This is a genomic window from Micromonospora sp. NPDC049107, assembly GCF_040648595.1.
Classification (GTDB): domain Bacteria; phylum Actinomycetota; class Actinomycetes; order Mycobacteriales; family Micromonosporaceae; genus Micromonospora.
Genome location: NZ_JBEZEC010000006.1, coordinates 399,093 through 442,941, shown reverse-complemented (window position 1 = coordinate 442,941; position 43,849 = coordinate 399,093). Strand labels below are relative to the sequence as shown.

Below are 43,849 nucleotides of genomic sequence, written 5' to 3'. Positions count from 1 at the left end.
GGCCTTCCTGCATCACTACAATCACCACCGACCCCACACCGCCACCGGCGGCCTACCACCCATCACCAGGTTGACCAACCTCCCTGGACAGCACAACTAGGCGGTGTCGGCATAGCTGATCGGCTGAAGATCGAAGCAACATCGATACCGAATAAAATTCCCTTCGCATTCGTTTCCGAAATTGCGTTAGTGGGAGCAATAAACGCGGACGGCGATCAGACGCGGACCCTGTTTACGGTTAGTTCCGAATCAGCGCTCGAACTGCTATCACGACGACTTACCGGGGAGCGTGCAAATTCCCAAGCTTCTGAACTGCTGGCAATCGGCGCCCGGCTCGATTCGGAAGAATATCAACTAATGAAGCGGGAGATGGACGAACGAGGCCGAACTAGTCGTGGACGCTATCTCAGGCACTCCTTCACTAGCGGCTCGCAATCGGGATTCGAGGTGGAGGATGCCATACGGCGATCAAACTCATATGTCGAGTTTCGTCGGAACCTGGAGGCACTAGCCGCATCTGCCGAAGAAGCCGCTCGTCAAGCGGAGGTCGAACCACTCCAAAACTTGGTTGGCACATTCTCTGGCGAGGCTGCCGTTATTCCAAAGTACGCACTGTCCATCTTGGAACGCGTAGCAAAACTAAGGGTTCTACATCTTCGTGACCGTCGCGACCCGGTTGGTCGAGAAGAGGCGCACCGCTTACTTGCGCTGAAAACACGGCGCAAGGGTCCTGAGGTATTACGCAACATCCAGGAGACGGTCCAATCTTTGCTCGGAGTTAGCATCGACGCGTTCGAGAGCGAGCACGGAGAAAGTCGAGCCGAAATGGATGTAGATGAGATCTTAGTTGAGATGAATGGGGCGGGTATTCGAGAGGCCCTGCGCCTTGTGCTAGACAACGAACTCGGCTCTCCAGACCTGCTGCTAGTAGAGGAGCCTGAGGTTCACCTGCATCCCGCCTTAGAGGTGAGCATGCTTCGCTACTTGAAGGCGGCCAGCGCTCGCACGCAGATCTTTGTTACAACACACTCGACAAACTTTCTAGACACCTCCGATATGCGTAATGTGTATCTTACTAGGCGGGATCCGTGGGTGACCGTCAGCTTGCTCGATTATGAGCAAGCCGAAATTGCCGTCCCGGAAGAACTCGGCATTAGATTGAGTTCGCTTTTCATGTACGACCGATTGGTATTCGTAGAGGGCGCCTCGGATGAAGCAGTGATTCGAGAGTTGGCACCCCGAGTAGGTGTGAATCTTGGGCAAGCGAACGTAGGATTCGTAGTGATGGGAAGTTCTCGAAACTTTACTCATTATGCTAGCCGTTCGACGATCGGCCTTCTTACCAAACGGCGAGTGAGTATGTCTTTCATCCTGGATCGAGATGAATCGAGCGATACCGATGTTGCCGCACTCCGCGCCCGCTTAGATGGCGCCGCCCACGTTCACGTTCTTCAGCGGCGTGAGATGGAGAACTACCTAGCCATCCCCAGGCCACTGACCGAATTTATACGAGAGAAGCGACGGCTCCTGGGCAGAGATTTCAGCGATGTGACTGAAGAATTGGTTACCCAGAGGCTGACAGAGTGCGCCGACAAGCTTCGACAGCTTGCGATCGAAAAGAGGGTCATTCGAGCAGCATGCCAGCCGGTATTCTTTGACCGTGAAGTCATCCTCGACGACAGCACCGGCGAGAGTTTTTCCGATCGAGTGGCTGAGGAACTTCGCCGCCAGGCAGAAACGTTGGGTGCACGAGCAGCAGAAACGGAAAGTTTGCTGAAAGAGGAAGAGAAAATGATCAGTAGGCAGTGGGAGGGAAGAAGACTAGACCTGGTTCCAGGTGATGAGCTCCTTGACTCCGTGTGTCGCGAATTCGGCGTCAGGTTCAAGAAGCGCCACGATGGGGTAAGGATCGCGGGTCTTATGCATGCCACAGAAGTGCCAGTCGAACTCACGCAGTTACTGCGGCGACTGGTCGCCTAGTTGTTGGCAGTTGCCGGAACTCCCCCATCTCAGGACCGGCTCACGCGCGCCGTCAATCAGAGTGGCAGCGGGTATCGCGCCTGCTGCCACTCATATTAACCACGCGTTAATTCGTATCACAATCGAAGAAGCGTGTTCCTACGCTAGAAGGCCATCGAACGACGCACGCATAGACGCAATCCACATGGACTCGACCGATACCCGTACCGCTGACGCACGCGTCCGAAAGGTCAATAAACTGTGCTCACAACGCCACAATCGCCGCAGTCTCCGCTGGCAACTCGATCCGGTCCCGCATCACCGTGACGCCCTCGCCCGTAGCCAGCAGCACCCGCCGAGCCACCCCAGGCAGCGACACTCCCTGCCCCCGCCCAGCGAAGTTGGCGACAACCAACGTGTCCCCCCGCCGCATCAGCAGGAACTGGTCCCCGTGCTGCACCGACACCGCGTGCATCCGAGGATCCGACAGGTCAGCCACCGACCGCCGCAACGCGATCAACCGCTGGTAGAACGCCAGCATCGACGCGTGCTCGGGCTTGTCCAGCTCGGCCCAGTCCAACCGCGACCGAGTAAACGTCTCCGGGTCCTGCGGGTCGGGCACGTCCCCCTCCGGCCACCCGTGCGACGCGAACTCCCGCCGCCGCCCGGTCCGCACTGCCGAAGCCAACTCCGGCTCAGGATGCGACGTGAAGAACTGCCACGGCGTGGACGCGGCCCACTCCTCCCCCATGAACAGCATCGGAGTGAACGGTGCCGTCAACAGCAGCATCGCCCCGACCCGCACGAGCGCGGACGACAACGACGCGGAGATCCGGTCCCCGGTGGCCCGGTTGCCGATCTGGTCGTGGTTCTGCAAATAGGCGACCAGCCGGTGTCCCGGCACCCGCGAGTCGAGGGGCCGCCCGTGATGGCGGTTGCGGAAGCTGGACCAGGTGCCCGCGTGGAAGAACCCGCCGGTGAGGACGTCGGACAGGGTCTCCAGGGAGCCGAAGTCCCCGTAGTAGCCCTGCCGCTCCCCCGTCAGCAGCGTGTGCAGCGCGTGGTGGGCGTCGTCGTTCCACTGGGCGTGCAGGCCGAACCCGCCCGCCTCCCGGGGCGTGATGAGCCGGGGGTCATTCAGGTCGGACTCCGCGATCAGCGACAGCGGCCGGCCCAGGTGCGTCGACAGCGACTCGACCTCGACGGCCAACTCCTCAAGCAGAGGGACAGCCCGGGTGTCCGGCAGCGCGTGCACCGCGTCGAGCCGCAGCCCGTCGACGTGGTAGTCGCGCAGCCACATGAGCACGCTGTCGGTGATGTAGCGGCGTACCTCGTCCGAGTGCGGGCCGTCGAGGTTGATCGAGCGGCCCCAACTGTTGCTCTGCTCGGCCAGGTAGGGGCCGAACCGCGGCGCGTAGGCCCCGGAGGGCCCGAAATGGTTGTAGACGACGTCGAGGATCACCCCCAGCCCGCGAGAGTGGGCGGCGTCGACGAACCGTTTCAGGCCGTCGGGGCCGCCGTAGGGCTCGTGCGGGGCGTACCAGCAGACACCGTCGTACCCCCAGTTGTGTTCGCCGTTGAAGGCGTTGACCGGGAGCAGTTCGATCATGTCGACGCCGAGGTCGACGAGGTGGTCGAGGCGGTCGATGGCCGCGTCGAAGGTGCCCTCGGGGGTGAAGGTGCCGATGTGCAGCTCGTAGAGGACGCTGCCGGGGAGCTGGCGACCCGTCCAGGAGGAATCACTCCACTGGAACGCGAGATGGTCGTAGCGGCGGCTCGGCCCGTGCACACCCGCAGGCTGCCACGGCGAGCGGGGGTCGGGCAGCGCGGTTTCGTCGTCGTTCAGCAGAAAGGAGTAGTCGGGGCCGGCCCCGGGCACCTCGACGGTCCACCAGCCGTCGGCGGCGGCGCGCATGTCGTGGTCGGTGTCGCCGGCCAGGCGTAGGCGTACCCGGCTGGCGTCCGGTGCCCAGACGGAGAATGTGGTCATGACGAGGCCTCCTCGGCAGCGGTGGGAGGAGCCAGCAGAGCAACGGGATAGTCCGCGAGGAGATTGTCCAACGGGACCTCCCCGCCACTGTAGACCCGGCCGGTGAACAGGTCCTTCACTTCGTTAACGCCGAGCGACAGGGCTGTGTCACACCAGCCACCGGCCCGTGCCAGGCCGAGCGGCAGCCGGGTCGCGACGGCGATCACGCCACCCCGGTCGAACGCCACCACGTGCCGGCCGACCGGGCCGTGCGCCGGCACCGGCCGGTAGGTGGTGAACAGCTCCGGGTGCGCCCGCCGCAGGCGCAGCGTCCGCGACACGACGAGCAGCTTCGCCGCTCCGTCGGTGTCGACCGGGGGACGCCAGCCGCCGTCGAGCCGTGCCAGCATCTCCCGGCGTACGTCGAAGTCGACCGGCCGCCGATTGTCCGGGTCGACCAGGGAGTTGTCCCACAGCTCGGTGCCCTGGTAGGTGTCCGGGACGCCGGGCATGGTGAGTTGGATCAGCTTCTGCCCGAGGGAGTTGCACCAGCCGGCCGGGGCGATCGCGGCGGCGAGTTCGGTCAGCTCGTCGTGCAGCGCCGGGTCGTCGTACATGCGGTCGATGACCGCGTGCATGGCCTGCTCGAAGCCCGCGTCGGGGTCCGCCCAACTGGTCGAGGCCGCGGCCTCCCGGGCGGCCTTCTCGGCGTACGCGTGCAGCCGCTCCCGCTCGATCGGCCACGCGCCGACGGCCGTCTGCCAGAGCAGGTGGGCGAACGCCGGGTCGGGCAGCGGCGCGTACTCCATCCAGGTCTTGACCTGCTCCGCCCAGCGACCCGGAAGCTCGCTGAGCACGGCGAGGCGGGCGCGCACGTCCTCGCCGCGCTTCGTGTCGTGGGTGGAGAGGGTGGTCATGCTGGCGGGCCAGCGGACCTGCTGCGCGGCGGCGTAGCGGTGGAACTCGGCCGGCGGCACCCCGAAGTGGGCGGGGCTGCCGCCGACCTCGTTGAGCGCCACGAAGCGGGTCCACCGGTAGAAGGCGGTGTCCTCCACGCCCTTGGCCATCACCGCGCCGGTGAGCTGCGGGAAGCGCTTCGCCAGCTCGTCGTCGGGGTCGCGCAGCCGGCGGGTGATCGCGTCCAGGGCGCCGGTCAGGTCGGGTCGGCGGCGGCCGGCTTCGGAGCGGGCGGCGGCGAGGTGCCGGGCGCCCTGCGGCGGATAGCCCCGGTAGACCGGGAACACCGCGGCCAGCTCGGCGAGCGCCGCGCGGGCCTGCTCGGTCGGCACCTCGGGCGCGAGCGCGGCGAGCCGGGTCAGCTCGGCGGCGAGCAGGTTGGTGGCGGCAGCCAGCTTCGTCGAGTGGGTCAGGTCCTCCCACGAGGTGCGCTGCCCGGTCAGCCGGGTGTCCAGCACGGTGAAGTCGCCCTCGGCGTCGGTGTCGACGAAGAGGCCGTTCACGGCGGCGAGCGCGTCGTACCCGGTGGTGCCGTCCACCGGCCAGTCCGGCAGCTCCTCGCCGTACTCCAGGATCTTCTCCACCACCAGCCAGGCGTCCGGCGCGGCCTCGCGCAGCCGCGCGAGGTAGCCGGCGGGGTCGCGCAGGCCGTCCGGGTGGTCGACGCGGATGCCGTCGACCTCGCCGTCGGCCGCCCAGCGCAGGATCAGCTCATGCACGGCCGCGAACACCGCCGGGTCCTCCACCCGCAGGCCCGCGAGGCCCGCGATGGCGAAGAACCGGCGGTACGTCAGCTCGGCGTCCCCGCGCCGCCAGGAGACCAACTCGTAGCGCTGCCGGTCGTGCACCTCCCGGGCGCTGCCGTCGCCCGTGCCGTCGGCGATCGGGAAGCGGTGCTCGTGGTAGCGCAGCTCCCCGTCGACGACCTTGAGGTCGTCCAGGGCGGCCGGGTCGTCGGCCAGGACCGGCAGCAGCAGCCGGCCCCGGTCCCAGTCGATGTCGAACCAGTCGGCGTACGACGAGTCGCGCCCCCGGCGCAGCACGCCCCACCAGGCCGGGTTGGCCGGCGGTACGGCGACCCCGGCGTGATTCGGCACGATGTCGACGACCAGGCCGAGCCGCTTGTCGCGCAGGGCGCGCACCAGCCGCTGCCGGGCGGCCTCCCCGCCCAGCTCCGGGTTGACGCTCCGGTGGTCGACGACGTCGTAGCCGTGCTGCGAGCCGGGCGTGGCGGCCAGCAGCGGGGCGGTGTAGAGGTGGCTGACGCCGAGGTCGTCCAGGTAGTCGACGATCGCGGCGGTGGCGTCCAGGTCGAACCCGGGGCGGACCTGGACGCGGTAGGTGGCCTTGGGAGGGGTGGCCGGCATGTCAGATCATCCTCTCCAACACGACGAGGGACCGGTCCGGCACCCGGATGGTGCCGCCCGCGCTGATCACCGTGGCGTCGCCCGGCTCCGGTTCGGCCGTGCTGATGACCCGTTCCCACTTCTGCCCGTACTCGCTGCCGGGCATGGTGAAGTCCAGCGGCGCGTCGTGGGCGTTGAAGCACAGCAGGAACGAGGCGTCGTGGTGCTTCTGGCCGTACTGGCCGCGCTCGCGGATGCCCTCGCCGTTGACGAACAGCGCCACCGAGCGGCCGAAGTCGTTGCCCCAGTCGTCGCCGGTCATCTCCCGCCCGTCCGGGGTGTGCCACGCCAGGTCGGGCAGCGGCTCGTCGGTGCCACGCCCGCCCACCGGCAGGCCGGTGAAGAACCGGCGGCGGCGGAACACCTGGTGGCGCTTGCGGAAGTCGGTGAGCGTGCGGACGAAGTCCAGCAACTGCTCGTCGGCGTTGTCCCAGTCGACCCAGGCCAGCTCGCTGTCCTGGCAGTACACGTTGTTGTTGCCGTGCTGGGTGCGGCCCAACTCGTCGCCGTGGCCGATCATCGGCACACCCTGCGACAGCAGGATCGTGGCCAGGAAGTTGCGCCGCTGCTTGGCCCGCAGCGCGAGCACCGCCCCGTCGTCGGTGTCGCCCTCCACGCCGCAGTTCCACGACCGGTTGTGGCTCTCGCCGTCCCGGTTCTCCTCGCCGTTGGCCTCGTTGTGCTTGTCGTTGTACGACACCAGGTCGGTGAGGGTGAACCCGTCGTGCACGGTCACGAAGTTGATGCTGTGGAAGGGCCGCCGCCCGTCGTCCTGGTAGAGGTCGGCCGAGCCGGAGATCCGGGACGCGAACTCGGCCAGGGTCGCCGGCTCGCCGCGCCAGAAGTCCCGCACGGTGTCGCGGTACTTGCCGTTCCACTCCGTCCACAGCGGCGGGAAGTTGCCCACCTGGTAGCCGCCGGGGCCGACGTCCCACGGCTCGGCGATCAACTTCACCTGGCTGACCACCGGGTCCTGCTGCACCACCTCGAAGAACGTCGACAGGCGGTCCACCTCGTAGAACTCGCGCGCCAGGGTGGCCGCCAGGTCGAAGCGGAACCCGTCGACGTGCATCTCGGTCACCCAGTACCGCAACGAATCCATGATCAGTTGCAGCGAGTGCGGGCTGCGCACGTTCAGGCTGTTACCGGTGCCCGTGTAGTCGACGAAGTACCGGCGGTCCTCCTCGCTGAGCCGGTAGTAGCTCGGCGCGTCCACGCCCTTGAAGCTCAACGTCGGCCCGAGGTGGTTGCCCTCGGCGGTGTGGTTGTAGACCACGTCGAGGATGACCTCGATGCCCGCCGCGTGCAGCGCCTTGACCATGCCCCGGAACTCCTGCACCTGCTGCCCCAGGCGGCCCAGCGCCGAGTAGCCGTGGTGCGGGGCGAAGAAACCGATCGTGTTGTAACCCCAGTAGTTGCGCAGACCCAGGTCGTGCAGCCGGTGGTCGTGCACGAACTGGTGCACCGGCATCAGCTCGATCGCCGTCACCCCGAGCCGGGTCAGATACTCGATCATCGGCGGGGAGGCGATCCCCGCGTACGTGCCGCGCAGCTCCTCGGGGATGTCCGGGTGCCGCATGGTCAGCCCGCGCACGTGCGCCTCGTAGATCACCGAGTGGTGGTACGGCGTGCGCGGGGGCTTGTCGTTGCCCCAGTCGAAGTACGGGTTCACCACCACCGACTTCGGCATGAACGGCGCCGAGTCGGTCTCGTTCATCGTCTCCGGGTCGCCCAGCTCGTAGTCGTACACCGCCGGGTCCCACGTGACGTCACCGTCGATGGCCTTGGCGTACGGGTCGAGCAGCAGCTTGTGCGGGTTGCAGCGCAGCCCGTTCGCCGGCTCGTACGGCCCGTACACCCGGTAGCCGTAGCGCTGCCCCGGCTCGATGCCCGGCAGGTACGCGTGCCAGACGTACGCGTCGACCTCCCGCAACTCCACGCGGCGCTCCGCGCCGGTGTCCCACTCGTCGAACAGGCACAGCTCGATCCGCTCGGCCACCTCGGAGAAGATGGCGAAGTTGGTGCCCATCCCGTCGTAGGTGGCGCCCAGGGGATACCGCTCGCCCGGCCAGACCTGCATGTCGCTCCCTCAAGCCATGGTGATGTGCGCGCCGGCTCAGCGGCCCGCGCGCAAGCGGGTAGTGCCCCCGCCCCGGGCGCGCCAATCCATCCTTTCAGGCGGTGACCGGAATCCACCTGTCTGATGCGCGCTACACCCTCAGGTGTCTTCCGTCACCATGGCCGATTTCGAGGTGCGAACCGGCGTCCGATGGCCTTTGCTTGTCGGGGGACACGCACCCGCGTGCGCCCGTCGGCCCTCGGCCACCCTTTTTCCACCCTCTCCGCCGCCACTGACGCCGGCGCGCCCCTCCATGCCTGGACGGAGACAGATGTGACGACCCTGCGGGTCGATGAGCAGCTCGCTGCCACCAAGGACCGGACCCACCGACCCACCGTGACCTCCCGGCCCCAGCCTTCGACCTCGCCCGGTCCGTCCGCGCAGTCCGGCTCCGCCGTGCCGGCGCAGCGCGGGCCCGGTGTACCGCCGCAGACCCGTCGCATCCTCATGCTGTCGTGGGAGTACCCGCCGGTGCTCGTCGGCGGCCTCGGCCGCCACGTCCACGCCCTGTCCGTGGCCCTGGCCGCCGCCGGGCACGAGGTCACCGTCGTCACCCGCCACACCGAGGGCGCACCCCTGGAGGAGTACGCCGACGGCGTGCGCATCCTGCGCGCCCCCGAAGACCCGGTGACGTTCCCCCTGGCCACCGGCTCCTTGCTCGCCTGGACCATGGCGTTCAACCACACCCTCACCCGCACGGCCCTGCGCGCCACCCAGGCCGGCGCGTACGACGTCATCCACGCCCACGACTGGCTCGTCGCGCACACCGCGATGACGTTGCGCGACCACCTGGACATCCCGCTGGTCAGCACCATCCACGCCACCGAGGCGGGCCGGCACCAGGGCTGGCTGCCCGAGGAGATGAACCGCACCATCCACGGCGTCGAGCAGTGGCTCAGCGGCGAGTCCAACCGGGTCATCGTCTGCTCCGGCTACATGCGCGACGAGGTCAACGCCCTGTTCGGCGTACCGGCCAGCCGGGTCGACGTGGTCGCCAACGGCGTCGAGTCGTACCGCTGGAAGGTGCCGGCACGCGACGTGGCGGCGGCGCGCGCCCGGTTCGCCGGCGACGGCCCGCTGGTCACCTTCGCCGGCCGCCTGGTGTACGAGAAGGGCGTCCAGCACCTGGTCGCCGCCCTCCCCCGGCTGCGCGAGCGGCACCCCGGGCTGCGCGCCGTGATCGCCGGCGACGGCCCGTACCGCGCCGAGCTGGAGGCCGAGGTGCACCGCCGTGGCCTCGGCGGCATGGTCAGCATGCCCGGCTTCCTCGGCGGCACCGACCTGCCGGCGCTGATGGCCGCGTCCGACTGCTTCGCCGTGCCGAGCATCTACGAGCCGTTCGGCATGGTCGCCCTCGAAGGGGCCGCCGCCGGTGCGCCCCTGGCCGTCGCCGCCACCGGTGGCCTCGCCGAGATCGTCGAGTCGGGAGCGACCGGCATGACGTTCCGCCCGCACGACCCGGACAGCCTCGCCGACGCCGTCGACGCGCTGCTGTCCGACCGCGAGCTCGCCCGCGCCATGGCCCGCCGAGCCCGTCGGATGGTCACCGAGCAGTACGGCTGGACCGCCATCGCCCAGCGCACCGCCGCCAGCTACGGCGCCGCCATCGCCAACGACGCCGCGTTCACGACCGAGCGCGCCGAACAGCGCATGTCGCAGGGCCGGGCGCTTCCGGCGCTGCCCGACGGCAACCTGCTGGCCGCCGCCGGCCTCCGCTGAGACCCCGCTCGGGTGATCGACCCGGGTTTCGTGAAGTCGGGGTGTCCGACGTCCTGGGACACCCCGACTTCCGGCAAGGCGAGTCGATCGCCGGGCGGCGGTCGGGCGTCGCCGCCCGGCGGTGGTCGGGCGGGGCTGCCAGACTGTGCGGATGTCTCATCCTGTCGACTCCCTGGATTCGGCCTTCCCGGTCGCCGTTTCGATCGCGCTGGACCTGATCCGGCACCCCGAGGTGGCCGCGCGGTGGTCGCGCCCGAGCGCCCTGCCGCACCTGTCCGTGGGTGGTCTGGCGTGCCACCTCGGACGGCAGGCGATCCGTGCGGCGGAATTGCTGCCGACACCCGCCGAGCTGCCCACGCTCGACTCGGCCGACGACCACTACGAACGGGCCTCCTGGGTCACTGAGGGCACGCCGGACCAGGACGCGGTCGCCGAGGGCCCGGACGAGGCTGACGCGGTCCGTGGACCGGACGACCTGCACGCCCGCTCCGGCGAGGCCCTCGCGCAGGTCGGTGACCTGCTGACCCGGGGAGCCGCCGTCGACGTGGTGCCTATCCCGTGGCAGGGCTGGTCGCTGCGCCGCGCCGACTTCCTGCTCACCCGCCAGTTGGAGATCGTCGTGCACTCGGACGACCTGGCGGTCAGCGTCGGCGTGCCCACGCCGGTCTTCCCGCCGGAGGTCTTCGACCCCGTACGCGACCTGCTGGTCCGGCTGGCCGTCCGCCGGCACGGTCAGTCCGCGCTGATCGGCGCGCTCAGCCGCAGCGAACGAGCCCGCGACATCGCCGCCTTCTGAGCCCGGCCGTGCACCTCGGGTCTCGACCCCAGGTCTCTGGTGCGTCCCCTGTCGAGCTGCCCCAGAAATGGGGCGGCTGCCCTGCCCCGCTGCGGGCGGCTGCCCTGCCCCGCTGCGGGCGGCTGCCTGCCCCGCTGCGGGCGGCTGCCTGCCGCGAGCCCGAAGCCCCGGGTGACTGTGACCGGCAGGTCCACGGACCTGGACGCCGCCTTGATCGACACGTGGCGCGACCGACCGTCGAGGTCGCTCAACAAGGGGCGGTGCGGCCGGGTCCGGGCAGCGGTGCGCCGTCCGCCGGGCCGACGCCCGCGAACCGGCCCGCCGGCACGACCGGGATCGGGGGGGGGTGAACCCACCACTCCGCGCCCCATATCCGGGGCAGCTCGACAGGAGGCGAACAACAGACCCGGGGTACCGCCGGGACGACCGCGGGCAACCGCGCAGAAGCGTCACGGACCACCGCATGGCAGGACCCTGGGAACGACGCAGGCCGCCGACCCCTAATCGGGTCGACGGCCTGCGGTCGTGCCAGGAGCGGAGGTCAGCGCTCGTTGAACGGGACGTAGTCCCGCTCGGCGGCGCCGACGTAGACCTGCCGCGGACGGCCGATCTTGGTCTCCGGGTCGCTGATCATCTCGCGCCACTGGGCGATCCAGCCGGGGAGCCGGCCGAGCGCGAAGAGCACCGTGAACATCTTGGTGGGGAAGCCCATGGCCTTGTAGATCAGGCCGGTGTAGAAGTCCACGTTCGGGTAGAGCCGCCGGGAGACGAAGAAGTCGTCGGCGAGGGCGATCTCCTCCAGCTCCATGGCGATGTCCAGCAGCGGGTCCGGCTTGGCCATCCGGCCCAGCACGTCCTGCGCGGCCTTCTTGACGATCGCCGCCCGCGGGTCGTAGTTCTTGTAGACCCGGTGGCCGAAGCCCATCAGCTTGACGCCGTCCTGCTTGTCCTTGACCTTGCGGACGAAGGACCGGACGTCGCCGTCACCGGCGTGGATCTGCTGGAGCATCTCCAGCACCGCCTGGTTCGCGCCGCCGTGCAGCGGGCCGAACAACGCGTTCACGCCCGCCGACACCGAGGCGAACAGGTTGGCGTTGCTGGAGCCGACCAGCCGGACGGTCGACGTGGAGCAGTTCTGCTCGTGGTCGGCGTGCAGGACGAAGAGCATGTCCAGCACCTTCGACATGACCGGGTCGACCTCGTACGGCTCCGCCGGCACGCCGAACGTCATGCGCAGCAGGTTGTCCACGTACCCGAGGGAGTTGTCCGGGTACAGCAGCGGCTGCCCGATGGACTTCTTGTACGCGTACGAGGCGATGGTGGGGACCTTCGCCATGAGCCGGACCGTGGAGATCTCCACGTGCTCGGAGTCGAACGGGTCCAGGCTGTCCTGGTAGAAGGTCGACAGCGCGCTCACGGCGGACGACAGCACCGCCATCGGGTGGGCGTCCCGGGGGAAGCCGTCGAAGAACCGACGCATCTCCTCGTGCAGCAGCGAGTGCCGCCGGATCCACTCGGTGAACTCGGTCAGCTGCTGCTCGGTGGGCAGCTCACCGTAGATGAGCAGGTACGAGACCTCCAGGAAGGAGGACTTCTCGGCCAGCTGCTCGATCGGGTACCCCCGGTAACGCAGGATCCCCGCGTCGCCGTCGATGTAGGTGATCGCGGATGAGGCAGCCGCGGTGTTGACGAAACCGGGGTCGTACGTCGTCATCCCGGTTTCCTTCAACAGCTTGCTCACCCCGATGCCAGCGGGGCCCTCGACCGCGGAATGCACCGGCATCGACAGCTGCCCGCCGGGGTGGTCGAGCTTGACTTCCGTCATGTGGTTCCTCGCTTCGCCGGCAGATCTACGTTGAATTGCCTTCGCTTCTACCGTAATTGCGGCTCGGGGGACACTGCCCGCCGTGGTTCGGCGGTGAGGTATGCGTCACCCGATTCCCGACCAGCAGGCCGGGAAACCCGCAATCCCGGCAGGCGGGAAGCCCACGAAAGCCGCAAACGACCCGTCCGCGGCAGTCCGCCGGACAGCCGGTTTTCAGGACAGCGCCAGGCGGCGCAGCGTACCCGTGGTCGTGACCTGATAGACGTCGAGCTGGTTGGTGCCGGCGTGGAACAGCCGGTCGTCGGTGAGCAGCGCGGCGAACCGACGCCCGCCCGGGTCGGTCGGCACCACCGGGACGACCGCGCCGATCCTGCCGTTGACGGCGACGGCCAGCAGCGTGCCGTCCGGGATGGCGTCCGGCACGTCACCCCAGACGAGCGCCGGGAGGGTGCCGGTGTCCGGATCGGTGGCCCGGAACGCGGCCAGGTCGGCGACGCGGGCGCTGCCGCCGCTGGGGCCGGCGCGTACCTCGGTGCCGACCAGCCGGTGCGGTGTCGGCAGCGGCGGTGGGGTGGGCACCCCGCCGGGGAAGGTGACCGCCTCCCCGGGGGTGTCGTAGAAGTGTTTCGTGGCGTCGGCGCGCGGGCTCTGGCGGGCGGAGCGGCCGTCGACCCGCCAGGGCAGGCGGATGCCGGCCTCGTCGGCGACGGTGGGCAGCAGGTCGACATGTTCCCAGTTGCGATCGTCCACCCGGCCGGTCTGCTGCCGTGGTTCCTTGACGAACATCGGCACCCAGGCGACCTCGCCGGCGGCGGCCCTGATGGCGTCCATCCCCCGGCCCTGCGCGCCCGGCCGGAAGCTCACCCCGTGGTCGGCGGTGACGACGACGAGGGCCTGGTCGTAGAGGCCGCTGGCACGCAGCGTGCGCAGCGTCTCGCCGATCAGCCGGTCGGTGTAGCCGAGTTGGGCGAGGTGGCGCTGACGGGCCAGGTCGATCCAGCCGGCGCCGTCGTTGGGCAGATCCTCGGGTGCGTCGTAGCGCGCGCCGGACGGCAGGTACGCCCACGGGGAGTGCGGCATCAGCAAGTGCAGGAAGTGCAGGGTGGGCCGGGGCCGCGGCTTCAGGCCGGCGAGGAAGCTGGTGAACCGGGCGGGCTGATTGTCGTCGAGGCTGTCCCAGCGGAACTTGGGGTCGGCCGGTACCGGCTCGGCGGCGTCCAGGCCGGCCTCGGCCCGCGTCCGCTCCCGGTACGAGTCCTCCGGGTCGACCGCGCTCTCCGTCGGCCCGGCGATCCGGCCGAGCAGCTTGCCGGTCTCCTTCACCAGCACGCCGAGGCCCTGTTCGGGGGCGACCGGCTGTTCGCAGCGGCTGGGCGGGCAGAGCCGGGTGATGCTCTCCTCGGCCTGGATGTCGTACAGACCGCCGAAGGCGGTGAAGAGGTTGTCCGGGTACTGCGAGTAGTGCGGCGCGACCGACCGCGCCGGGTAGCGACCGGTGAGCATCGCCGGCAGCGCGTTGGGCGTCCAGCCGCTGACCCCGGTGGCGTTGCGGTACCAGGTCGACGCCCCGGCCAGTTCGGCGAAGTGCGGGAACCGGGCCGCGTCGATCCGGCCGTCGCCGCCGAGCAGGCTGACCAGCGGCAGCTCGTCGAGGATCAGCATGACCACCGGCGGGTGCACGGCCCCGCCCTGCGCGGTGCCGACCGCGCCGCCGTCGCCCCGCGGCAGCACGACCGCCGAGGTGGGCGACACGAACAGGAACAGCGCCACGAACGCCAGCGGCCCGGCGGCGGCCAGTCGCAGCGCACGGCCCGGGGCCCGCCACCGCCGGTGCGCCGCCGCGCCGGCCACACCGGCCAGACCGGCAAGAGCCAGCAGGGGTACGCCCCGAAGCGTCGTCACGTGCCGGCCCACCTGCACGGCGAGGGCGGCGACCAGCAGGCCGACGAGCAGCGTATGGGTGAGCGCGCGGGCGGTCCGGCCGGCCAGTCGACTGAGCGCGCCCAGCGCCGCCACGGGCAGGGTGGGTACGAGCGCCACCAGCGCGACCAGCAGCAGGATCTGGCCGGTGTCGGCGCGGTGGAAGAGGAAGAAGTCGGGACTGCGGCCGAGCACGTCCAGCAGCGGCTGGGTGACGACCAGCCCGACCAGCGCGACGATCTCCAGCACCCGACCCAGCTCCCCGCGCCACCCCCGCTCCCACCGCCCGCGTTCGGGTGGGGTCTCGACGGGCGGGTCAGCCACCCATCACCGTCCGGTAGAGCGTGCGGGTGCCCGAGGGCAGTTCCAGCCGGTCGGTGATCCGGCCCCGGGCGGCGAGGAGCCGTTCGAAGGTGTCCCGCCGGTAGTCGGGGAAGAGTCCGTCGGGCTTGTTGGCCAGCAGCCGGGCGGCCATCGGGTCGTCCGGGTGGACGAACTCCACCACCACGGCCCCGCCGGGCGCGGTCAGCCCGGCCAGCCAGTCGACGACCTCCGGCAGCGGCACGTTGCGGCCGATCGCCAGGTGGTGCGCGAGAGCCAGGGCGAGCACCACGTCCGCCGACGCCCGCTGGGCGAAGCCGGCGCGCTCGACGCCGCGCCAGCCGCCGCCCGGGGACGGGTCGGCCAGGTCGACCACCAGCGGCAGGATCCGTTGCTGCCCCTCGGAGCGCAGCGCCCGGTACAGCTCGTCGACCACCGCCGGGTCCTGCTCGACGGCGACCACGTAGTCGGCGTGCCCGGCGGCCAGTCGGGAGTACCGGCCGTCGTTGGCACCGAGGTCGAGGACCAGGCGCGGGCGGCCGGCGGCGGCCACGGCGGCGACCACGAACTGCTCCTTGGCGACCCGGTCGCGGGCCGAGTAGCCGCAGGTGCGCTGGTAGTCCGACCAGTGGCTGCCGGAGGGGCGGTGCGCCAGGCGGCGGACCAGCTTCTCGATGCCGCGTACGGTGGCCGCCTGCAACTGGCGCGTATAGCCGGCGGCCCGGAGCTGGGCCTTGACGTCGGTGGTGCTGGCGGCGGCGTTGCGTTGCTGCATCGCGCCGTGCAGGTGCAGGTGGGTCAGGACGCCGGGGCGCAGCCGACGGGTTCCGCCGAAGAGGGGACGCAACTGCTCGGCCTCGATGCCGTCGACCTGGGCGCGTAGCCAGGGTTGGAAGTCCACGCCCAGGTGCGCGGTGAGCAGCAGCGGGTAGAGCAGGGTCTGGCAGAACTGGCGGTAGCCGGCCCACGGTTCGCCGTCGCGGACCGGCGTGAAGGAGCCGATGTCGATGAAGACGGGTTTCGCGCCGCGCCACTGGAGGTTGTAGGCGGAGCCGTCCTTGGTGGTGAACCCCTCGGCGAGGGCGGTACGCAGGATCTCCAGGTGCAGCAGCGCGGCGTCGCGCAGCATGGCGAAGGACCACTCGTACGGGTGCGAGACGAACGGGATGCGTTCGTGGCGCAGCACCGCCGCCCATTCGGTGCCCGCGGGCGCCAGCGTGGCCGGGGCGTCCTCGGTGGCGCAGACCTTGCCCGCCGAGACGAGCGTGGGAAAGAACGGGCTGGCCGCGAGGGTGCGCCAGTGCGCGGCGGCCTGGGCGTCGAGCCCGCGCAGCACCTCGTCGCCGACGTGGAAGACCCGGTTGGCGGGGTCGCGGAAGGAGGCGGGCTCGGGGCGTACCCCGGTGGGTGTGCTCGTCATGGTCGCCGCGACCGTTACCGCTGGTCGGTGGGCTGCCGGCGGAACCGGTCGACCAGCCGCCGCCAGTAGAGCTTGGCGGCGACCGCGACGCCGGCCACCCCGCCGACGACGGCCTGCACGATCAGGCTGCCCGATCCCGCGTCCAGGTAGGCCAGATGGATCACCGACCGCTCCTTCCCCTCGCCCGTCTCGACACCGGCGTCCCGGGGCGGCAGCAATGAGGCTTTTGACCCAGTAAGCCGGACTTGTCCATCACCGTACGCTGCTCGTCCGCGCCACCGCGCCCACATCCGAGGACTCCCAGCCCGGCCACAGGAAGCGGCCTGCGTCGGTAGGCTGCGAAGCGTGCGCTGGATGGTCGTGGACGCGCCACTGGACTCCTCCGGCGCTCGGCGCGGCGAGGAACGGGCGCCGGCCGCCCTGCGTCGGGCCGGCCTGCTGGACGCCCTGGCCGCCGACGACGACGGGCAGATCGACGAGGCCCGGTTGCGGGACCCGAACCGGGAGCCGGCGAGCGGGGTGATCGACGCCGCCGGCCTGGTCCGGGCCGGCGCCGCGATCAGCGCGCGGATCGGTGGGCTGATCGCGGACGGTCACCGACCGCTGGTGCTCGGCGGCGACTGCGCGATCCTGCCCGGCATCTGCCGCGCGCTGCCCCGCACGACCGAGCTGTGGTTCGTCGACGCGCATCCCGACTTCCTCGACGGCGCGACGTCGCCGACCGGCGAGGCCGCCGACATGGACCTGTCGGTGGTCACCGGGCACGGCCCCGCCGCCGCGATCGGCGTCGACGACGCGCTGCTCGACCCCGCCCGGGTCCACCTGCTCGGCCACCGACCGCCCACCGACGAGGACAGCCGTGTCGAGGCGGCCCGGATCGACCCGGCGATCCACCAGGTGCCCGCCGCCGACCTGCTGCGCCTGGGTGCCGGGGCGATCGGGGCGGGCCTGGCCGGCGGCGGCGACGGGCCGGCCTGGCTGCACCTCGACCTGGACGTGGTGGATCCGCGCGACCTGCCGGCGGTGACCTACCCGGAGCCGGACGGGCCACGGTGGGCGGACCTCGTCGCACTGGTCACGCCGCTGGCGCGCGCCGACCGGCTGCTCGGGATGAGCGTGACCGACCTGAACCCCGACGAGGACCCCGACGGGCGGCACACCAGGCGCGTCGTCGAGGTCCTCGCGCAGATGCTGACCTAGCTGCGCCGGTGGTGCATGCCCAGGCGCAGCAGCACGAAGCGCAGCACGGTGGCGACCAGGTTCGCGACCACCAGCACGGCCAGTTCCACCGACCGGGCGGGCACGGCGACGAGCGCGTGCAGCGCCGCCAGCGCGCCACTGGTCAACGCCAGGCCGAGGCCGAACGCCAGCAGCCCCTGCGCGTGGTGCCGACCGGCATTCCGGCTACCGGTGATCCCGAACGTCAGCCGTCGGTTCGCGGCCGTGTTCGCCACCGCCGTCAGAAACAGCGCCAGCAGGTTCGCCGGCTGCGCGCCGAGGGCGCCCCGGGTGGTCACGAACAGCAGCAGGTACGCCAGCGTGCTGGCCACCCCGACGGCGGCGAACCGGACCAGCTGCCCGGGAAGCCCGACCGGCACCTGTGCCGGTGGCGCGGCCAGCGGTGCCCGACCGAGCTGGGCACGTAGCTCGGCCAGGGGCAGCGCGCCGGTCACCAGGGACCGCCCGAGTCGACCCATCCCCCGCAGGTCGGCCAGGGCGGTGGCGACGATGTCGACGCGACTGTCCGGGTCGTCGACCCAGTCCACCGGCACCTCGTGGATGCGCAGCCCGGCCCGCTGCGCCAGCACCAGCAGCTCGGTGTCGAAGAACCACCCGGTGTCCCGCACGAGGGGCAGCAGCTCACCGGCCACGTCCGCGCGGATCGCCTTGAACCCGCACTGCGCGTCGGAGAACCGCGCGAACAGCGCGCCGCGCAGCAGCAGGTTGTAGGCCCGGGAGATGACCTCCCGTCTGGCGCCGCGAACCACCCGGGACGTACGCGCCAGCCGGGTGCCGATCGCCAGGTCGGAGTGGCCGGAGATGAGCGGCGCGACCAGCGGCAGCAGCGCCGCGAGATCGGTGGACAGGTCCACGTCCATGTACGCCAGCACCGGCGCGGACGAGGCCGACCACGCGGCGGACAGCGCTCGCCCCCGCCCCTTGGCGTCCAGGTGCAGCACCTCGACGCCCGGCAGTTCGGCGCGGAGTCCCTCGGCGACCGTCAGGGTGCCGTCCACGCTGGCGTTGTCGGCGACGGTGATCTGGAACGGGTACGGGAAGTGCTCGGTGAGGTGGGCGTGCAGCCGGCGTACGCACGGCCCGAGGTCGATCTCCTCGTTGTGGACGGGGATCACCACGTCCAGCACCGCCCCGGTGGTGGTGGACCGGGTCCGGACGGCGGGACGCGGGCTGCCGAGCGCGGTCACGACGCGTCCGCGCCGGTGCTCAGGTCGTAGACGGTGACCCCGTCCACGGTCTGCGCCGTGAAGGTCTCCTCGACCCAGGTGGAGATCTCCTGCGAGGCCGAGCTGCCACCGTTGGCACGGAAGCCACCACCGCCCATGAAGTAGTGGATCTTGTGGTCGGCGACGTAGCGCTGGAACTGGGCGAGGGTCGGTGACGGGTCGCTGCCGTTGAACCCGCCGATCGGCATCACCGGGTCGCCGGTGGCCAACTGATAACCGGAGGCGTTGTTGGAACCGATGGTGGCCGCCACCCAGGTGTAGTCGTCGCTGTCCCGCTCGAGCAACTCGCGCATCGCGGCGCTGGGCTCGCGGGCGTCGAGCAGCCCTCCCATGCCGCCGCCGCGAGCACCGGGCATCTGCCCTACGCCCGGAAGGCCCGGGAACCGCCCGCCGTCCTGGTTGCCGTTGCGGTTCTCGCCGCCCGGCACCGACGCGCCGTTGCGGCCGTCGCCGGGGAACTGCCCGCGGCCGGGGAACGCCATGCCGCCCGGCGGTCGTCCGCCGGGGAAGCCACCGCGGCCGAATCCGCCCGCCACCGCGGGGCCGGCGCTCGGGATCGAGCCGGTGTGCGGGGTCGCGGCGGTCTGTGCCGCGTACGCCGCCGGTCCCGCGAGGGCCGCCGCCGCGCCGACGCCCAGCGCCACGGCCCCCAGCCACCGGGGCAGTCGAACGGTCAACAGGAGAAGGGCCGCGCCGAGCAGGCCGGCGACCAGCACGACGGCACGCAGCCACGGGTACCAGTCGGGGCTGCGCCCGAGCAGCACCCACGCCCACCAGACGGTGACCGCGAGGGTGGCGGCGAGGGTCGCCGTGGCGGCCAGCGGACGCCACCGCTGCCACCGGGGCACCAGCACCGGTTCCTCGTCCGCGTCGGCGGCCGGGGTGGGCCGTGGTCGGCGCTGCCGCCAGAGCAGGGTGACGCCGATGCCGACCAGCGCGCCGACGGCCGGCGCGAGCGCCACGGTGTAGTAGGCGTGGAAGATCCCGGACATGAAGCTGAAGATCAGTCCGGTAACCAGCAGCCAGCCACCCCACAGCAGCAGACCGGCCCGGGTGCGGTCGGTACGCGCGGCCCGACCGGCCACCACCAGGCCCGCGACCAGCAGGATCAACGCGGCCGGCAGCAGCCAGGAAATCTGACCGCCGACCTCGCCGTCGAACATCCGCAGCAGGCCCGTCCGCCCCGAGAACGGTCCACCCCCACCGCCCATCCGTCCGGCGCCGCCGCCGACGCTGCCCACCTCGTCGCCGGTGATCCGGCCGAGACCGTTGTAGCCGAGGGTCAGCTCCAGGATGCTGTTGCCCTGCGACCCGCCGACGTACGGACGCGCGCTGGCCGGGACGAGTTCGACGACGGCCACCCACCAGCCGGCGGACACCACCACCGCGAGGCCGGCGAGCAGGAGTTGCCGCACCCGCCGCCACAGCCCGGTCGGGGCGGCCAGCAGGTAGACGCCGGCGAAGACCGGCACCAGCAGGAAAGCCTGGAGCATCTTGGTCAGGAAGCCGAACCCGACCAGCGCGCCGGCCAGCACGATCCACCGGGTACTGGCCGTCTCCAACGCGCGCACGGTGGCGTACGCGCCGCCGAGCAGCAGGAGCACGAGCAGGGCGTCGGGGTTGTTGAAGCGGAACATGAGCGTCGCCACCGGGGTGACGGCGAGGACCGCTCCGGCGATCAGGCCGGCAACCGGCCCATACCAGCGCTTCACGCTCGCGTAGAGCACGCCGACGGAGGCGACCCCGCACAGCGCCTGCGGGACGAGCATCGCCCAGCTGTTCAACCCGAAGATCCGCACCGACAGGGCCATCAGCCAGAGCGAGGCGGGCGTCTTGTCCACCGTGATCGAGTTGGCCGCGTCGGACGAGCCGTAGAAGAACGCCTTGCCGCTCACCGAGCCGGCCTGCGCGGCGGCCGCGTAGAACGAGTTGGCCCAGCCGGAGGCGCCCAGGCCCCAGAGGTAGAGCAGACCGGTGCCCAAAAGCAGGGCCAGCAGAGCGGGCCGGGTCCAGGTCGCCGCACGGCCCGCCGGAGGCGGGTGTTCCTCGGGGCGCGTGCTCGGGTGCGGCGGCCCGACCGGGTCGCCGGGCGTCGTCGACAGGGTGTCTGTTCGGTCCATGCCGCCAGCCTTGGCGGCCGAACTGGCGGGACCCCGTGCGCCGCCTATGCGTCAGCTGTGGGATCCGGCAGGCGGACGGCGAACACCGTCCGGCCCGGACGGCTGTCGACGCCGACCGTGCCGTGGTGCGCGTCGACGACGGCCGCCACGATCGCCAGGCCGAGACCGGTGCTGCCGTGCGCCCGGGACCGGGAACTGTCACCCCGGGCGAACCGCTCGAACATCTCCGGTCGCAGCTGGGCCGGCACCCCCGGCCCGTCGTCGGCGACGGTGAGGACGGCGGCGTCCGCCTCGACGGCGAGGGTGGTGGTGACCGTCGTGCCGGGCGGGGTGTGCACGCGGGCGTTGGCCAGCAGGTTCGCCACCACCTGGTGCAGGCGGGCGGCGTCGCCGGGCACGCGGATGACGACCTCGGGCAGGTCGAGCCGCCAGTGGTGCTCGGGGCCGGCGACGTGCGCGTCGCTGACCGCGTCGACCACGAGGGCGGACAGGTCGACCGGGTCCGCCGCGAGCGGCCGGCCGGCGTCAAGCCGGGCCAGCAGCAGCAGGTCGTCGACGAGGCTGGTCATCCGGGCGCTCTCGGACTCGACGCGGCGCAGGGCGTGCGCCACGTCGGCGGGGACCTCGTCGCGGCCCCGCCGGGCCACCTCGGCGTACCCACGGATCGCCGCGAGCGGGGTGCGCAGCTCGTGGCTGGCGTCGGCGACGAACTGGCGTACCCGGGTCTCGCTGGCCTGCCGCGCGGCCAGCGCGTCGGCGACGTGGCCCAGCATCCGGTTCAACGCCGCGCCGACCTGGCCGACCTCGGTACGCGGGTCGGTGTCGGCGGCCGGCACCCGGACGGCGAGCGCCACCTCGCCCCGGTCCAGCGGCAGCTCGGTGACCCGGGCGGCGGTGGCGGCCACCCGGTTCAGCGGTCGCAGCGTGGCCCGCACGATCAGCGCGCCCGCGCCACCGGCCAGGAGCAGTCCGAGGCCGACGACCCCGGCCTGCGCGGCGACCAGCGCCCAGACGGTGTCCCGCACACCGCTGAGCGGAATGCCCACGGCGACCACGACCCCGTTGGGCAGTTGCCGGGCCACCGCCCGGACGTCCCCCTCGTCGAGGGTGATGGTGCGGGGCCGGCCGTCGGTGGGCAGCGCGACCAGCCGTGCGGCGTCGGCGGCGGGAACGTCGGCGAGGCTGCCGCTCGCGGTGCTCCGCGTCGCCGTGGTGACGCCGTCGGCGCGGCGCACGGCGAGCGAGCCCGGCGGGAAGCCGCGCGGAGGCTCCGGCGGGGACGGTGCGGCAACGCCCGGCCGCACAGCGGGCCGCCCGGGGTCGCCACCCGGGCGGAACCACGGCGGCAGGTCGCGCGGCCGGTCCCCCATCGTCAACTGGGTGTCGACCTGGGCGACCAGCACGTGCCGCAGGGCCAGCGTGGTGAGCCCGCCGATGGCGACGCTGACCAGGGCGAGCAGCGCGACCAGGGCGAGCACCAGCCGGGTCCGCAGCGACCGGCCAGCCCACCAGCGCCGCAGCCGGACGAGTGCCCTAGTCAGCGGGTTTGAGGACATAGCCCGCGCCGCGCAGCGTGTGGATCATCGGCGGTCGCCCCGCGTCGATCTTCTTGCGCAGGTACGAGATGTACAGCTCCACCACGTTGGCCTGGCCGCCGAAGTCGTAGTTCCACACCCGGTCGAGGATCTGCGCCTTGCTGAGCACCCGGCGCGGGTTGCGCATCAGGTAGCGCAGCAGCTCGAACTCGGTCGCGGTCAGCGTGACGAGCTGGCCGGCACGGCGGACCTCATGACTGTCCTCGTCGAGGCTGAGGTCGCCGACGGTCAGCAGCGCCTCCTCGTGGGCGGCGACCGCGAAGCCCGAGCGGCGCAGCAGCGCGCGGAGCCGGGCGATCACCTCCTCCAGGCTGAACGGCTTGGTCACGTAGTCGTCGCCGCCCACGGTCAGCCCGGCGATGCGCTCCTCGACGGCGTCCCGGGCGGTCAGAAAGAGCACCGGCACGGTCGGGGCGTGCTCGCGCAGCCGACGCAGCACCTGGAAGCCGTCGAGGTCGGGCAGCATGACGTCGAGGACGACGGCGTCCGGCTGGAACTGCCGGGCGGCGCTCAACGCCGCCATGCCGTTGCCGGCGCTGCGCACCTGCCAACCCTCGTAGCGCAGCGCCATCGACAGCAGATCGGTCAGCGTCGCCTCGTCGTCCACCACCAGCACGCGGACCGGTTCACCGTCCGGGCGGCGCAACTCGATCCGGCCCGGCACGGTCTGCCCCTGGATGACCATGCCCCCCATCGTGGACACCTCCGCTGTGTCGCGCCTCTGCGCCGCCTGTGTGCCAGCTGTGCGGCCGGGCCGCCGAGCCACCGCTCAGCCTCCGACCGCGGTCACTCGGACACCCCGTACGCGTCGGTCCGGACGAAGCGCATGCTCCACCCGCCGTGGCCGTCGGGCTGGTCGCGCTCGTAGAGGTGGTCGGGGCCGGGCTGTGTCGGGCCGGTGCCGCCCGGATGCCGCATGATCCACCGCTGCGGAGGGGCGCCGTCCGGCTCGGCCGGTACCGCGCGGACCAGCCCGTCCGCGGGACCGCCGACGAAGCGTACGGTGACCTCGCCCATCGCGGCGCTCCCTTGCGTGACGATGCCGGCACGCTCGGTGCGTACGGCCCTGGGTCGCAAGCTACCGCACCCGGCGGTGACCCCGGCCGAGGTACGGCGTGATCGGCGGCCGACGCGGTTTGCCCAGCTCGGCCCCCGGGTACCGCGATTCCCAGGCCCCGCCGCCGGGCGGGACGAGAATGAGGAGTTGTCGATGCGGACGCTGGACGGGCGGTACCAGCTCGAACAGCGCATCGGCGTCGGCGGGATGTCCGAGGTGTGGCGGGCCCACGATCGGGTGCTGGACCGACCGGTCGCCGTGAAGCTGATCGCGCCCGGCCCGGACGGCCACCACGACACGGTGGACCGGATCCGCACGGAGGCCCGCTCGGCGGCCCGGTTGGTGCACCCGAACGTCGCGAGCGTGCACGACTTCGGCACCTCCTCGACGCTTCCCGGCCGCCGGGTCCCCTACATCGTCATGGAGCTGGCCGAGGGCGAGACCCTCGCGGCGCACCTGCGGGCGGGCCCGCTGGACTGGCGCATCTCCGTGCGGGTCTGCGCGGAGGTCGCCGCCGCGCTGTCCGCCGCGCACGCGAGCGGCATCGTGCACCGCGACGTCAAGCCGGCCAACGTCATGCTCACCCCGGCGGGGGTGAAGGTCCTCGACTTCGGCATCGCCACCCCGACCGGCACGGCCGACCCGATGCCCGACGGCATACTGCTCGGCACCCCGGCGTACCTGGCGCCGGAACAGCTCGACGGCGCCCCCGCGACGCCGGCCGCCGACATGTACGCCCTCGGCGTGCTGCTCTACTACTGCCTCACCGGTCGTCTCCCGTACCGGGCCCAGACCCCGGCCGAACTGCTGGCCGCGCGCCGGTCCCGGCCGCCCGAGCCGCTGCCGGAGGTGGACGGGCTCCCGCCCGAGGTGTCCGAGTTGTGCCGCTGCTGCCTGGACGACGATCCCGCCGGGCGTCCGACCAGCCTGGTCGCGGCGCTGCTGCTGGCCGAGGTCGTGGACGCCCGGGTGTACGTACCGATGGCGATCCCCACGCAGCGGTCGCTGTCGCCGTCGCCGTCGCCGTGGACCGAGCGGGCGGCGGCGCAGCCCACCGAGGCGCTGTCGGTCGTCGACGGGAGCTGAGCTGAGCGTTTCGTCCGCCCTCGGCCGGGTAGCCGGGCGGGTGAGCGACGGGAGGAACGCGATGCCGAGTCCGAGTTCCTGGCTGCATGAGGCCACCGCCACCGCCGAGGGTGGCCACGTCCGAACCGATGACGGCGGGCTCTCCACGCCGCTCGCGTCGCCGCTGGCGGCGCACTGCACCGGCCTGAGACCGGAGCAGTTGTTGGCGGCGGCCTTCGCCTCCTGCCTGCACCACGCCGCCGTGGAGGCGGCCGGGGAGATCACCGACGAGGCGCACACGGTCCAGGTGCGCGCCGAGGCGAAGCTGGGGCGCGACGACGACGGCCGGTACCGGGCCGACGTGCACGCCTCGATCTCGTCGGCCGGTCTGAGCCGGGCGCAGTTGGCCGACCTGGTCGAGTACGCCGATCGGCTCTGGCCCTTCTCCAGCAGCGACAACACGCGGCACCGGTTGACCGTCACCCCGGCCGAGAACGGTCGGCACTGAGGGCGGGCCCTTGTCGGCCGGACGGCATCAGCGGCGGGTGGCACTCTCCCTGATGAGCCTGATGACTCTGGAGCATCTTGATGCCTGAGAGTCATCACGCTCATCGGAGTGCTACCGCCGGACCGCGATGACCCATCCGCCACCGACACGCATCGTGGTCAGGCGTTCGGTGGACCCCCGCATCACCCGACAGGGGGATGACCGGAGCCCCGCAGAACATCACCTCTCGGTGGGGCGCGATGACCACCTTCACCTGGCGAATCGGAAATACCCGTCTCGTCTGATCGGCGAAGTTGTGCCGACATAACCGGCTTTCGCCCATTGCCACGCCCACGATTCGGGCAAATTGTGGCGCATGCCACTGTTAGGGCCGATGGCAGCGGGCGACCGACTATCTAGCCTCGGCGGGTGCATCCCGACGACCCCACCGCCCAGAAGCTGACCGACGCGCCCTCGACCACCCGCACGAGGGACGCCGCATCAACCGAACGGACGATCGGCCGTCACCGGGCCCCCGAACCGCCGCCGCGCCGCGCCCTGCTCGGCTCCACCCCGGTCCGGGTCGCCCTGGCCACCGGCGTCACCTGCTGCCTCGGCCTGGGCGCGTTCGCCGCCGCCCGCGACGGGCAGGAAGCCCCGCAGCCCGTCCGGCCGATCGCCGACGCGCTGGCCGACCGTGCCGCCATCGCCGACGAGCGCGCCTCCCGGTCGCTGGACCGCGACCTCGCCCCGGCCCGGGTCCTGCCCAACCCGACGGCCGCGCCGACCCCGACGCCCACCGTCACCCGCAAGGCGCCGAAGAAGCCGGTCAAGCCCCGCCGGCCGCGCCCGGTCGCCGGGCTCGACCAGCAGCAGATGGACAACGCGAAGATCATCGTGGACGTCGGCGTGGGGCTGAAGATGCCGCGTCGCGCCCTGGTCGTGGCGCTCGCCACCGCGATGCAGGAGAGCAACCTCTACAACCTGGCCAGCGACGTGCTGCCGGAGTCGAGCGAGTACCCGCACCAGGGCAGCGGCTCCGACCACGACTCGGTCGGGCTGTTCCAGCAGCGGCCCAGCAGCGGGTGGGGCACGGTCGCCGAGCTGATGCGCCCGTCGTACGCCGCCCAGGCCTTCTACACCGCCCTCGCCGAGATCCCCGGCTGGCAGGACATGAGCCTCACCGCCGCCGCCCAGGCCGTGCAGGTCTCGGCGTACCCCGACGCGTACGCCCCGCACGAGGACCGGGCCACCACCGTGGCGGCCGCGCTGCTCGCCTGAGGCCGTCTCAGCGGGTGCCGGCCGCCGCCGTGGGCGTGTCGGCCGGCACCGGCTCGACCGTCACGCCGACGAGGATCTCGTCCGCCAGGGCCTCGCGACGGCGGCGCGCGTGCAGCGCCTCTTCGAAGTCACGCCGGGCCTGCACGGCATCCGCGTACGCCTGCTCCCGGACCCGACGGGCCTCCTCGCGGGCCTCGTCCAGCGCGCGACGGGCCTGCGCCAGGATCTCGTCCGCCTCCTGACGCACCGCGTCGCCGGCCCGGCGGGTGGCGGCGGCGTCGCCCAGGTCCAGTCGCTGGAGCAGCCCGCTGAGCCAGGTCGCCTCCTGGCGGATCTCGTCCCACTCCCGGGTCGCCCCGGCCGCGCCCTCCGCCCGCGCCGCGAGCCGGGACAACCTGATCCCCAGCTCATCCAGGCAGGAATCCACCTGTCGCTGGTCGTAGCCGGTCTTCACGACGGAGAACCTCATACTGTCGCCCCCAGGCAGCCGCTGTTACTTCCCCACCTGGATCCTCGGGCGCGACGACATCCACCGAGGCGGTTCGGGAAAATTGTTCAGCATGCGCGGGACGGGCGGATCAGGGGCGCTTGGGCAGCACGACCACGCGGCCGAAGAACTCGTCGATCCGGCGCACCACGTCGTTGAAGTCGTCCAGGTCGATCGGCTTGGTGACGTACGCGTTGGCCTGCAACGTGTAGCTGCCGACGATGTCGGTGTCCGCGTTCGAGGTGGTCAGCACCACGATCGGAATGGTCCGCAGATCCTCGTCCTGCTTGACCGCCCCGAGCACCTGACGCCCGTCCATCCGCGGCATGTTGAGGTCGAGCAGGATCACGTCCGGCCGGCGGGCCCCGGAGTGGCGACCCTCGGCCCGGAGGAACTCCATCGCCTCCTCGCCGTCGCTCACCACGTCGATGATCTTCTCGACGTCGGAGTCGGCCAACGCCTCCTCGATCATCAGCACGTCGCCGGGATCGTCGTCGACCACCAGGATGCGTACCGGCTGCGGGCTGTCGCCCATCACTACCTGCCTCGGGTGTCGGCGGAGAATGGAAACCGGACGGTCACCATGCTGGCGGGGAAATCTAGCCCATCAGAGGGCGCTGTGGGACGCCGGGTCAGCCGTGTCGGGAACGTAGCGGAGCACGTCGGCCAGACCGGTGATCCGCAACACGCGCTCGACCCGACCGGCGGCGCCGGTGATCCTCAGCCAGCCCCCGTCGGCCGCGGCCTGGTTGTCGCCCCGGACGAACACCGCCATCCCGGTGGAGTCGCAGAAGGTCAGGTCGGTGAGGTCGAGCAGCACCCGGCGCTCACCGGCGGCGGTGAGCCGGTCGATGGCGGCGGCCAGCTCGTCGGCGGTGCTCAGGTCCAGCTCACCGGCGAGCCGCAGGCAGGCGACACCGCCCTCGCGCTCGGCGTCGCTGACACTGAACGTCACCGTCTCCCCCTCGCTCGCTCCACCGGCGGGTGGGACGTTTGCAGTGCGGCAAGTATACGCAGGGGGGTACGACGCTCCGCAGCGCGTGGTGATCGTCTGGCCGACCCGGGTCAGCCGGCGGAACGGGACGCGGCGGCCAGCCCGGCACGCCCCAGGGCCAGCGCGTGCGCTGCCCGGGGGTAGTCCCGCAGCTCGGCGGCGAAGTGCTCCAGGGTGAGTTCGACGGCGCTGGCCGGCACCCGCCGGCTCGTCAGGATCTCCGCGAGCCAGTCGACGAATTCGGTGAACAGCGAGGCGTCGTCGACGTACAACGCGGCGGCCAGCGAGTCCAGGATGTGACCCAGGTCGCTCACCGTCGAGTCGAGCTGGGTGGCCGTGTACTCGCGCGTCGCCGGCGCCTTCGCCCGCAGATCGGTCAGCGCGCTGTCGATCAGATCGCCACGGCGGCGGACCAGACTCGCGTACTCGTCGTCGGCCAGGTGCGCGAGTCGCGCCGCCGGCGCCCGCCGTAGCGCCCGCTCGTCGGCGATCAACTCGGCCGCCGCCGGCGCGTTCGGCGCCCAGGCCGCGCCGAGCCGGGCCGCCCACCGGCCGTCCGCGCCGAAGCCCCGCCCGCCGACCACGACCGGCACGTCCGAACGCCGGCACGCCTCGATCATCCGGTGGGCGTGCGGCAGCCGCATCGGCAGCGCGCAGGCCAGCGCGACCGCCTGCGCGTCGTGCCGGTGCAGGTACGACACGAGGTGCGCCGCCGGCACGCTGGCGCCCAGGAAGGTCACCTGCCAACCGCGGAGCCGCAGCACCTCGGCCACCAGCCGGGGCGGCAGGGCGTGCCACTCGCCGTCCATGCAGGCCACCACGACATGACCGCCGGTCGCACGCGGTTTGGCGTGCGCCGCCACGGCGGCCACCACCCGCTCGCTGATGTGGGTGGCCGCGTGCTCCTGCGCCACGCTCCACTCGTTGCGGGCCCACCGCTCACCCACCTCGGCCTGTGCCGGCGCGACCAGGTCGAGCAGCACCCGCTCCGGCGGCACGCCCGCCTCCAGCAGGCCGATCGCCACGTCGATCGCGGCGTACTCGTCGGCGTCGGCGAGGCAGGCCAGATAGCCGGGGTAGGCGTCGGTCGGTTCCGTTGTCGCGGCGGGGGCGGTCACGCGGGGCTCATCCTCTGCTCGTCGGCGGTCGTCGGCGGGGGAACGGCGTGCAGGTGCCGCGCGCCACGACCGGGGCTGACCGCGCGCAGCGCCAGGACGGCGATGTCGTCGTGGTCGCCGTGCCCCAGCCAGTCACAGGTGACCTGCTCGACGCGCTCGGCCAGGGCCGGCGCCGGCATGCGCTGGCAATCCGTCACGGCCGTCACCAGCCGCTCCGCGCCGAACTGCTCGTCGCCGCGACGACCCCCACGGGCCTCGGTGACACCGTCGCTGTAGAGCAGGCAGGTCTCGCCCGGCGCCAGGCGTACGGTCACCTCGCCGACGCGCGGGTCGGGCACCACCCCGATCAGCATGCCGCGCAGCGGCACCACCTCAACCTCGCCCGAGCCGCGCAGCACCAGCGGCGGCAGGTGCCCGCCCCCGGCCATCGTGAGGGTGACGCCTCCGTCGCGCTGCGGACGGGCCACGCCCAGCACGATGGTGGCGAAGCGGCCCTGGCCGTTGGCCTGGGTCGTCTCGAACAGGGCGTCGTTGAGCAGCCGCAGCAGCCGGCCCGGGTGGGACTCCACCCGGTGCAGCGCCTGCAGGCACTGGCGGAGCTGACCGGTGAACACGGCCGCCTCGACGCCCTTGCCGGAGACGTCGCCGAGGAAGAAGACGGAACCGCCGTCGGCGAGCCGGTGCGAGCCGTAGAAGTCGCCGCCGATGCGCAGTCCCGCCTGCGCCGGACGGTACGCGGTGCCCCACTGCACGCCGGCGGTCTCGGTCGGCTCGACCGGCAGCAGGCTGGCCTGCAGGGTGTCGGCGACCTCCGCCTGGTCGCGGTAGAGCTGGGCGGTGGTCAACGCCGCGCCGGCGCGGGCCGCGAACGCCCGGATCAACTCGACGTCGTCCTCGTCGTACCAGCGGCTGGAGCGCCGGGCGACCAACAGCACCCCGACGGGGGTGTCGCGGCCGGGCAGCGGGACGACCCGGGCGGTGCTGTCGACGCCCGTGAGGCCGGGCAGCCAGCCGGCGTCGACCGCCTGCTCCACCAGCCAGTCGACCGTGTGCGGCTCGACACCGGTCAGCCCGTCGGCGATGGCCGCGGGGAGGGTGACGCCGGTCAGGACGCCGCCGTCGACCATCGGGGCCTCGTCGTCGACCCGGGTGGCCCGCCACCAGCGGACCCGCCCCGCGCGGGGCGCGAGCACCAGCACCGCCACCTCGGCCAGGGTCGGCACGGCGAGTCTAACGACCGCGGCGGCGGCCCGGTCGGGGTGCAGCGGGTTGCCCAGCTTGTCGCCCACCACGGCCAGGAAGGCCGACCGGGCCCGCTCGGCGAGCAACGCGTCGGCGCGGCTGACGCTCTCGGTGACGTCCTCGACGTACCAGCAGCAGCGGCCGGCGGACAGCGGCATCCGGCGGGCGGTGAGCCGACGGTCGTGGTGGGTGAAGTTCCCGGGCACGCCCTCGCCCAACCCCGGCACGCCGGACGCGGCCAGCGGTTCACCGGGTACCACCTCGGGCAACAGCCGCTCGGCCACCGGGCTCACGTGCCGGACGACACCGTCGGCGTCGCAGACCACCAGGCCCTCGCGGAAGTGTTCGACGACCTCGGACCAGTCCGGAGTGGCCTGGTCACGGTCGGGGGCCAACGGCGGCAGCGCGGGCGCGGGCCAGGACGGTGCGTCGGCGGACCACGCCGGGGCCCGTGTGGTACTCGGCGTGGAGATCCGTCCGTCGCCCGGGTCCCAGTCCCTGACGTCGGAAGCAGTCACCAGCTGAGCCTCACTCCTTGTCGTCCACCCGAACGTGCACTGTCCACCCACCCTACGCCGGTGCGCCGTGACCGGCATCCGACAGCAGGTCGGGCCCCGGTTCCGGTAGCGAGCGGCCCCGCTCGACGGTTGTTACGATCCCCTCGCGCCGGTCGGAGTGCCGGCCCGGGGGAAGGGGCCTGATCGTGCTGTCGGAAGGGCGTAGGGCCGACGCGAAGCCACTGAGCGTCGCCGTCGACCGGTCCGACCCCGACGTGCCCCTGATCCGCGTCGGCGGCGAGCTGGCGTACGCGACCTCGGCCCCTCTGCACGCCGAGATCGACCGGATCCTCGCCGACGCGCCACGCGCGATCGTGCTGGACTTCGCCGATCTGACCTTCATCGACAGCACCGGTCTCGCCGTGATCGTGCACGCCTGGCGGGAGGGCCAGGCGGTCGGCGCCGGGCTGCGGCTGCGCTCGGTCCCGCGCTTCCTGGCGACGATCCTGGACATCACCGGGGTGGCGACGCTCCTCGGTCGGCCGGTGCCCATCGCTCGTCCGGAGGGCGGCCCCGACGCCGAGGCGTCCGCCGCCACGGCGTGATCCGGCGACGCGCAGCCCCCGGGTTTGCGTTCCGCGTGCGGACTGGGAACATGGTGCAATGCCCCACCAGCTGTTGACCATCGAGGTGAGCCGGCCCGACGCCGGTCACGTCCGGCTACGGCTGACCGGCGAGCTCGACTACGACACCGCGCCGGAGCTGGTGGCCGCCGCGGCCGGCCTGCACGGCGAGCCGCAGGTGACGATCGACCTGAGCGGCGTCGGCCTCTGCGACTCGTCCGGGCTCAGCGCCCTGCTGATCGCGCGTCGGAGCGTCGGCGCGATCCGGCTCACCGGGGTCAGCCCGCAGATCCAGCAGTTGCTGGATCGCACCGGCCTCACCGAGCTGCTGGCCGTGCAGGGCGACGACGAGCTGCGCGCCACCGGCTGACGGCCGCACCGAGCGACCACCCCACGCGCGAGGGGGCCCCCGACCCTGGGACCTGGGGCCGGGGGCCGGAGAAATGCCTAGGGCGCGGTCATCGGCTGGAGTCGGGGCCCGCCGTCGCGCAGTTCGACGGTCGACGGAGGTTCGATGTCGTCGGGTTCCCCCGAGTCGGGCGTCTGGTACAGGTAGCGGACAAACTCCCCACCCGCCTCGTTGTCGTCCGCACCCGGCCACTGGCCGATGCAGTCCATTCCGACCACTTCCCGGCCGGTTCCGTCGGCCTCCTCCAGCAGCGCCCACAGGCTCACCGGGTAGCACCGGGTGGCGTCGGGCGTGAGCTGCCAGCGGGCGTACCAGCCGGGTCGAGCGGGAACGATCTCGACGATCCGTTTCATGACGACCTTCCTTCCGCGTACCTCGGAAGAACTGCCTCCTGCCCCGATCCTGCGGGCCGCACGGGTGAGCGCCCCTCACCCCGGGCGGATGAAGCCCGGCCGACGCTCAGCCCTACTCGGCCGGCAGCGTCCGTTTCGGCTCCCGGGACGACGGGAACGCGACCGTCGCAGGATCGATCCCCAGCGGAAGGGGCGTCACGATGCGCAAGCAGATGGAGGGCGACAACCAGCGCCGCCGGGCGTTGGCCCGGCAGGCCCGCGAACAGGGCGGCCAGCCCAGCGAGTACGGCGCGAGCCTGAGCGCCTCCAAACAGCTCACCAGCCTGGACCAGAGCAGACGGGCCGGCCCGCCGCCGGCCGGACGGCACAAGGCGGACACCACGCGTGGTGGACCGGCCCCGCCGTCGAGGGGTACCCCGGACAATCCGCGACCGCAGCCGCCTCCCGGTGGCGCGGCCGGTGTGACAAGTCTGGGATACCGGGATCTGGTCGAGGATGTCCGACGTCGGTCCGGGGTGGACTTCCGGACGGCGAAGGTGGGCGCCGAGGCGACCGTGCTGGTGCTGGCCTTCGCGCTCGACACGGCGGAGCGGCAACGACTGCTCGCCGCCGTGCCGAACTCGCTGCACGACGTGGTGCCCGTGGACGGCATCGAGCGGCACCGCGATCTGCCCGGCTTCCTGGCCGAGGTGGGCCGGATCAGCGGGCGTACGCCGGAGCAGGCCCGCTACCAGGCGGAGGCGACGATGGCCGCGCTCGCCGACCAGGACGGCGACCTGATCGAGTCCCTGCACGTCCCCGACGGCCTGCGGGAGCTGCTGAACCCGCCAGCGGCCGGCGGCGGCATCGTGGGGGCCTCCACCACCACGCCCACCCTGGACGAGGAGCAGGTCCAGGCGGCGCTGGACGACCTGCCGTACTGGGCCGGCGACACCACCGCCCTGTACCGGGTGGTCGCGCTGCCGCCGGACAACCTCGACCGGGTGCTCGCCCGGCTCGACCGGCTGCGCCAGGAGACCGGCCGTGGCCCGAGCATCGGGCGTCCCGGCGACACGGCGGCTGTGCTGACCGTCCGCACCAATCAGGCGGACGGGGTGAGCGCGCTGGACGTGGACCTGGCCCATGCGATCGACGACGCGATCGACGAGGTCGGCGCCGGGATGGCCGGCGGCTGACCACCGCTACGGCGTACGCGGGCCGGCGGACGCGGGTGCTCCCGCGCCGCCGGCCCGTCGGCCGCTCGGTTAGCGTGCCGTCATGAACCGCGCCGCCGACCGTCTGGAGTTGGTCGCCGATCCGGTCCGCAGGACCGGACGGACGCTGCTCTCCGCCGGCGTCGAGCAGTCGTACGTGGATGTCGAGGATCCCCGGCACCTGCACTTCGAGTACGTCCGCCGGATCGCGTCGGCCGTGGAGCTGGCGGCCCCCGCGGGCGTACCCCTGGACGTGTTGCACCTCGGCGGCGGCGCGTTGACGCTGCCCCGCTGGCTGGCCGCCACCCGGCCGGGCTCGGCGCAGCGGGTCGTGGAACGGGACCGGGCGGTGGTCGACCTGGTGGCGCGGGAGTTGCCGCCGCTGCCACCCGAGGTGCGGGTGGCGGTCGGCGACGCGCGGGAGGCGGTCACCGCCGCCGGGGCGGACGGGTACGACCTGGTGATCGCCGACATCTACCAGGCTGCCCGGATGCCCGGACACGTCCGCACCGTGGAGTTCGCCGCCGAGGTGGCCCGTGTCCTGCGGCCCGGCGGGCTCTACCTGGTCAACGTGACGGACCTGCCACCGCTGGTCGGCACCCGGGTGCAGGTGGCGACGCTGCGGGCGGTCTTCGGGGACGTCTGCGTCTTCGGCGACCGCCGGATGCTGCGGGGTCGGCGCTACGGCAACCTGGTGCTCGCCGCGACGCACCGCCCCGGCGGGCTGCCGGTCGGTCGGCTCGCCGTGGCCGCGCTGCGCGACCCGATCGTGGGTGGGCTGCTGCACGCCGCCGCCCTCGACACCTTCGTGGCCGGCGCGCACCCGCTTCTCGACACCGACGTCTGAGGTAGGGCGAACCGGCCGGGATGCCGGGTTTCCTGCGGTCTGGGCGGGGAAGGCCCGGCGGGTGAGCAACGCCGAAGATCGGGCCACCGCCCGCCGGACCCTGGTCGTGATCGGGCTGGTGCTGGCCACCGCGCTCGCGCTCGCCTTCGTGTACGCGACCCGTCGGGTGCTCGTCTGGACGGTGGTGGCCGCCTTCTTCGCGGTCGCGCTCAAACCGGCCGTGGACCGGCTGCAACGCCGGTTCGTCCGCCGCCGGGCGCTGGCCACGCTGCTCGTCTTCCTCGCCGCGTTCGTCGTGCTGGCGGTCCTGGCCACGGTGATCCTGGTGCCGCTGCTGGACGAGGTGGGCCGGTTCGCCGAGCGGGGGCCCGAGCTGCTGCGCGACGCGCGCGCCGGGCGCGGTCCGCTGGGTGAGTTCCTGGAACGCACCGGGGTACGGCGCTACGCCAGCGCGCACGCGGACGAGCTGCGGAATGCCGGTGCCCGGCTGCGGCAACCCGCCGTCGGGGTGCTGCGTGGCGTGGCGGAGGGGGTCGCGGGGCTGGTCACGGTCGTCGTGCTGGCGTACCTCATGGTGTTGGAATCGCCGCGGATCACCCGCGGCGTGCTCGCGGTGGCCGGGGACGGTCAGGGCGAGCGGTTGCGCCGCGTCGGCCGGGAGGTGTCCCGGACGGTCACCGGCTACCTCACCGGCAACCTGCTGATCAGCGTGATCTGTGGCGGGTTGACGTTCCTGGTGTTGAGCCTCACGGGGGTGCCGTTCGCCGGGGTGATCGCGCTGCTCGTCGCGGTGGCCGACCTGATACCGCTGGTGGGCGCGACGATCGGCGCGGTGCTCGCCGCCGGGGCGGGGTTCCTGCACTCCCCCACCGCCGGCGTCGTCGTGCTCGTCTTCTTCGTCGTCTACCAGCAGGTGGAGAACCACCTGCTGCAGCCGCTCATCCTCGCCCGCGCGGTCCGGCTCAACCCGCTGACCGTGCTGTTGAGCCTGCTGCTCGCGGCGGAGTTGGCCGGGTTGCTCGGCGCGCTGCTGGCCATCCCCGCCGCCGGCATCGTCCAGATCCTGCTGCGCGAGTACGGCCCGCGACGGGCAAACCCGCCCCGCTCACCGACCCCGCGTCGCGACCTCGGGTGAGGTGCTCTCCAGCGGCACCGCGTTCGCCGGGACCAGCCCCAACTGCACCGCCGAGCGGGTGAGCGCGGCGTCGAGCACCCAGTCGGCACCCACGCGGGTGCGGTTACCCGGCATCGCCATCAGGTGGTACGCCCGGGTGACCGCCTTGGCGGGCAGCCCGGCCAGGTTGACGTGCAGCGGGTTCGCGGCGGCGTCCTTGCCACCCAGGTCGACCACCCAGCCCAGGTCGTGGTGCTTGTACGGCCGGCGCGTGCCGAACCCGTACGACGCGGCGATGTTGTGCGCCACCCGCTTGCCCTGCCGCTCCGCGTGCTGCGCCGTCATGCCGCAGATCTGCCCCGGGTTGACCAGGTCGGGCACGGCGGCCGCGTCACCGCAGGCGAAGACCTCCGGATAGCCGGGAACGTTGAGGTACTCGTCGGTGACCAGTCGGCCCCGCTCGGTGCGCAGGCCCAACTCGTTGACGAACGGGTCGGGGCGTACGCCCACGCACCACACCAGCGTGCAGGTGGGGACGTACTCGCCGTCGGTGAGCTTGACCCCGTCGCAGGTCGCCTCGGCCACCGAGGTGCCCATCCGCACGTCCACGCCGCGCTTGTTGAGCACCTTGTGCGACGTGTCGGACATTCTCTTGTCCAGCTCAGGCAGCACGCGGGGGGCGACGTCGAGCAGCATCCAGCGGGGCCGGACGGTGAGCCGGGGTCGCTGGGCGTGCAGGGCGTCGGTGAACAGTTGGCCGTGCGCGGCGACCTCGGTGCCGGTGTACCCCGCGCCGACCACCACGAAGGTGGAGCGGGCCCGCTGCTCGGCCGGGTCCTCGGCCTGCTCGGCCAACTCCACCTGGCGCACGATGTGGTCGTGCAGGTAGACGGCCTCGGGCAGGCCGCGGAAGCCGTGCGCGTACTCGGTGACGCCCGGGATCGGCAGCAGCTTGTTGACGCTGCCCACGGCGAGAACCAGCCGGTCGTACGCCAGGCGGTTCTTCTCCCCCTCGGGCTGGGTGAAGCCGACCCAGCGGTTCTGCAGGTCGACGTGGTCCGCCTCGCCGATCACCACCCGTACACCCTTGAGGGTTCCGGTCAGCGGCACGGCGATGCGCGACGGCTCGACCACCCCGGCGGCCACCTCGGGCAGCAGCGGCAGGTACAGGAAGTAGTCGGTGGAGTTCAGCACCACGATCTCGGCCCGGTCCCGGGCGATCCGGCTCAACGTCTTCGCCGCGTGGTAACCGGCGAACCCGGCCCCCACGATCACCACACGAGGTTTCGTCATTGCCGGCCGTTTCCCGTCGCAGCCCAGGACAAACGTCAGTCCCGGCGGCAGGTCCACCTCCACCGGAGTTCTCCCGGTCCCCACCGGGGTCAGGCCCTGTTGATCAAGAGGTTTGCGTCATCGCCTCGGCGTGTCGTGACGCAAACCTCTTGATCACGCGGGTGGGGGGGTGGGGGTGGGGGTGGGGGTGGGGGGTTGGGTGGGGGTTAGGGGGGTGGGGCGGTTATGGCCCAGCGTTCGTGGTCGCGCCACGCGCCGTCGATGAAGAGGTAGTCCGGGGAGAAGCCCTCCAGGCGGAAGCCGAGCTTGCGGGCGACCCGCCGGGACGGCTCGTTGCCGGGCTGGATGTTCGCCTCCAGGCGGTGCAGCCCGACGCTGGTGAACGCGTGGTCGATGACCAGGGCGATGCCCGCCGAGGCGTGCCCGGTCCCGCTGTACGGCTCGAACGCCGCGTACCCCAGGTACCCGCCGCGCAGCGCGCCGAGCACGATGCCGCTGATGTTCACGTAGCCGGCGATCGCTCCGCTGGCCCGGTCGCAGATCAGGTATCCGGCGCTGTCCCGGCGGCGGATCCGGGCGAGGTAACGGTCGTACTCCTCGGGCGTTTCCGGCGCGGCCAGCCACGGATGGTGCAGGTCCCGACTCCGCCGCACGGCCGCCACGAACTCGTCGACGTCGGTCGGCCGGGGTCTCCGGATCGCGGCGGGACCACCGCTGCGCAGGTATCTCACGACGGACCACTCTGACCCACCGGCGGGACAGTTGTCCAACCGGCTAGCGGGGGGTCAGCACGGAGAACTCGTTGCCGTCGGGATCAGCCAACACGACCCGACCGGCCTGATCGGTGCCGATCCGGCTCGCGCCGAGGGCGAGCAGACGGTCCACCTCCGCCTGCTGGTCACCGTCGACGGGTGGCGCGAGGTCGAGGCGCACCCGACCCTCGCCCGCACGCGACATGTAGGGCGGCCCACCCCAGGTGATCTTCGTGCCGCCGCGCGGGGACTGGATGGCGGTCTCCTGGTCCTGGTCCCAGACCAGCGGCCAACCGAGCGCCTCGGCCCAGAAATAGCCGACCTCCGGCGTGCCGTCGCAGGCCAGCGCGCCGACGAACCCGCAGCCGGCGAGGAAGTTGTTGCCCGGCGGGATCACGTCGAACTCGTTGCCCTCCGGGTCGGCCAGCACCACGTGGTCGACGTCCGGGCCCTGACCGATGTCGAGGTGCCGCCCACCCAACTCGATCGCCCTGGCGACCGTCCGCTCCTGATCCTGCGGCGAGGTGCTCGTCAGGTCGAAGTGCATGAGGTTCTGGACGACCTTCGGCTGCTCGGTCGGTGCGAAGCGGAGTCGGAACCCGGTGTCGTCGGTGGGCACGAGCCCCACACCCTCGCGCGGATCGTCGACGATCTCCCAGCCGAGAATGCCGGACCAGAACCGCGCCAGCGGCAGAGGTTCGAGCGCGTCGAAGCTGATCGCGAACAGGTGAGAGGTCATCGGTCTGCTCATCTCCGATCCGAATGGGCGCGGCCCGCCGTGGAGCGGAAGCGTACGGATGGGCACGCCGGTCCGCATCCGAGTATTCGCCGAAGCCCCTCGTCCGGCGCGAATCCCGCTACCGCCGCGCCCGCCCGCCGCCTAACCTCGCACCGTGGCCAGGACCCGGAAGCGGACAATCCGCGTCGACGACGTCGACTATCAATGGACGGTCAGCCAGGCCGATCCGCGCCACGTCGTGGTCCGGGTGTGGAACGTCGACGGCGGCCAGGACGTCCGGCTGGAGGAGCGGGTTGCCTTCGACGACCCGTGGCTCAACTATGGACCGATCATCACCACGGATCCCGAGCGGGTGGCCGAGGTGTTTGCCCTGGAGCCGGTCACGCCACGGCTGGTCGAGAGGCTGATCCGGTCGGCGCTCGCCGATCCGCTCAGTGGCGCGTGACGAACGTGACGAAGGCCCGCCAGGCCGCCGGGGTGACGACCAGCGCCGGGCCGCTCGGGTCCTTGCTGTCGCGGATACCCACCACGCCCGGCAGGTTGGCCGCGACCTCGATGCAGTCGCCGGAATTGCCGCTGCTGCGGGTGCTCTTGCGCCAGATCGCGCCGGTCAGGTCCATGCCGCTGCCGCCTCCGTGATCACGTCGAGGGTCTGCCGGTGCGACAACGCCTCGGCCCGTACCGATTCCCACGACTGCCGCAGCGATAGTACGTCGGCGGTGCGCTCGACCACCGTCCCCTGTAGAGGATTGTCCAGGTAGGCCACGTCCTCCCCGTCGGCGGGCGTGGCGATCACGAAAGCCCCGTTGAGGCCGGGATAGGCGCCCACACTGCGCGGTACGAGGTGCAGGTGCACCCGTGGCCGCCGACCGACCTCAATCAGGTGCTGTAGCTGCTCGCGCATCACCGCCGGTCCGCCCACGGGCCGTTCCAGGACGGTGTCGTCGAGCACGGCGACGAACAGGGGCGGCTTCTCGCGAGAGAGAATCCCCTGACGCTGCATCCGGGCAGCGACCTGCTGCTCCATCTCATCACCCAGCAAAGGGCTGGCACCCTGGTGCAGCGCCCGCGCATAGCCCTCGGTTTGCAGCAGCCCCGGCAGCACCAGCGGCTGGAACGAGCGCAGCGCGGTCGCCTCCTGCTCGATCGTCACCCACTCGCGGAACCACGGCATCACCGACTCGCGGATCATCGTCTCGCGGATGCGCAGCAGCAGGCCGTCGGCGTCCAGCACGCGGTCGCTGCGCTCGGTGAACTCCAGCCGGGGCGGACGCCGGCACTGCTCGACGGCCGCGACGAGCGACGCCGAGTAGTTGATCCGTTCGCTCAGCGCCTCCTGGGACAGACCGGCGACCGTCCGCAGCCGACGCAGCTCGCCGGCGAACAGCTCCAACATGGGCAAACGATCCACTGCACACCTCTGCACACCGGGGGCGTCTGACACGTACATCGGCGCTGGTGGGACTCGCGCGCCTTCCGACAGTAGCGGCCCGGTCAGCAGACTGTCACGTAGCGGAACCGCCCGGCCCGGCCCACTGACGGGCGGAACCGAACGAGGGGCCGCCGCGAACCCCTGTACCGCGGCGGCCCCTCCCCCACCTGTGAAGGAGCGTGTTCCATGGTGACCTCACCGCCCGTGCCGACCGGCACACCGCCGCACACGCCGCTGCGTCCGATGTGGTGCTGCCGCGCATGCGGTGGCCCGTGGCCCTGTCCGACCGCCCGGCTGGTGCTCAAGGCCGAACACGAACACGACCTGATCGGCCTGTCGATCTACCTGTGCGGGCAACTGCACGACGCGATCCGGGACCTCTACCGGCTCAATCCCGACGACGCGCCCGCGCCGCAGGCCCTGTTCGCGCGGTTCGTCGGCTGGACCCCGTACCGCCGTCCGCTCATCGCGCCGGACTGAACCAGCGGGCCAGCCACGGGGTGAGCGCGACGAACGCGAGGGCGAGAACGGTGATGACGGCCTGCCCGATCCGGCCCGGGGTGATGCCACCGGCCGGGTCGAGCACGTAGTTGGCGTACCCGTTGGCGGCGGCGTCCGTCGCCAGCACGGCGCAGCCCAGCGCGAGCCCCGCCGGACGGCGGGCCGCCAGCAGCAGCGCCGCCAACGGATCCCACAGGGTCAGGGACGCGAAGTAGACCGCGAGCCAGCCGGGCAGCGCGAGTTGCGGCCGGAGACCGGGGACGAGCAGCTGGAGTACGTGCACGACGCCGCCGTACGCGAAGACCAGCACAGCCGCCGCCACGACCAGCCGGACCCGCGCCGGAACGCCGCGCCAACGATCGGTGCCCACCCGGCCAGTCTGCCGCGTGACCCCGGCACGAGAGGCACCCTGATCGACTCCGTTTCGCTGATATAGGGGTGTCCGGGGCACTTCGACACCCCCAGTTCAGCGAAACGGAGTCGATCAAGGGCTGAAACCGCGGCCTGAACCGCCGGCTACGCCGGGTTGTTGGCGTGGGTCAGGGTCTCCCAGGCCACGAAGAGGTTGTTCGTGCCCTGGGGACGCTTACGCTCGGTGTAACTCTGGGTGTTGGCCATGCCGATACCCATCCGGTTGTGCAGCGCGTTGAAGCCGACCTCGGTGATCGGGCCGAGGCCGAGGACGACCGAGCCGCCGCACACGCTCGACGGCACGGCGGTGCCGTTCTCGTACTTGGTGTGGAAGCCGAGCGCGTGGCGCAGCCGGTCCTGGAGCTCCGGGTAGAGGTCGCCGCCCTGGATGCGGGTGGTTTCGGCGACGTGCGAGATGGCGGAGAGGCTGTAGCCGGTGTGGACCCAGTCGCGGCAGGTCTCCTGCGCGTGCCCGTCGGTGTAGGTGGCCTGGCCGTGCCAGCGGGAGACGAGTTCGGCGGGGGTGTCGACGCTGGTGGCCGGCGGGTACAGGGGTCGGACCCCGTCCGCGGCGATGTAGATGGACGCGGCGGCGGCGGCCCGGAACCGGGCGAGCGCCCGGTCGTACGACGTGCGGTCCTCCAGGAAGATCGAGATGCCGATGGCCGCCTCGGCGAGGGTCAGGTCCCAGTTGCTGGTGCGGGAGTCACCGGCGATGACCACGGGCAGGTAGACGGTGCGCAGCATGGTCGCGAACCGCGCCTGGTTGGGCCAGTTGCCGTAGGTGTACCGGATGATCTCGGCGGCGCGCGGCCAGACCGAGCCGGCCCAGCCGGTCTGCAACGGGGCGTTGGCGTTGGTGTGCCGCTGGATGGTTGCCGACCAGGCGTCCATCAGGGCGATCGACTTCTGCGCGTACGCCGAGTTGCCGGTGATGTACCAGGCCAGCGCGTCGGTGTACGCGGCGATGGCGTCCTCACGCTCGTCGGTGCAGCCGTAGTTCGGGTTGGAGGTCTGACCGCACTCGACGGTCGCGCGCGGTGCGGGGACCCGGGACAGCGAGGCGTATCGGCTGCCCATCATCTGGTTGTAGGCGTTGCGCCACGGCTGCTCGCCGGCCTGCACCTTCGCCTTGACGAAGTCGAGCTGCGGCCGGCTGACCAGCACACCGGGATGGGTGAAGGTGGCCGGGGCAGCCTGGGCGCTCGGGGGTGCAGTGGTGGTCACCGCGCCGGCGGCGAGCGCGATGACCACCGCCAGGAGTACGCGTCGACAGCGCATGGGGCTCTCCTCAGTACGGGTGGATGAATAGACAACTGTCTTAACAGTTGCCGGACATCCGACCGCATACCGGGAAACCGGGCAAGAAAGCATCGATAAATTCAAGACTATGGAAAATCAAGTATTTATCCACTTTCCCGCGCTCACCCCGCTGAGCCGCCCCGTCAGAGCGGCTCGGGCAGCGTCTGCTCCATCGGCATCGGCACCTGGAGGTAGGTGACGCCGCGCATGTCCAGCCAGGCCCGGTCCGGCCCGCGCACCAGCCGCACCATCACCGACTCGCAGGACGGGCAACGGCCGACCAGACCCGGGGCGTGCGAGTAGACGTGCAGGCTGGCCATCGATCCGGTCATCCCGCAGTTCTCACAGCGGCCCATCGCGGTGCTCAGGTCGACGGCGAACAGCTCGCGCAGCGGACCGTCGAGCATGTTGCCGTCCAGGTAGGACATGTTGGTCATCGGATCTCCTCGACAAGACGGTGAGCGGCGGGCGCGCTCTCAGCCGGTGGGGCCGAAGCGTTCGGTCCTGATCCGCCGCGACTGATGGCCCAGCCCCACCAGCAGGTCGGCCACGGCCTCCACGAACCCGGTCGGACCGCAGACGTAGGTGAGCGGTTGCAGATCCGGCGGCCAGCCGTGGGTGTTGACGTCGGCCAGGCCGACCCGGTGCGGCTCGCCGCGCCACCCGTCGGGGGCCTCGCGCGTGTAGACGTACGCCACGTCCAGGCCGAAGTCGTCGCGGCCCCGGCGGCGCAGCTCGTCGGCGTAGATCACGTCCTGGGGCGTGCGGACCGAGTAGATCAGCCGGAACGGCACCTTGCTGCCGACCTCCCGCCGCGCCCGGATCATCGCCATCAGCGGGACGACCCCGGAGCCGCCGGCCACGAGCTGCACCGGATCGGTCTGCTCCGGACGCCAGATGAACCAGCCACCGAGCGGTCCGCGGATCTCCACCGGGTCGCCGGCGGCGAAGACATCGATGAGGTACGGGGACACCTCGCCGTCGTGGACCCGCTGGACGGTCACCTCGATGCGCGGGCCGCCGGGCCCGTCCACGACCGGCCCGGCGATCGAGTACGACCGGGCGGCCTGGTAGCCGTCCGGGGCGGTCAGGCGCACGTCGACGTGCTGGCCGGGCAGGTGCCCCGGCCAGTCGGGCACCTCCAGGACCAGCGTCTGCGCGGACGCCGTCTCCACCCGGCGCTCCACCAGCCGGGCCACCTGCCACTTGATCGGCGCGCGGGCCGGGGTGCCCGTCGCCACGGCCCGCTCAGTCACCCTGGTACCGCTGCTCGCGCCACGGGTCGCCGTAGTCGTGGTACCCGGCGGTCTCCCAGAAACCCGGCTCATCCATCGTCTTGAGCCGGATGCCGCGCACCCACTTGGCGGACTTCCAGAAGTACAGGTGCGGCACGAGCAGCCGGGCCGGCCCGCCGTGCTCGGCCGGCAGCGGTGCGCCGTCGAAGGTGTGCGCCACCCACGCCCGGCCGCCGCGCAGGTCGTCCAGGGGCAGGTTGGTGGTGTAGCCGCCGTAGGAGTGCGCGAGCGCGAAGTGCGCGCCAGTGTCCACACCGTCGAGCAGGGTGTCCAGGGAGACGCCCGTCCAGGAGGTGCCGAGCTTCGACCAGTGGGTGACGCAGTGGATGTCGACGGTCGGCGTCTCCTGCGGAAGCGCCATCAACTCCTGCCACGACCACCGGTACTCGGTGCCGTTCTCGGCGGCGATGACGAACTCCCAGGTGTCCAGGGAGACCCGGGGTGTCGGGCCGGCCGAGAGCACCGGGAAATCCTCGGTCAGGTACTGACCGGGCGGCAGGGCCGGCTCCTGTGATCGGGGCCGACCCTGGAAGCCCGGTGACACGATTCCCATTGCACAGTCGTACCACCCGGGCCGGCCGGGGCGGGAGCTTTCCCGCGTACCCCCTCGTGGGCCCGGCGCGGCGCGGTCAGTGCCGTTCGGTCACGACCTCGCGCTCGGCGGGCGTGCCGCCCCGGGTGGCGCGCAGGCTGGTCAGGGTGACCACCACCAGCACGCCGATGATCACGCCGAGCGAGGCCAGGGTCGGGATCTGCGGCACGCTCT

The 43,849-nt window shown here is 71.8% G+C and carries 43 protein-coding genes (1 of these 43 running past the window's edge); 14 read left to right on the top strand and 29 right to left on the bottom strand.

Annotated features, from left to right (window positions below; genetic code table 11):
- Positions 1–357 precede the first annotated feature (357 nt).
- Positions 358–1,980 (top strand): AAA family ATPase, encoded by a 1,623-nt coding sequence (locus AB0B55_RS17890; RefSeq protein ID WP_357172272.1) that lies wholly within the window; start codon positions 358–360, stop codon positions 1,978–1,980.
- A 244-nt stretch (positions 1,981–2,224) separates the two neighbouring features.
- On the opposite strand, the gene treZ is transcribed toward AB0B55_RS17890, so the two are convergent.
- Genes treZ through glgX form a run of 3 tightly spaced genes read right to left on the bottom strand, consistent with a single transcriptional unit; the run spans position 2,225 to position 8,371 of the window.
- Complete coding sequence (gene treZ / locus AB0B55_RS17885) at positions 2,225–3,949, bottom strand: malto-oligosyltrehalose trehalohydrolase (protein WP_357172252.1); 1,725 nt, start codon at positions 3,947–3,949, stop codon at positions 2,225–2,227.
- Positions 3,946–6,252: a malto-oligosyltrehalose synthase gene (treY, locus tag AB0B55_RS17880; RefSeq protein WP_357172251.1), complete on the bottom strand. Its 2,307-nt coding sequence runs from the start codon at positions 6,250–6,252 to the stop codon at positions 3,946–3,948. Before treY ends, treZ begins: the two co-directional genes overlap by 4 nt.
- A gap of 1 nt (position 6,253) precedes the next feature.
- A complete protein-coding gene (gene glgX, locus AB0B55_RS17875; protein ID WP_357121850.1) occupies positions 6,254–8,371 on the bottom strand; it encodes a glycogen debranching protein GlgX in 2,118 nt (705 codons plus the stop codon).
- Between the two features lie 312 nt (positions 8,372–8,683).
- Between glgX and AB0B55_RS17870 the strand changes: the two genes are divergently transcribed.
- Positions 8,684–10,129, top strand: a complete 1,446-nt coding sequence (locus AB0B55_RS17870) for a glycosyltransferase family 4 protein (RefSeq protein ID WP_357172249.1) — start codon at positions 8,684–8,686, stop codon at positions 10,127–10,129.
- A gap of 151 nt (positions 10,130–10,280) precedes the next feature.
- Positions 10,281–10,925, top strand: a complete 645-nt coding sequence (locus tag AB0B55_RS17865) for a maleylpyruvate isomerase N-terminal domain-containing protein (protein WP_357172247.1) — start codon at positions 10,281–10,283, stop codon at positions 10,923–10,925.
- Between the two features lie 541 nt (positions 10,926–11,466).
- Here the strand turns inward: AB0B55_RS17865 and AB0B55_RS17860 are convergent.
- From AB0B55_RS17860 to AB0B55_RS17845, 4 genes are all read right to left on the bottom strand, one after another.
- A complete protein-coding gene (locus tag AB0B55_RS17860) occupies positions 11,467–12,750 on the bottom strand; it encodes a citrate synthase (protein ID WP_357121840.1) in 1,284 nt (427 codons plus the stop codon).
- Positions 12,751–12,963: 213 nt separating this feature from the next.
- Positions 12,964–14,994, bottom strand: a complete 2,031-nt coding sequence (locus AB0B55_RS17855; RefSeq protein WP_357121836.1) for a sulfatase-like hydrolase/transferase — start codon at positions 14,992–14,994, stop codon at positions 12,964–12,966.
- Positions 14,987–16,411: a class I SAM-dependent methyltransferase gene (locus tag AB0B55_RS17850; protein WP_357121833.1), complete on the bottom strand. Its 1,425-nt coding sequence runs from the start codon at positions 16,409–16,411 to the stop codon at positions 14,987–14,989. The genes AB0B55_RS17855 and AB0B55_RS17850 overlap by 8 nt, the downstream gene beginning before the upstream one ends.
- Before the next feature lie 14 nt (positions 16,412–16,425).
- The gene (locus AB0B55_RS17845; protein WP_167517342.1) at positions 16,426–16,575 is read right to left on the bottom strand and encodes a hypothetical protein; all 150 of its coding nucleotides are present in this window, start codon (positions 16,573–16,575) and stop codon (positions 16,426–16,428) included.
- A gap of 190 nt (positions 16,576–16,765) precedes the next feature.
- Between AB0B55_RS17845 and AB0B55_RS17840 the strand changes: the two genes are divergently transcribed.
- Positions 16,766–17,611 (top strand): arginase family protein, encoded by an 846-nt coding sequence (locus AB0B55_RS17840; protein ID WP_357172270.1) that lies wholly within the window; start codon positions 16,766–16,768, stop codon positions 17,609–17,611.
- Here AB0B55_RS17840 and AB0B55_RS17835 read toward each other — a convergent pair.
- From AB0B55_RS17835 to AB0B55_RS17815, 5 genes are all read right to left on the bottom strand, one after another.
- Positions 17,608–18,837: a glycosyltransferase gene (locus tag AB0B55_RS17835; RefSeq protein ID WP_357172245.1), complete on the bottom strand. Its 1,230-nt coding sequence runs from the start codon at positions 18,835–18,837 to the stop codon at positions 17,608–17,610. The two genes, AB0B55_RS17840 and AB0B55_RS17835, sit on opposite strands and share 4 nt — an antisense overlap.
- The gene (locus AB0B55_RS17830; RefSeq protein ID WP_357172243.1) at positions 18,834–20,996 is read right to left on the bottom strand and encodes a glycosyltransferase family 39 protein; all 2,163 of its coding nucleotides are present in this window, start codon (positions 20,994–20,996) and stop codon (positions 18,834–18,836) included. The genes AB0B55_RS17835 and AB0B55_RS17830 overlap by 4 nt, the downstream gene beginning before the upstream one ends.
- Positions 20,997–21,040: 44 nt before the next feature.
- On the bottom strand, positions 21,041–22,552 hold the full coding sequence (locus tag AB0B55_RS17825) for a HAMP domain-containing sensor histidine kinase (RefSeq protein WP_357172241.1): 1,512 nt from the start codon (positions 22,550–22,552) through the stop codon (positions 21,041–21,043).
- The gene (locus tag AB0B55_RS17820) at positions 22,530–23,276 is read right to left on the bottom strand and encodes a response regulator transcription factor (RefSeq protein ID WP_357172268.1); all 747 of its coding nucleotides are present in this window, start codon (positions 23,274–23,276) and stop codon (positions 22,530–22,532) included. Before AB0B55_RS17820 ends, AB0B55_RS17825 begins: the two co-directional genes overlap by 23 nt.
- Positions 23,277–23,377: 101 nt before the next feature.
- Positions 23,378–23,608, bottom strand: a complete 231-nt coding sequence (locus AB0B55_RS17815) for a hypothetical protein (protein ID WP_357121824.1) — start codon at positions 23,606–23,608, stop codon at positions 23,378–23,380.
- 193 nt (positions 23,609–23,801) lie between these two features.
- Here AB0B55_RS17815 and AB0B55_RS17810 point away from each other — a divergent pair, with 193 nt between their 5' ends.
- The 3 genes from AB0B55_RS17810 (at position 23,802) to AB0B55_RS17800 (ending at position 26,481) form a co-directional block, all read left to right on the top strand.
- Positions 23,802–24,734 (top strand): serine/threonine-protein kinase, encoded by a 933-nt coding sequence (locus tag AB0B55_RS17810; RefSeq protein ID WP_357172239.1) that lies wholly within the window; start codon positions 23,802–23,804, stop codon positions 24,732–24,734.
- 61 nt (positions 24,735–24,795) lie between these two features.
- Positions 24,796–25,221, top strand: a complete 426-nt coding sequence (locus AB0B55_RS17805; RefSeq protein ID WP_357121818.1) for an OsmC family protein — start codon at positions 24,796–24,798, stop codon at positions 25,219–25,221.
- A gap of 408 nt (positions 25,222–25,629) precedes the next feature.
- Positions 25,630–26,481 (top strand): hypothetical protein, encoded by an 852-nt coding sequence (locus AB0B55_RS17800; RefSeq protein WP_357172238.1) that lies wholly within the window; start codon positions 25,630–25,632, stop codon positions 26,479–26,481.
- A 7-nt stretch (positions 26,482–26,488) separates the two neighbouring features.
- On the opposite strand, the gene AB0B55_RS17795 is transcribed toward AB0B55_RS17800, so the two are convergent.
- The 5 genes from AB0B55_RS17795 to AB0B55_RS17775 all read right to left on the bottom strand — a co-directional run bounded on the left by AB0B55_RS17795 (position 26,489) and on the right by AB0B55_RS17775 (position 30,840).
- Complete coding sequence (locus AB0B55_RS17795) at positions 26,489–26,950, bottom strand: ATPase (RefSeq protein WP_357121812.1); 462 nt, start codon at positions 26,948–26,950, stop codon at positions 26,489–26,491.
- A gap of 109 nt (positions 26,951–27,059) precedes the next feature.
- Entirely contained in the window at positions 27,060–27,503 is a 444-nt protein-coding gene (locus tag AB0B55_RS17790; protein WP_357121809.1) for a response regulator, read from the bottom strand.
- A gap of 72 nt (positions 27,504–27,575) precedes the next feature.
- Positions 27,576–27,923 carry an STAS domain-containing protein gene (locus tag AB0B55_RS17785; protein ID WP_357121806.1) on the bottom strand — a complete coding sequence of 116 codons (348 nt, stop codon included), beginning with the start codon at positions 27,921–27,923 and terminating at the stop codon, positions 27,576–27,578.
- 110 nt (positions 27,924–28,033) lie between these two features.
- A complete protein-coding gene (locus AB0B55_RS17780) occupies positions 28,034–29,080 on the bottom strand; it encodes a cobalamin-dependent protein (RefSeq protein WP_357121803.1) in 1,047 nt (348 codons plus the stop codon).
- Positions 29,077–30,840, bottom strand: coding sequence for a PP2C family protein-serine/threonine phosphatase (locus tag AB0B55_RS17775; RefSeq protein ID WP_357121800.1), 1,764 nt, complete (start codon positions 30,838–30,840; stop codon positions 29,077–29,079). Before AB0B55_RS17775 ends, AB0B55_RS17780 begins: the two co-directional genes overlap by 4 nt.
- Before the next feature lie 185 nt (positions 30,841–31,025).
- On the opposite strand from AB0B55_RS17775, the gene AB0B55_RS17770 reads away from it, so the two are divergent.
- A complete protein-coding gene (locus tag AB0B55_RS17770; protein ID WP_357172236.1) occupies positions 31,026–31,424 on the top strand; it encodes an STAS domain-containing protein in 399 nt (132 codons plus the stop codon).
- Between the two features lie 58 nt (positions 31,425–31,482).
- On the top strand, positions 31,483–31,812 hold the full coding sequence (locus tag AB0B55_RS17765; RefSeq protein WP_357121794.1) for an STAS domain-containing protein: 330 nt from the start codon (positions 31,483–31,485) through the stop codon (positions 31,810–31,812).
- A gap of 77 nt (positions 31,813–31,889) precedes the next feature.
- Here the strand turns inward: AB0B55_RS17765 and AB0B55_RS17760 are convergent, their stop codons facing one another.
- Entirely contained in the window at positions 31,890–32,204 is a 315-nt protein-coding gene (locus tag AB0B55_RS17760; RefSeq protein ID WP_355052350.1) for a hypothetical protein, read from the bottom strand.
- A 200-nt stretch (positions 32,205–32,404) separates the two neighbouring features.
- Here AB0B55_RS17760 and AB0B55_RS17755 point away from each other — a divergent pair, with 200 nt between their 5' ends.
- The 3 genes from AB0B55_RS17755 to AB0B55_RS17745 all read left to right on the top strand — a co-directional run bounded on the left by AB0B55_RS17755 (position 32,405) and on the right by AB0B55_RS17745 (position 35,379).
- Complete coding sequence (locus AB0B55_RS17755) at positions 32,405–33,379, top strand: DUF2267 domain-containing protein (protein WP_357121791.1); 975 nt, start codon at positions 32,405–32,407, stop codon at positions 33,377–33,379.
- Between the two features lie 82 nt (positions 33,380–33,461).
- Complete coding sequence (locus AB0B55_RS17750; RefSeq protein ID WP_357121788.1) at positions 33,462–34,244, top strand: fused MFS/spermidine synthase; 783 nt, start codon at positions 33,462–33,464, stop codon at positions 34,242–34,244.
- 61 nt (positions 34,245–34,305) lie between these two features.
- A complete protein-coding gene (locus AB0B55_RS17745) occupies positions 34,306–35,379 on the top strand; it encodes an AI-2E family transporter (protein ID WP_357121785.1) in 1,074 nt (357 codons plus the stop codon).
- On the opposite strand, the gene AB0B55_RS17740 is transcribed toward AB0B55_RS17745, so the two are convergent.
- The 3 genes from AB0B55_RS17740 to AB0B55_RS17730 form a co-directional block, all read right to left on the bottom strand.
- Complete coding sequence (locus AB0B55_RS17740) at positions 35,350–36,651, bottom strand: NAD(P)/FAD-dependent oxidoreductase (RefSeq protein WP_357121782.1); 1,302 nt, start codon at positions 36,649–36,651, stop codon at positions 35,350–35,352. The genes AB0B55_RS17745 and AB0B55_RS17740 overlap by 30 nt on opposite strands.
- A 206-nt stretch (positions 36,652–36,857) precedes the next feature.
- Positions 36,858–37,382: a GNAT family protein gene (locus tag AB0B55_RS17735; RefSeq protein WP_357121779.1), complete on the bottom strand. Its 525-nt coding sequence runs from the start codon at positions 37,380–37,382 to the stop codon at positions 36,858–36,860.
- A gap of 43 nt (positions 37,383–37,425) precedes the next feature.
- Positions 37,426–38,142 carry a VOC family protein gene (locus AB0B55_RS17730; RefSeq protein ID WP_357121776.1) on the bottom strand — a complete coding sequence of 239 codons (717 nt, stop codon included), beginning with the start codon at positions 38,140–38,142 and terminating at the stop codon, positions 37,426–37,428.
- 154 nt (positions 38,143–38,296) lie between these two features.
- Between AB0B55_RS17730 and AB0B55_RS17725 the strand changes: the two genes are divergently transcribed.
- The gene (locus AB0B55_RS17725) at positions 38,297–38,587 is read left to right on the top strand and encodes a hypothetical protein (RefSeq protein ID WP_357121773.1); all 291 of its coding nucleotides are present in this window, start codon (positions 38,297–38,299) and stop codon (positions 38,585–38,587) included.
- Here AB0B55_RS17725 and AB0B55_RS17720 read toward each other — a convergent pair.
- A complete protein-coding gene (locus AB0B55_RS17720) occupies positions 38,574–38,762 on the bottom strand; it encodes a DUF397 domain-containing protein (protein WP_357121770.1) in 189 nt (62 codons plus the stop codon). The two genes, AB0B55_RS17725 and AB0B55_RS17720, sit on opposite strands and share 14 nt — an antisense overlap.
- Positions 38,753–39,538 (bottom strand): helix-turn-helix transcriptional regulator, encoded by a 786-nt coding sequence (locus AB0B55_RS17715; protein ID WP_357121766.1) that lies wholly within the window; start codon positions 39,536–39,538, stop codon positions 38,753–38,755. The genes AB0B55_RS17720 and AB0B55_RS17715 overlap by 10 nt, the downstream gene beginning before the upstream one ends.
- A gap of 222 nt (positions 39,539–39,760) precedes the next feature.
- Here AB0B55_RS17715 and AB0B55_RS17710 point away from each other — a divergent pair, with 222 nt between their 5' ends.
- Positions 39,761–40,054: a hypothetical protein gene (locus AB0B55_RS17710; protein WP_357121764.1), complete on the top strand. Its 294-nt coding sequence runs from the start codon at positions 39,761–39,763 to the stop codon at positions 40,052–40,054.
- Here the strand turns inward: AB0B55_RS17710 and AB0B55_RS17705 are convergent.
- From AB0B55_RS17705 to AB0B55_RS17680, 6 genes are all read right to left on the bottom strand, one after another.
- Positions 40,038–40,445, bottom strand: a complete 408-nt coding sequence (locus AB0B55_RS17705) for a hypothetical protein (protein ID WP_357172235.1) — start codon at positions 40,443–40,445, stop codon at positions 40,038–40,040. The genes AB0B55_RS17710 and AB0B55_RS17705 overlap by 17 nt on opposite strands.
- Positions 40,446–40,591: 146 nt before the next feature.
- Entirely contained in the window at positions 40,592–41,767 is a 1,176-nt protein-coding gene (locus AB0B55_RS17700; RefSeq protein ID WP_357172233.1) for an alginate lyase family protein, read from the bottom strand.
- Positions 41,768–41,931: 164 nt separating this feature from the next.
- Positions 41,932–42,225 carry a DUF6510 family protein gene (locus AB0B55_RS17695; protein ID WP_355052334.1) on the bottom strand — a complete coding sequence of 98 codons (294 nt, stop codon included), beginning with the start codon at positions 42,223–42,225 and terminating at the stop codon, positions 41,932–41,934.
- A gap of 39 nt (positions 42,226–42,264) precedes the next feature.
- Positions 42,265–43,029: a ferredoxin reductase gene (locus AB0B55_RS17690; protein WP_357122184.1), complete on the bottom strand. Its 765-nt coding sequence runs from the start codon at positions 43,027–43,029 to the stop codon at positions 42,265–42,267.
- Positions 43,030–43,036: 7 nt separating this feature from the next.
- Positions 43,037–43,636, bottom strand: coding sequence for a sulfite oxidase-like oxidoreductase (locus tag AB0B55_RS17685; protein WP_357121754.1), 600 nt, complete (start codon positions 43,634–43,636; stop codon positions 43,037–43,039).
- Between the two features lie 76 nt (positions 43,637–43,712).
- On the bottom strand, positions 43,713–43,849 hold the 3' end of the coding sequence (locus AB0B55_RS17680; RefSeq protein ID WP_357121751.1) for a TerC/Alx family metal homeostasis membrane protein. It continues 886 nt past the right edge of the window; only the last 137 of its 1,023 coding nucleotides appear in the window; its start codon lies beyond the right edge, outside the window; it ends in the stop codon at positions 43,713–43,715.

Coding starts and splice junctions, on each gene's coding strand:
- AB0B55_RS17890 (WP_357172272.1), top strand. CDS start 358: ATGAAGCGGGAGATGGACGAACGAGGCCGAACTAGTCGTGGACGCTAT.
- treZ (WP_357172252.1), bottom strand. CDS start 3,949: ATGACCACATTCTCCGTCTGGGCACCGGACGCCAGCCGGGTACGCCTA.
- treY (WP_357172251.1), bottom strand. CDS start 6,252: ATGCCGGCCACCCCTCCCAAGGCCACCTACCGCGTCCAGGTCCGCCCC.
- glgX (WP_357121850.1), bottom strand. CDS start 8,371: ATGCAGGTCTGGCCGGGCGAGCGGTATCCCCTGGGCGCCACCTACGAC.
- AB0B55_RS17865 (WP_357172247.1), top strand. CDS start 10,281: ATGTCTCATCCTGTCGACTCCCTGGATTCGGCCTTCCCGGTCGCCGTT.
- AB0B55_RS17860 (WP_357121840.1), bottom strand. CDS start 12,750: ATGACGGAAGTCAAGCTCGACCACCCCGGCGGGCAGCTGTCGATGCCG.
- AB0B55_RS17850 (WP_357121833.1), bottom strand. CDS start 16,411: ATGACGAGCACACCCACCGGGGTACGCCCCGAGCCCGCCTCCTTCCGC.
- AB0B55_RS17840 (WP_357172270.1), top strand. CDS start 16,766: ATGGTCGTGGACGCGCCACTGGACTCCTCCGGCGCTCGGCGCGGCGAG.
- AB0B55_RS17830 (WP_357172243.1), bottom strand. CDS start 20,996: ATGGACCGAACAGACACCCTGTCGACGACGCCCGGCGACCCGGTCGGG.
- AB0B55_RS17825 (WP_357172241.1), bottom strand. CDS start 22,552: ATGTCCTCAAACCCGCTGACTAGGGCACTCGTCCGGCTGCGGCGCTGG.
- AB0B55_RS17820 (WP_357172268.1), bottom strand. CDS start 23,276: ATGGTCATCCAGGGGCAGACCGTGCCGGGCCGGATCGAGTTGCGCCGC.
- AB0B55_RS17815 (WP_357121824.1), bottom strand. CDS start 23,608: ATGGGCGAGGTCACCGTACGCTTCGTCGGCGGTCCCGCGGACGGGCTG.
- AB0B55_RS17810 (WP_357172239.1), top strand. CDS start 23,802: ATGCGGACGCTGGACGGGCGGTACCAGCTCGAACAGCGCATCGGCGTC.
- AB0B55_RS17805 (WP_357121818.1), top strand. CDS start 24,796: ATGCCGAGTCCGAGTTCCTGGCTGCATGAGGCCACCGCCACCGCCGAG.
- AB0B55_RS17795 (WP_357121812.1), bottom strand. CDS start 26,950: ATGAGGTTCTCCGTCGTGAAGACCGGCTACGACCAGCGACAGGTGGAT.
- AB0B55_RS17790 (WP_357121809.1), bottom strand. CDS start 27,503: ATGGGCGACAGCCCGCAGCCGGTACGCATCCTGGTGGTCGACGACGAT.
- AB0B55_RS17765 (WP_357121794.1), top strand. CDS start 31,483: ATGCCCCACCAGCTGTTGACCATCGAGGTGAGCCGGCCCGACGCCGGT.
- AB0B55_RS17760 (WP_355052350.1), bottom strand. CDS start 32,204: ATGAAACGGATCGTCGAGATCGTTCCCGCTCGACCCGGCTGGTACGCC.
- AB0B55_RS17755 (WP_357121791.1), top strand. CDS start 32,405: ATGCGCAAGCAGATGGAGGGCGACAACCAGCGCCGCCGGGCGTTGGCC.
- AB0B55_RS17750 (WP_357121788.1), top strand. CDS start 33,462: ATGAACCGCGCCGCCGACCGTCTGGAGTTGGTCGCCGATCCGGTCCGC.
- AB0B55_RS17740 (WP_357121782.1), bottom strand. CDS start 36,651: ATGACGAAACCTCGTGTGGTGATCGTGGGGGCCGGGTTCGCCGGTTAC.
- AB0B55_RS17730 (WP_357121776.1), bottom strand. CDS start 38,142: ATGACCTCTCACCTGTTCGCGATCAGCTTCGACGCGCTCGAACCTCTG.
- AB0B55_RS17720 (WP_357121770.1), bottom strand. CDS start 38,762: ATGGACCTGACCGGCGCGATCTGGCGCAAGAGCACCCGCAGCAGCGGC.
- AB0B55_RS17715 (WP_357121766.1), bottom strand. CDS start 39,538: ATGTTGGAGCTGTTCGCCGGCGAGCTGCGTCGGCTGCGGACGGTCGCC.
- AB0B55_RS17710 (WP_357121764.1), top strand. CDS start 39,761: ATGGTGACCTCACCGCCCGTGCCGACCGGCACACCGCCGCACACGCCG.
- AB0B55_RS17700 (WP_357172233.1), bottom strand. CDS start 41,767: ATGCGCTGTCGACGCGTACTCCTGGCGGTGGTCATCGCGCTCGCCGCC.
- AB0B55_RS17695 (WP_355052334.1), bottom strand. CDS start 42,225: ATGACCAACATGTCCTACCTGGACGGCAACATGCTCGACGGTCCGCTG.
- AB0B55_RS17685 (WP_357121754.1), bottom strand. CDS start 43,636: ATGGGAATCGTGTCACCGGGCTTCCAGGGTCGGCCCCGATCACAGGAG.